The sequence below is a fragment of the Hymenobacter sp. genome (assembly GCF_036387835.1).
In the GTDB taxonomy this organism is placed as follows: domain Bacteria; phylum Bacteroidota; class Bacteroidia; order Cytophagales; family Hymenobacteraceae; genus Hymenobacter.
In genome coordinates this window covers 1-57671 of sequence record NZ_DASVSY010000058.1, presented here as the reverse complement: position 1 = coordinate 57671, position 57671 = coordinate 1, and the positions used below count along the sequence as shown (strand labels likewise).

Below are 57671 nucleotides of genomic sequence, written 5' to 3'. Positions count from 1 at the left end.
GGTGGCCAGCGTCACGGCCGGCTCCAATGCCGACAAAGCCAAGCTTTCTTTCGATGACAACGAGCTATCCGAGTGGAGCAGCGAGGGGCCGGTAAAAGCCGCCTGGATTGAGTATGAGCTGGAGCGCCCCGCCGCCATCAGCGAAGTAGCTATGAAGCTCGTGGACTGGCGCTCCAGCCAATATCCCATCCGTATTCTGGTGGATGGTAAAGAGGTTTTTGCGGGTACTACCGAGCGCAGCCTAGGCTACTTCACGGCCGTTTTTCCACCCCAAACCGGCAAAACCCTGCGCATCGAGCTAACCGGCGCCAGCCGCAACCAGGACGCCTACAACATTGTGGAAATAACCGGCCAGAAAGACCCCGCCGCCGGCAACGGCCAAGCCGCCCGCAAGGCGACCCTAGGCCTGGTAGAAGTGGAAGCCTACGAAAAACCTGCCGGCCCGCTGGTGAAGTAATGCTGTGGTCCTACGAATTGCCGAAGGGCTTCGTAGGACCACTACTCGCGGAACGTACTACAAAGAGCGAAGTAGCGCGGAAGCCACAGGAAATCGGTTCCGCGACGAGCTGCAGGCGAGTTCCTACGCGTTGGCGCAATACCAGATACTCGCTTCGCTCGTCGCGGAACCGATTTCCTGTGGCTTCCGCGCTACAGCTTGGCGGTACCACTCTTGCAACGAGTAGTGGTTCTGCGAAGCCTTCTGGGCAATTCGTAGGACCACAATGTTACCCGCTAGCGTAGGCTGAAAAGTTGTCATGTAGAGGTACAGCCCAAGCTTCTGCATGACGGATTTCAGCCAGAATAAATCATCCAGCGCAGTCTAAAGAGGGGTGCATAAAGTTCGCTTTTTTGCAACGGCCTCTTGCACAGTTACTTTTCCTATTTACGTTTACGGTACGCTCCTTCACCGGAGCACTTATCGAGAAAGGAGGAGGGACAGGCCCTATGATGCCTTAGCAACCAGTAGTGATACCAAGTGCTAAGTCCTGTTCTGAGGCGGCTTCGGCTGGCTTGGGAGAAGATAAGTTAAAAGATGCTCCACCGGGTTGATGCTGCTCTTCTGACTTGTCGGGAGGGCTTTTTTTATGCTCTTTCGGTAAGCCTTCTTGATAGAGTGCCGCAGGTAAAAGAAGCGTTTTGAGTGTTGTCCACCTTAATGCTTGCTGTCATGTCCGTTGCTATCTGCGCCCCTCAAGTCGCTCCTGTTTCTTTCCTCACTGGTATTCGCGCCACCTTAACCAAGTGGTCGTTGGTCGTGGTGGCCGAATTAGCGGAAGCTCCCGAACTCCTTCAGTTAAAGGAAGTGGAGCCGGTTCCTGCCTGTTGTTTGTCGGCGGAGTTGGAAGAGAAGTTCAAGCATCTGTGGCACTTGGTGGGCAACACGCCCATGCTGGAGCTGCATTACCGCTACCAGGGCCAGCCCGGCCGCATTTATGTGGAGTGTGAGCATTATAATCTTACGGGCAGCCTCAAAGACCGGATGGCTCTTCACATCTTGCAGGAAGCCTACAAAAAAGGCGAAATCAAGTCCGGCAACACCATCGTAGAAGCAACCAGCGGCAACACTGGCATTGCCTTCGCCGCCATCGGCCGGGCCCTGGGCCACCCCGTGCGCATCCTGATGCCCGACTGGCTGAGTGCCGAGCGGGTCAACATCATCCGCAGCCTGGGCGCCGAAATAACTTTAATCAGTAAAGCGCAGGGCGGCTTTCTAGGCAGTATCCAGCTGGCCGAGGAAATAGCGGCTTCCCGCTCCGATGTGTTTTTGCCCCGGCAATTCGAAAACAGCCTCAATGCCCAGGCCCACGCCCGCACTACCGGCGTCGAAATATGGGAACAGCTCCGTGGTTTGGGTCGCACGCCCGATGCTTTCGTGGCCGGCGTCGGAACGGGGGGCACGGTGATGGGCGTGGGAAGCTACTTGCGCAAGCGGAACCCGGCCGTGCGCATTCACCCGCTGGAGCCGGCCGAGTCGCCGACGCTGACCACCGGCTACAAAGTGGGCTCCCACCGCATCCAGGGAATTTCCGATGAGTTTATTCCCGCGCTCCTGCGCCTCGACCAACTCGACGAAGTGGTGCAAGCCAACGACGGCGACGCCATCCTGATGGCGCAAAAGCTGGCCACGCAGCTTGGCTTGGCCGTGGGTATTTCCTCGGATGCCAACGTTATCGGGGCCATTCGGCAGGCCGCGGCGCTTGGCTCCGCCGCCACCGTTGTCACGCTACTTTGCGACAGCAACAAGAAATACTTGAGCACCGACTTGCTGCGCGAGGAACCCGTGCGCGCCGGTTACCTGGCGCCCGAAATAGAGTTCACGCACTACCAGCCCATCAACCGGTTGTCGATATGGTAAGCGGCGTTTACAGGTAGGTAGAAAACAAAAAAGGTGACCCATACGGGTCACCTTTTTGCGCTTTATTTATTCGCTGAATTAACGGCGGGTCGTGGTATCGTCAGTGTCGTAGGCAGTGCCAGTGGTACCGGTGGTGCCGGTAGTACCATCGAGGCGCTCGATGTCTACTTCCGTCTTGCGGACGGTGTCATGGATGGTTTCTTCGCGCTCGGTTACTTCTTTGCCGAGGGATACTTCTTCCACTACGCGGGCTTCTTTGCCTACTACGGCACGCTCAGCACTTTCGGTTACTTCAATTGTGCCTTCTTTGAAGGTGTTGAAGTCAGCCTCCGTGGCCGGACGGTTTACAGGGTGACGCTCTACCGTTACGTGCTCTTCGCGCAAACGTACGCTAGCTTCTACGGGGCGCTCTACGATACGGCTGCGCAGACGAGCACCGCCCGTTTGCTCTACCCGCTTGCCTACCTGGAGGTTTTCCTCAATTACCTGGGCCGACTGGGTGCCCTCGGTATTAGTAGCAGTGGAAGCATCGGCGTAAGCAGCACGGCCCGTCGACTGGTAGCCCGACTGCGAAGCGCGGTCTTCTACGTCAATGGCACCGGCAGCGTCCATAATTTCGGCAGCACGGCGGGCATTTTCAGCTGAGTGAGCATGTACCGTCACGATAGAACCCGTGGAGCGGGCTACGTGCGAATAACGATGGGTATCCTCGTAATCGTCGCCCCCAAACAGGTTGCTGAAGAAGTTGCCGATGCCATCACCGCTGCTGCTGCTATTCGACGATGCAGAAGTTGCACCCGTAGCTGCGGTGGATTGGGCGTTGTTGGTAGATACGTCTACGTGGTCTAGGTTGAAGCCAGCTGCTTGGAGTTGCTGGGCTGCATTCTGCGCTTGGGCAGCGGTGTCGAAAATTCCTACTACGGTCTGGCTCATAACTTTGAGAGATTTGTGAACAATTAAAGGGTTTGATTAAGGGAATTGGGAAGGGAAGACGTTGTACCATCGGGGGCGATGCGCTCTACCTGTATCTGTTCGCTGCGTAGCATTATGCTCTGCGTTTCCTGGGTCTGCACTTGGTGCTTCGTGACCCGCAGCTCTTCTACAAGAAGAAGGCGTTTGACTACTACCTCGCGCACCACCGGAATTATCAGCGTATCGCCTTCATAACGAACGGCAGGGGCAGCGGTTTCATCAGCCACGTACTGGTTAAGGGGCACCCGCTCTACGTTCACCTCTTCATGCTGCAAAGTAAGGTCGATGGCCTCCTCGTGCTCTTGCACGAGTTTGGATAGGCGCACTCGGCCACTTTCCACCATTTCGCGGTGAACAACAGCGTGCTCCTCAATCACAGGTACCACGAGAGGCGTGGTAAGAGGAGTATCGGAAAGCCGATCAGAATTATCGGCGGAAAAGGTGTCGGTTGTGGTAGCCATTTGGATGGAGCTATACGCCGCAATAAATGGTGAGTTTCAAGTATTTTATATAATGGTTTTGTTCTCTAAAAATTAATATATGGACTAATTAAGTATAGTTAAAAGATTATTCTTGAGCTTAAAACACCATCTATAATATTATAGAAGCTTATTTAAAGGAAACGAGCTGAACAGTATATAAGTTGACTTATTACAAGATGAGTGAGGGCTAAATTTAATTCTCGAGCTAAATAAAAAATTAGGGCTCAACGTATATTATAAAAACGCGTAAGTCGGAAATTAAGCCAGGCCATTTTACCGTAATAGCAGCTAAGCAAGCACGGGTGAAAACGCTGCCCCTTACTACCTCAATGCTTGTGACGAGAACCCCCGGAAAGTGGGAGTTGGCGTTTGCGGCGGCCGCTAACAATAGGTGCCCTAACTGGCGACACGCACAGCGCTTGAAACAGCTACCCAAAAGACAACCGAGGCCGGGGTGGGGGTGAGGCGCCGGAGAGGGAGTAAGCAGTGCATAACAGCACTGAATAGGTCGTTCTGGGAAGGTAGTCGAACAACTTACCTAATTGCTCGGCTACTCTGTTACTTTCAAGTAGATCCGAAAAGTGGTGCCCACGCCAACGGTGCTATCAACCTCGATGTGGCCGCCGGCTTGCTGCACGATGCGGTTGACGAGGTACAGACCCATGCCGGAGCCGGCTACGTGGTCGTGGAAGCGGCGGAACATCTTGAACAGGTCGTCGCCGTAGCTTGCCATGTCCAGCCCGAGGCCATTGTCTTGCACTACCAGCACGGGGGTATCGTCTTCGGCCAGCTCACTGCTGACGCGGACAAAGGGCTTGCGGTCGGGATGGGCGTATTTGAGAGCGTTGCTGAGCAGGTTGTACAGAACGCTTTGCAAGTTCAGCCGGGCGAACCGAACCGTAGGCACGGCGTCGAAATTTAACTCGAATTCCGCTTGTGCCGCGGCTACCTGGCTTTGCATACTTTGAAGCACGCCGTGGGTGAGCTGAAGCAATGCCACCGGTTCGAGAGGCACCTGGTCGTTGCGCCGTTCCACGTGCACTACCTCTGCCAGGCCTTGAATGGTGCTGTGAACCTGGCTCAGGGCTCCCTCAAACATCTGCACCAATTGCTCGGCCTCGGGGTCGTGGAACGTAGCACTGCGCTTTAGCTCCTCGAACACCCCGGCCAGGTTGTTGACCGGCTGCCGCAGGTCGTGTGAGGCGGTGTAAACGAAGTTGTCGAGGTCTTGGTTGATGCGGGTGAGCCGCTCGTTGGTGAGGGCCAGCTCCTCGTTGGCCAACTCGCTCTGCCGGTTGGCTAACCGTAGGTCTTTGTTGGTGGTAGCTAGTTTCTGACTGGCCAGCCGCAGGGCATGCTCGGCCATTTTGCGCTCATGAATATCCACTACTGCGCCCACAAAGCCCTCATACTCGCCATCGGAGTTGAATTTTGGCTGGCCCATGTCGGCAAACCAGCGGTAGGTACCATCCTTGCCTTTGAGGCGATACACGAAGTTGAACGGCACCTGACGGGTATTGGCATCCCAAAACACGGTGCGGACCAGGGCGGCTTCGTCGGGGTGGACAATATCCAGCCAGCCAAAGTCCAGGGCCTGCGCCTCGGTTTGGCCACTGTATTTATACCACTGCTCGTTGAGGTAGGTGCAACGCCCATCGGGGGCAGTTACCCAGACAACGACCGGCACCCGGTCGGTCATGATGCGGAAGTACTGCTCACTTTCCAAGAGGGCCTGCTCCAGGCGTTTTTGGTCGTGAATGTCGGTGTCGGCCCCGTACCACTTGGTTATTACGCCTTGGTCGTTGCGCGAAGGTGAGGCCCGCACCAAAAACCACCGGTAAGTACCTGCGGCACTACGCAGTCGGGTTTCAATTTGGTAGGGCTTGCCGCTTAGCAGCGCCGCGGCCCACTGTTCTTGCACGGCCGGCAGGTCGTCGGGGTGAATGAGTTGCTGCCAGCCGTTGCCTTGTACTTCTTCAAACGTGGCGCCCGTGTAATCGTACCACTGCTGGTTGTAGTACTCGGTTTCGCCGGTGGGGGAGCTGGCCCAAACCAAGTGCGGAATAGCGTTGGTGAGGGTTTCCAGGGCGCGGGCGCTTTGCGCTTCTTGCTGCCGAGCCTGTACCTGCTCGGTTACTTCGTAGGCAAACACCAGGATACCATCAATCTGCCCTTCGGCATTGTAACGGGCCTGCTGGATGTAGTTGAAGTAGACCGTCTTTGGCGGGTCACCTTCCGGAGAGAACACCGAAAACGGCAGGGCTTTCTCTTCGTGCGTAACGCCGGTTTCGTACACTTGGCGCAACGTCCGTAATGCCGTATGGTTAGCCAGCTCGGGTAGGGCCACCTTTAGTTGGCGGCCAAGCAGCCGGCGGTTCGGAAACAGCTGCTGATAAATCGGATTAACCAAATCGAACACAAAGTCGGGGCCTTCTAAAACGCAGATGGCGGCGGGTGCCTGCATAAAAAAGCGCTCGAGGCGGGCCCGCTGCCGCTCGGCTTCCTGCCGCGCCAGCTCTAGCTCCTGGGTTCGCTGCTTTACCCTGGACTCTAGCTCCTGATTAAGCACCCGTAGTTGCTGCTGCGTGCTGAAAAGCTCGGCGTTGCTGGATAAAAACTCTTCGTTGGAAGCGTGCAGCTCTTCGTTGGTGGTAGCTAGCTCCTCGTTGGCAGTTTGCAGCTCCAGCTCGCTCTGCTCTAACTGCTGCCGGACCAGCACCTGCTCGGTTACGTCGTAGGCAAAAATCAACACGCCCTCTATCTGGCCCGTTGCGTTGCGGGTGGCCTGATAAATGAAGTTGAAGTGATAAGGAGAAAGCCGGCCGGTGTTTTCCCGGTCCATAAAGGCCACTACTTCCCGCCCGTAATAGGTTTCGCCGGTGCGGTATACCGCGTCGAGCAGCTCGAAAAAATTTTGGCCTTGCAGCTCCGGTATTCCTTCCTGGAAGGCTTTGCCGAGCAAAGGCCGTTTGCCGACCAACTGCTGATACCCCGGATTAACCAGCTCGAAAACATGGTTAGGGCCCGTTAGGCTGGCAATAGCAGCCGGCGCTTGCATAAACAAGGAATAGAGGCGCTTGCGTTGTGCATCGGCATCAGCCAGGGCTTGTTGTAGCGTCAGGTTGGTGGTGTCGAGCTGCTGCTGCAGGGCCAGCACCGACGCGGCATTGTCGGAGGGTGCCACGGCGGGGCTGGCGGCCACGGGCTCCAGGGAGAGCAGCAGGTACAGTAGCTGACCCTGGGCATCGAACAAGGGACCATAGGTGATGCGCTGCTGCGGAAAGGGCCTGCTGGTAGTTTGGGCAGCCGGGAAGGAGAGGGTCTGGGGCTGGCCGGTGCTGCGCGCCAACTCCAGCAGCTCGGGTAGGCGCTCGGCCGCATGGGCCCCGTTGGGCCAGGCATCCGCCAAACTACCGCCCACCAACGCCTCAGGCGGGCGACCCGCTACGGCAGCAAAGCCAGCCGAACATTCCACTACCGTGCCATCAGGGTTCAACAGCAAATAGTTGCCGGGCAAGGAGCGAAATATATGCTGATAATCCGGCGATGAAGACACAATAGACATAACCAGGTAAGCGGCTTTAAACACAAAGCCAATAGAGCTTAGATGAGAAATACAAGCTCATCGGATACAAGCAATTACTTCTCCGCAGGCAGAAAGGTTATTGCTTAGGCTAGCGCAAACGCCAACCAAGCCTTGCAGTACAGCAAATTTAGGTTTGTTGCCGGGGCCGCAGTAGTGCGGAAACCATAGGAAACCATAAGAAACCACAGGAAATCCATGATTTCTGCGCTACTGCGCGTCAACTGTCTGCATCGCTTACGTGAAACCGTCATTAGTAGCCCTGCGCCAACGTTTTTACCCGGCACAGAAAGCTGCCGGAGGCAATGTAGAGCGTGCGGCCATCGTCGCCCCAGGCGCAATTGGCTACCACCTCGCCCGTGTCGATGGTGCCTAAGTGCTGGCCCTGCGCCGACAGCACCACCATGCCGCCGAAGCCGGAGGCCCACACGTTGCCGTTGCGGTCGGTTTTCAGGCCGTCGGGGGTTTCTTTCGGGCGGGTTCGGTTGAGCTTGCTCATGTCGAAAAACACGCGCCCTTTGCCTAGCTGCCCGTTGGGGCGCACCGCATAGGCCATGATGATGGGGCGGAGGGAATCGGATTGGGAGACGTAGAGCGTACGGCCGTCGGGGCTGAACGCCAGACCATTAGGCAGCGGCAGGTCCTTGATTTCCTGGGTGACCTTGCCGTTGGGGGCCAGGCGGTACACGCCGCACACGGGCAACTCGCGGTTAACTACGTCCTGCCTTTGCTGGGGCAGGCCGTAGGGCGGGTCGGTGAAGTAGATACTCTGGTTGGTGGGGTGCACCACTACATCGTTGGGACTGTTGTAGCGTTTGCCTTCGAAGTTATCGGTGAGGGTGCGCTTGCCACTTTTGCTGGCAGCGAGTGGGAGCGAGGCCAGGCGCCGGTCGCCGTGATCACAGATAAGCAGGTTGCCGCGGTGGTCGAGGGCGAGGCCGTTGGAGCCGGGCTCTTCGCCGTAGGGCATGCGGCCCGTGTAGCCTGTGTGTTCCAGAAACTTAGTTAAGCCGCTCTTGGCCGACCAACGGTACACGGTGCGGGTGGGCGCATCAGTGAAAAGGAGCATGCTGCTATCAGGCACCCACACCGGGCCCTCGGCGTGGCCGATTCCGGCGGCTACAATCTCGATGCGGGCATCAGGGGCTAGTAGTTGGTCGAGGGCGGGGGCCTGGCGGATAATGCGGCCAACGGTGGTGAACCGGGCGGCAGGCACCTGCGCCGTGGCAGCCAGGAGAGGCAGCGACGAGAGCAGCAATAGGAGTGGTAAGCGCATGAGCAGCGGGTGTAGGCTGCTTGGTCTACCCGGCGGCGGGAGAGAAGGTTGCGTTAACTCTGATGGAGGGCAGCCGTAGGAAGTAGCGCGAAGCCTGCGCTTCGCGTGTCGTTGAACGACACCGTTGTTGCGGTAGGCAAGTCAGCAACGATACGCGAAGCGCACGCTTCGCGCTACAGCCTAATTCCAGCGCTTTAAGCCTTCCTCTGTGAAATGCCTTTTTTTCTTGCTCCTCGCTTTAACCGGCCAAAAGACTTTTGCGCAAAACACGGAAACGCCGCTGGTAGAGGTGGCCGAGTTTGGCCGGCACCAGCCCATTGGGCTGGCCGTTTCGCAGCAGGGACGCATTTTCGTCACGTTTCCGAAGCGAAAAACCGACTACGACTATGGGCTGGCTGAAATCGTGAAAGGCCAGCGGCAGCCGTATCCCAATGCGGAATGGAACCAGTGGGACTCGACCCGGGCCGCCAGCCGTTTCGTGAACGTGCAGGCCCTGTTTGTGGATCAAACTGATGCGCTGTGGGTGCTCGACCCGGCCAACCCCGCCGACGAACCGCCGCTGCTGGCTGGCATCAAACTGCTGAAAATCAACCTGATCACCAACAAAGTAGAGCGCATCTACCGGTTCGAGGACTTGCCCCGCGAACGGTCGGGCCTCAACGACGTGCAAGTGGACACGCGCAACCAGGTGGCCTACCTCTCCGACCCCAAGCTGGCCGCGTTGGTAGTGCTGAATTTGCGCACCGGCAAGAGCCGCCTGCTACTTCAGGGCCACAAGTCGACAACGGCTGCGCCGGGCTTCGTGCTGCGCATTGATGGCAAGGAAGTACGCGACAAAGCCGGCAAACCCTTCAGCAGCAACGTCAACGGCATTGCCCTCACCCACGACTACAAGTACCTCTACTACCGCGCCATCAACCAAACCAAGCTCTACCGCATTGAAACGGACGCCCTACGCAACCCGGCCCTCAAGCCCACCAACGTAGCCGCCCGGGTAGAGGAAGTGGGCGAAACCGGCATTTCGCACGGTATGCTGGCCGATGCCGCCGGCAACGTCTACCTCACCGACTCGCCCAACCACGCCGTGCGACGCGTCACGCCCGCCGGCCGCCTCGAAACCGTAGCCCGCGACCCGCGCCTGCTCTGGCCCGACTCGTTCGGTCTCGGCCCCGACAACTACCTCTACCTCACCGCCGCCCAGATAGAGCGCACCCCCAAATGGAACAACGGCCAGGACCGGGTGCAATACCCCTTCCGGTTGTACAAGATGAAGCTGCCGTAGAGTAAGAAATCAGGCTGTATCCGTCTCCTGGCGTTTCTGCCTCGGGCGGGCAAGTCACTTCCGGGACGAGGACAAAACGTTTCGGAAGGGCAGCCAGCAACTAGTTTCCCTCTTTCTTTATATCGTTCTCGATGCGCTGGATGTGCTGTTGCAGGGTGCTGATAACGATATCAGCTTCGTCGGCGATGGATTGCTGATAAGCCAGCGCCGCCAGCGACGTGGCATCGTCTTCCCACAAGGCCAGCTCCTTTAGGGTATCAATGCGGCTCAGGTATTGATCGAGCTCCTCGTAAAGCGACAGCCACAGGTCGGGCTCAACCCCGGAGCGGTCAAGTAGCGCAACGCGTAGCTGCAAGAGGCGCGACACAACCTCGGCCAGGGCTTGCAGGCGGCCTCGCTCGTCGGAGCTGAAATGCCGGGCCTGCCGCCCAATCAAGCACATTGTGCCAATGTTGTAGCCCTCCGATTGCAGCGGATGGCCGGCATAAAAGCGCATTTGCAGGGTTTCACCTACTTGCGGATCAACCAGCCGACAAGGTTCCCGGTCCAGATCTTCGAAAACAGTAGTTTCGTCCCGCAGAATCGCCACCGAGCACATGCTTTGCTGCCGGGCTACTTGTTGGGGCTCGGCCATACCAAAATTGGCCTTGAACCACACGGCGTCCGCGTCAACCAAGGAGATAAGAGCAATGGGCACGTCGAAAAGCTTGGCCGCCAGCCGCGCCACTTCATCGAATACTATATCGGGAAGGGCTGTCAGCACTTTGTAGGGTTGCAACGCCCGCAGGCGGGACTCCTCGTTGGCAGGAAGCAAAGCGGGGGCGGGGGCGTCCATAAACGGGAAAGCGAGTGAGGGAAATGGGAAAGGGAGTAAGGTAGCGGATAAACGCCAAAAACAAGCTTGCCTGAACCAGCTTACTCTAAGCTTGATACGAGGTCAGACGCCGCCGGAACTGGTGCCGAAAGCCCCGGCCGCTGCCACATAAAAGTGGCCGGGGCTGCTTGTTTTACGGTTTAGCTTGGGCGAAGTGCGGGAAACATGCGCGTCCGGACCGCGTTAGTGCATTTGTCGCGCCCCATTCGCTGGCGGTTTCCCACCAAGTACTGTACTTTCATCCGGTTATGGCCACCCACGTTCAACCTATAGATCAAGTCACATTTCACAATTCTTTTGTGGAGGAGCTGCACGGTGAGGTAGCGCCCGATAAGCGCCCACGCCAAGTGCCGGGCTACCATTATTCCCGCGTCGAGCCCACGCCCGTGCCCGATCCGCAGCTGCTGGCCTGGTCCGACGACCTGGCGGCGTACTTGGGTTTGCACCGGCCGCCGGAGCGCGGCGCGGCCGTGGAGGCGCTGGCCGGCAACCGCGTAACGGATTCGATGAAGCCGTTTGCCGCCCGCTACGGCGGGCACCAGTTTGGCAGTTGGGCCGGCCAGCTCGGCGACGGGCGGGCTATTTCGCTAGGCGAAGTAACGGCCGTGGACCATACCAAGTGGGAAATTCAACTGAAAGGAGCCGGCCCCACGCCGTATTCGCGCCGCGCCGATGGCCGCGCCGTACTGCGCTCTTCGTTGCGGGAGTTTCTGTGCTCAGAAGCCATGCACTACCTGGGCGTGCCCACCACCCGGGCCCTGAGTTTGGTGGGCACCGGCGACGAGGTAGTGCGCGACATGTTCTACAACGGCAACGCCCGGCCCGAGCCCGGCGCCATCGTGGCGCGGGTGGCCCCCACGTTTATCCGCTTCGGCAACTTCCAGCTCATGACGGCCACCGGCGAAATAGACAATCTGCGCGCCCTGGCCGACTACGTAATCCGCCACCACTACCCCGAGCTAGGCGAGCCGGGGCCGGACGTGTATTTGCGCTGGTTCGAGGAAGTAAGCCGCCGCACCGCCGTGATGATAGCGCACTGGATGGCGGTGGGCTTTGTGCACGGCGTGATGAACACCGACAACATGTCCATCCTCGGCCTCACCATCGACTACGGACCCTACGGCTGGCTGGAGCCCTACGACCCCGACTGGACGCCCAACACCACCGACTTCGGCTCGCGGCGCTACGCCTTCGGGCAGCAGCCGCACGTGGGCCTCTGGAACCTCTACCAGCTGGCGCGGGCGCTAGCCCCCATCGTGGTGAACGTGGAAGGTCTCAACCAGGGCCTGGACCTCTACCGGACCACCATAGCTGCTACGCAACACCAGATGATGCTGCGCAAGCTCGGCCTTACCGCGCAAGTCGAGGAAGAAGACCGCGCCCTTATCGAAAGCTTGCACGAAGCCCTGGCAGAGTCGCAGGTAGATATGACGTTGTTTTTCCGCCGCCTGTCTCACGTGGCTTTCGACCTGCTTTTGGGTTCCGGCAACGAGCAAACCTTGTTCGAGGAGTTGCTGGCTGCGGCGGGCTACCCCGAAACCGCCGGCGAGCAGCAGCCCTTGCTCGACTGGCTCCAGCGCTACGCCGGCCGGCTGCGACAGGAAACGGCCGGCGCCGAAGCCACCCGGGAAGGTATGCTGCGTGTGAACCCCAAGTACGTGCTGCGCAACTACCTGGCGCAACAAGCCATAGAAGCCGCCGAAGTAGGCGACCTATCGGTGTTGAACCGGTTGATGGAAGTGCTCAAAACCCCCTACGACGAGCAACCCGAACACGACGACCTGTCCGCCAAGCGCCCCGCGTGGGCCAGCACCAAGCCCGGCTGCGCCACGCTTTCGTGCAGCTCGTAGGTACAGCAGGATGAACTTCGGCTTGTATTATTTGTAGTGAAACTCGCCAACGTGGGTCTGCATAGAGGTATTACATCGAACTAAGCTGATAGCTAATTTGAGCTTGCCAATTGCGGTTGCGGGCTAAGACCAATGGGTCTGGCCCACGCCAATCAAACATAGGGTAAGGCGAGTAAAGGGGCTTATAAATATCAGTGAGGCCAGCAGTGTAGCGCACTTCCACAGCCAAGCGGTTGCTTAGGGCGTAGCCTGCTCCCACGGCGTAGCCTAGCTCCCAACGGCGGTAGGGCGCAGTGCTCTTCGTTGACTCGGAAGGAGGGAAAGGCCGGGGATACCGATCATTGAAAAAGATATACTCCGTAGTGCTTTGTTGCCGGGCTGCCGCCAGAAAACCGAGCTGCGGCCCGGCCAGCGCGAAAAACTTGCCTAGCTGCCCTCGTACCAGTACCGGCAAACTCAGGTAATGCAGGCGGGTTTGCGCATGACGATAGTAAAGGCCATCGCTACCTTCAAAGCCCCTCCTGCCTTCCTGCGTAGTTCGCACGCCCCGCTGCTCGTATTGCAGCTCGGGTTGCAGCGCCAAGTGCTTTCCTAGCTTTTGGCGCAGAAAAATGCCCGCAACCAGGCCCCACTGGTTTTCCGGATTCGGTACATCCGAGCAAGTGCTGGTCGTAAGGCCTGCTTTAAATCCGACTTGGGGGCGTTGCGCACGCGCAGAACTCATGGTTGCCACCAACCAGCACAAGAGCAGCGTAGCTATTCGTATCATAGGGCAGGGAAGAAGAGTTAACTACCGGAGGAGACTACCAGCGGCGTTAAGGTTGCACAACACTGCGCGATTAGTAGCTGGTTTTGCGTACTTTTTCCGCCAGTGGGTGGTGCCCGCACCGCTCGTAAATCCGGCGGTGCCAACCCAACACCCAAGTGTTTTTCCTACTTCAATCAACGGACAGCAACTTATGCGGTGCCTCTTCCTCCTGCTGGCAGCCGCGCTGCTACTGGCGCAGCCCGCCCCGGCGCAGCAGTTACGCGCCGACCTGCTCATCCGCAATGGCCGCGTGCTCGATGGTACGGGCAATGCCTGGTTCTACGCCGATGTAGCGGTGCGGGCCGGTCGGATTCTGGCCGTTGGCCGGCTCCCTAAAGATTACCCCGCCGATACTGTGCTCGACGCCCGTGGCCTGATAGTGGCGCCCGGCTTCATCGACGTGCATACCCACATCGAAGACGACGAAGTACGCCAGCCCACCGCCGACAATTTCATTTACGACGGCGTAACAACGGTTATTACCGGCAACTGCGGCTCCTCCCGCCCCGACCTGCGCCGTTACTTCAGCTTCCTCGACAGCCTGCACCTTTCCGTAAATGTGGCCTCGTTGGTGGGGCACGGCACGGTGCGCAAGGAAGTGATGGGGCGGGCCAGACGCGCCCCTACCGAAGCCGAACTCGGGCAGATGGAAGCCCTGGTCGAGCAGGCCATGCAAGCCGGAGCCGTGGGCATGTCGTCAGGGCTGATTTACATACCGGGTACCTACACCCGCACGCCCGAGATGGTGCGTCTGGCCCGCGTGGCGGCCCGCTACCGTGGCCTCTACGCCACCCACATGCGCAACGAAAACGACAGTGTGAAGCAGGCCATCCAGGAAGCTTTGCTGGTGGGACGAGAAGCGGGCTTGCCCGTGGAAATATCGCACCTTAAGCTTGGTGGCCAGCCTAATTGGGGCCACGCCGCCGAACTGCTGACGATGATAGAAACTGCCCGCCAAAGCGGCCAGGAAGTTACCATCGACCAATATCCCTACACCGCCAGCTCCACTTCCCTCAGCACCCTGCTACCCGACGACGTGCAAGCCGACGGCCGCGATTCGCTGCGGGTTCGGTTGGCCCGGCCGGCCGTGCGGGCAGCAGTAGAGGCCTTTTTGGTGCAGCGGCTGCGCCAAAAGAAGCTGCGCCACTTCAGCTACGCCGTAGTAGCCAGCTATCCACCCAATACCAGCTACAACGGCCTTAGCATCGAGGCCATCAACCAGCGGATGGGCCGGCCCCACAAAGCCCGCGCCGAAGCCGCTACCGTCCTGGATCTGGTGCTGCAGCACGACGCGGGCATGGTATTCCACGGCATGAGCGAGCCCGACGTACAGCAAATCATGCGCTACCCGTTCAACATGGTGGCCTCCGATGCCAGTATTCGAGTGTGGCAGGAGGGCGTCCCGCACCCGCGCGGCTACGGCTCCAACGCCCGGGTGCTCGGCCACTACGTGCGGGAGCTGCACGTGGTCAGCCTCGAAGAAGCCGTGCGCCGCATGACTTCCCTACCCGCCCAAACCTTCGGCCTTACCGACCGGGGTCTGCTGCGCCCCGGCCTGGCCGCCGACCTAGTGGTGTTTGACCCCAAAGTGGTAGATGAGCGCTCTACGTTCACGCAGCCGCACCAGTACAGCGTCGGCATGCGCTACGTGCTGGTCAACGGCCAGCTCACTGTCCGGGAAGGCCAGCACACGAAGCGCCGGGCCGGCCAGGTCCTCTACGGCCCTGGCCGACAGTAGCGCGGAACAGATTTCCTGTGGCTTCCGCGCTACAAAAAGGTTAAAAGCATCAAAGAAATAAATGTTGAATTTCGCGCCATGAATAGTAGTCCACCTGAACTGCGGACCGTGGAGGTGACGCGGTATGTGAAACCGTTGCGCGAGGGCGGCTCTTTACCGGGCCTGGTAGAGGCCGAGGATGGGTTTTTGTACGTGCTCAAGTTTCGGGGCGCCGGGCAGGGAGCCAAGGCGCTGATTGCCGAACTTTTGGCCGGAGAACTGGCGCGGGCTTTAGGCTTGCGGGTGCCGGAAATCGTGTTTATCACGCTCGACGAAGCCTTCGGCCGCACCGAGCCCGACGAGGAAATCCAGGACTTGCTGCGGGCCAGCGAAGGACTCAATCTGGCGCTGCACTACCTGTCGGGGGCCATTACCTTCGATGCCTTGGTTACCACCGTGGAGCCCAAACTGGCTTCGCAAATCGTGTGGCTGGATTGCCTGGTAACCAACGTCGACCGGACACCGCGCAACACCAATATGCTGATGTGGCACAAGGAGCTGTGGCTGATCGACCACGGCGCGGCCTTCTACTTTCACCACGCCTGGCAGAATGTGGAAGAGCAGGCCCGGCGCCCGTTTGCGCAAATCAAAGACCACGTGCTGCTGCCGCAAGCCACCGAGCTAACGGCCGTCGATGCCGAATACAAGGCCATTCTGACGCCGGAGCGTATCAGCAGTATTGTAGCCTTGATTCCCGATGAGTGGCTGACCGGGGATTCGCCATTCGAGTCGGTGGACGAGCACCGGCAAGCGTATGTTCAGTTTTTAGAGACCCGCCTCGCGGCGTCCGAAATCTTTGTTGATGCCGCGCAGCATGCCAGAAAAGCACTTGTTTGAGTATGCCGTGCTCCGGGTGATGCCCCGGGTGGAGCGCGAGGAGTTTCTGAATGTGGGCGTCATCGTGTACTGTGCCGGGCAAGGCTTCCTCGAAACCCGGTTCGAGCTAAACGAAGCGCGCCTGCTCGCCTTTGCCCCCGACCTGGATTTACCGGAATTGCACGAACGGCTGCGAACCTTCGAGCGAATCTGCGCGGGCCGCAAGGAGGGCGGCGTCATCGGGCAATTGCCCATTGCCTCGCGTTTCCGCTGGCTCACCGCCACCCGCAGCACCATCGTCCAAACGTCTCCCGTGCACCCCGGCCTCTGCCAAAACCCCACCGATACGCTGGCACGCTTGCACACGCAGTTAGTGCTTAGTGCTTAGTGCCTATTCGGATAGGTTTTGTCATTCCGACGCAGGAGGAATCTGAGTTAGCTCGTTGAACGATTTTAACTCAGATTCCTCCTGCGTCGGAATGACAAACTTTTGCCTGTTCGGGTAGCCTCTTAGTGCTTTGTGCTTAGGTCGCTTTGTACTATTGCCGAAGAAGCCCGTCATGCAGAGCGAAGGCGCAGCATGACAGGCTTCTTCGGCAACGTCAGCACGCCAAATGCTTCGCTCCGCCGCATGCCTCTGCCTGACAACCTAAGCACGAAGCACTAACCCGAAAGTCGTTGTTGGAAGGCTTGTAGGAACAGGCCAACGTGGTAGGCGTCGCCGAGGCCGTGGTGCAGGTTTACGGAGACGGGCATCCGCAGCGTGGCGCCGTCCTGATAGGTTTGGCCTACTGAAATTTTCGGGGCGCTATCGGGGTGCTGGAAGCCGCGGGCGTGGGTGAGGCCGGTGAACCGCACCCACGGAATAGCCGAAAAATGAATGGCGTCGGGCCGGGCCGTTTGCTCGCTTAGGCACAGGCCGGTAGCTTGCTGCACCGCCTCGATTTCCGCCTGAGCCCCGGCTACGAAGTCGGTCAGGCTGTCTTGCTGCTCGATAAAAGAGAAGCCGAACGTATGGTCGGGGCGGCCGATAACAGCGGAGGCGTGAATCCGGTCGTAGCGGTACACCTGGCCCTGCTCGATGCGGCAGCGAAATTCCTCTACTTCATTAGCGGCTTGTAGGGCGCAGTGCAAGTAATACAGGAAAAATGAGACGCCGAGCCGCTTGGCTTCGGCAGGTGCCGCTGTGCAATCTACATCGGCTACCAAGCCGAAAAACGGTTCATCGAGGGCGGAGAAAAAGGTGAAATGCTCGCGGCGGGGCCACGTTGTAAGGTCAATTAGCTGCTTCATGGAACGCAAGTTCGATAACTTTGCCGGCTCTCTTTTCCTCTGGCCGCGCCAACCTGCAACTGTTCTAGTCAAGTGCTGCCGTTCGTAAACTGAATTTACCTTCCATGCCGACTCCCCAACTCATCGCCTTCGACGCCGACGATACCCTTTGGCCGAATCAGCCTCATTTCGACCAAGCGGAGGCCGAGCTTTCCGGTTTGCTGACCCACTACGCCAACCCCGACATCCTCTCCAGCCGGTTCAACGAGGTGCACCGGCAGAATGTGCACCTGTTTGGCTATGGAGCTAAATCGTTCATGCTCTGCATGATTGAAACTGTGATTCAACTAACCGATGGCCGCGTAACAGGCACCGAAATCCAGCAAATTCTCGACAGCGGCAAGCAACTCCTTCGCTTCCCCATCGAGCTGCTGCCGCACGTAGAGGCGGTGCTAACTGAGTTGAAAGCGCGCGGCATCCCCCTGATGCTGCTCACCAAAGGCGACCTGTTCGACCAGGAAAGCAAACTGGCCCGCTCTGGCCTCGGCGACTACTTCGATTATGTGGAAATCGTAAGCGAGAAAAACGAGTCTTCTTACCAGCGCATCCTGAGCCGCTACCAGGTGCGCCCCGAAGATTTCGTGATGATTGGCAATTCGCTTAAGTCCGACATTCTGCCCGTTGCCCGGCTTGGTGCCCGTGCCATTCACGTACCCTTCTACACCACCTGGATATACGAGCAAGTACCCGCCGAAGAAGTAGCTGGCGTTACGTTTCAGGAAGTGGCGACGCTGGATGAGGTGCTGCGGTACTTGTAGAAATCAGCCAAGGAAAAGCTTTTCCAAAACAGCAGTAGCTGATTGGGTAGCAGCCTTGAAACTCTAGTACCGAAGCTGTTTAGGAAGTCAAAAGAACGTCATACTGAGCTGGTCGAAGTATCTCTACCGCGCCGTTGAACGGTGCAGGCGAGGCGGTAGAGATGCTTCGACAAGCGGACGCCAGATAGAGCATGACGTTCCAGATTGTGTTAAACGACTTCCTAAACAGCTTCACCGGCTAGGCTGCTCCGCCTACTGCACGGTATTGCGTGGATCAGGCTTAAACTTTAGTTCGTAGTCGTGCGGGGGCTGAGCGCCGGCTAGGTTTTGCACGAAGTAGTCCCAGCGGCGGCGCGTCATGTAGGGCGAGTAGGCGCCGTAGCCGTGGGCAGCGTTTGGAAACACCACCAGGTCGTAGCTCTTGTTGGCTTTGGTGAGGGCCTCTACCACCAGCATTGTGTTGTAGGGCGGCACGTTGTCGTCTAGTAGGCCGTGGGCCAGCATCAGCTTGCCTTTGAGGTTCTTGGCGAAGGTGGCATTGGCTTGGTTGTCGTAGTTGGTGGTGCCGTCGGGCTTGGTTTCGAGCAGGCCGATGTAGCGCTCGGCCCAGTCGTCTTCGTAGTTGCGGCTTTCGTGGTTGCCCGACTCCGAAATGCCCACTTTGAAGAAGTCGGGGTAGCGAAACATGGCCGCTGCTGTGGCGTAGCCGCCGCCCGAGTGCCCCCAGATGCCGGCGCGCTCCAGGTCGATGTACGGGTACTTCTGCGCCAGCTGCCGCATGCCAGTCACCTGGTCCGACAAGGTATTTTCGGCCATGTTGCCGTAGCAGGCATCGTGGTAGCTCTTGGAGCGCAGGGGGTTGCAGCTGCCCTCAATCAGCACCACCACGAAGCCCAGCTCGGCCAGCGCCTGGTGGTCGCCCCGCGCCGTCGAAAACGACCAGCTGCCCACGCTGCCAACCTGCGGACCGGGGTAGATGTAGTTGATAATCGGGTACTTCTTGGCCGGGTCCAGCGTGGAGGGCGTAAACATCAGGCCGTAAAGGTCGGTCTGACCGTCCTGGGCTTTTACTGTGATGGGCGTAGGCGCCTTCCAGCCGGTGGCCGTGAGGCGCGAAATATCGGTTTTCTCTAAGGTCGACACAAGCTTGCCGTCAACTCCGCGCAGCACCGTGATGCCTGGCTTGTCGGGCTGCGAGTAGGTGTCGAGGAAGTAGCGGCCCGAGGGCGTCAGCGTCACCTGGTGGTTGCCGGCCTCGGGCGTAAGAAGGGTCAGGTTCTTGCCATCCAGCCCGATGCGGTAGAGGTGGGCGAAGTAGGGGTTGCCCGGCTCGCGCCCATCGGCCAGGAAGTAAAGCTGGCGCTTCGCCTCGTCTACTTTCAGCAACTGCGTGACCACAAAATTGCCCTTCGTAATCTGATTCTTCACCTTGCCGCTGCCGGCGTCGTAGAGGTACAAGTGGCCCCAGTTGTCGCGCTCCGAGTACCAGATAACTTCCTTGTTTTTAGCTAAATAACACCAGTTGATGGCACCCTGGCCCGACTCGTACTGCGTGGCCACGGTTTCTTCAAACACGTCGCGCACCGCGCCGGTGGCGGCGTCAGCCACGCGCAGCTTCTCTTGCTTGTGGTCGCGCGAGGTCGATACGAAAGCCAGTTGGCTGGCGTCGGAGCTCCAGTCCACGTCGTCGAAGGTGCCGCTGCTGGAAATGTCGTCCGACAGCGAGGCGCGGTGCGGGTCGGGCGGCAGTTGCAGGCGCACCACTTTCGGGGTATTCACTTCGATAATCACCCGCTCGATGGTAGCAATGGTTTTGTCGCCGGGCAGCGGGTACTTCCACGATTTCAGGGTGGGATGGCCCACGTTGGTGGTCACCAGGTACATGTCGCCCACGGTGCGCTGGTCTTGCCGGAAGGTGGCGATTTTGCGCGAGTCGGGCGACCAGCGCAGGATGGCTTTGTCACTGTGGGTCCAGCCGGCGTTGTCGGTGGCGTAGCCGTAGTCCTTGGCTCCGTCGGTGGTGAGCTGAGTGGTTTGATTGGTTTTCGTGTCGCGCACCCACAGGTTATACTCCTTGATGTAGGCGGCGAGCTGCCCGTTGGGCGACTCGACTTCGTTCTCGGCGTTGGGGCTGGACTGGCCAGCGGGCATGGTGTCGGGGCTTAGCTGCCCGCTGGCCAGGTTGTACTTCCAGCTCTTGCCGTCGGCGGCGAAAGAGACGGCCTTCTCATCGGGCGAAAACGTGAGGTCCCGAAACGGCAACCGACTGGCCTCGTAGGCTTTGCCGCTGGCCGTGGAGAGTGCCGCGGCCAGCTTGGCGTGGTCGAAGGCAGCGATGCGAGTTTTTCGGGTCGGGTCCACCAGCACAAACTCGCTGCCCCGGGCCGTCAGTACGCGGTACCAAAACCGGTCGTTGGCCAGCCAGTGGGGTTGGGCGACGTTGCCGTCTACCAGCGCCTGCGTGTTGTAGCCCATAAACCGCTCGGCGCGGGTATAATCCTGGTCGGTGAGAGCGGGCCGCTGCTGGGCGTCAGCCGCGGTGGTAGCAAAAAAGGTCGCGGCCGTGGCGAGGGCCAATGCGTACTTGGGCATAAACGTGGCGGGAAGCAAACTAGAAGTTGATATAATTCAAGGGTGAAAGGTAGCACGTTAAGCTATTACAGTCAGACAAAGAAAAGCATGCGTTTAGGTTGGCCAGGCCTTACTAGCGGACTCACAATAGCACCTGCACTTTATCGAACACCGGGAAGCTGCGTACGGGTTGGTTTGGGAGTAGCCTTGTCGCGTAAGAACTCGTTTGGCTCGTAACGAAGCGCCGCTTCGTGGTACAGGGGGCCTTACCTTTGCCTCATGCATACCCTCGAACAGCTCCGCGCCGGGCAACTGGCCGGCGTCCAACGCCTCGACTTGTCGGGTGGCCTCACCGAATTCCCAACGGAAATTTTCGACTTGGCCGACTCCCTGGAAATCCTCAACCTCTCCGGCAACGCCCTCTCCGCACTGCCCCACGACCTGCCCCGGCTACGCAAGCTGCGCGTGCTCTTCTGCTCCGACAACCAGTTTACCACTGTGCCCGAAGTGCTTGGGTTATGCCCGCAGCTGAGCATGGTAGGCTTCAAAGCCAACCAGATTCACACGCTGCCCGCTGCGGCCCTGAGTTCCGCGCTGCGCTGGCTAATTCTGACCGACAACCAGCTCCGCGAGTTGCCTGCCGAGCTAGGTGCCTGCACCCGCATGCAGAAGCTCATGCTGGCCGGCAACCAGCTCCGGCACCTGCCCGAAACCATGCACGCCTGCACCAACCTGGAGCTGTTGCGCATCGCCGACAACCAGTTCACGGCGCTGCCGGCCTGGCTGCTGGCCCTGCCGCGGCTCTCGTGGCTGGCCTACGCGGGCAACCCGTTCAGCGCCCCGGCCGAAGCGGCGGCAGTTGCGGCCACCACCGCCAGCACCATCGCCTGGCGCAGCCTCACGCTAGAGCAGAAGCTGGGCGAAGGCGCGTCGGGCATGATTTATCAGGCGCAGTGGCAGCGCCCGGAGGCGGCCCCGCAGCCGGTGGCCGTCAAGCTTTTTAAAGGAGCCCGCACCAGCGACGGTCTGCCGGGCAGCGAAATGGCCGCGTGCCTAAGCGCTGGCACGCACCCCAATCTTATCGCAGTAGAAGGCAAAATCAGCGGCCACCCCGAGGGCACCGATGGACTGGTATTGCAGCTGATTGCGCCAACGTTTTACAACCTGGGCGGCCCGCCGAGTCTGGCTTCCTGCACCCGCGACGTGTATGCCACCGGCACTACTTTCTCGTTGGATGTGGTGCTGCGCATTGCCCGCGGTATTGCCAGCGTGGCGCAGCACCTGCACGCCCGTGGCATCCTGCACGGCGACTTATACGCCCACAACATCCTCACTACCACCGCTGGCGAATGCCTGCTCGGCGACTTCGGCGCCGCCTGCTTCTTCGCCCCCGATGCGCCTGAAACGGCCCTGGACTTGCAGCGCCTGGAAGTGCGCGCCTTTGCCTGCCTGCTCGACGATCTGCTGAGGCACTGCGTTGCGCCGGCCACTTCCGCTACCGTGCAGGCACTCCGGAGCTTGCAGCAGCAATGCGAACAGCCAGCGGTTGCTGAGCGGCCGTTGTTCACCGAAATCCAGCTGCTGCTGGCGGGCTTGAAGTAAGACTTGTCCTTGTAGCGGTTCACGCAGGGTTTCGGGGTGTAAAAGCGCAGGGTCTCGGTGGCCGTTGAACGACACTGCGAGACCCTGCGCTTACCACCCCGAGACCCTGCGTGAAATATGATTTAATTTCTTAGCCGTAAGCTCTATCTACTTGAAATACTGCGCGTACTCGGTGGGCATGGCGGAGAGGGGCTTGATTAAGATGTTTTTGTAGAACACTTCGGCGGCTTCGCTTTGCAGCTGAATTTTGCCGTGCGTAAGCGGTTGCGGTTGGCCTTTCACTACGTACCGCGAGTTGTCTACGGCCAGCACCACGTGACCATTCACGATGTGTACGCTTTTGCCGTTGACGTTGATGAGCTCTAGCTCGTTCCACTGGCCGTTGGGGACTTCGTAGTTGGCGCTGGCCTGGCAGAAGCCGGGGCCACCATCGCCCATTTTCACGGGTGCTGCTTTGGGGTCGTACTTCAGCGCCTCTTGCCCCGCAGCTTTGGTGGCCTTGATGTCGGCCGAGGAATTAGCGATGCACCAGAAGTCGCCCATGGCGTTGCCGGCGGCGTACTCCGACACCTGAAACTCCTGGCTGAGCATCCAGCTGTGCCAATAGTCGACGCCGCACTCGCCCTGGCTGTTGTAGAGGATGCCGCTGTCGAGGGGCTCGTTGAGGCGGGGCGTCCACTTTTTGGTGCCCCACTTCACTTTCAGCTTCAGGTCGTAGTTGCTGAAATCCTGCTTGGTGAACACGCAGCCGTAAATTTCACCGCTGATGCGCAGCACTGGCTCGCCGTCTTGCATCACCACCGAGAATACGTTTGCCTCGTTTTTGTCGTAGCCGATGGGGGCCAGTGGCTTGCCTTGGGCGTCGGTGGGCTGCTGGCCTTTGTAGCCGTCTTTGTGCCGGTAGCTTTCATAGTTGCGCCACTTGCTCAGGTTCTTGTCGAGCAGGGGCACCCACCCATCCGGCGCTTTCGATGAAGTAGAGGTAAGCAATAAGGTAGCGCCGAGCGCCAATGCGGTAAGGGTTTTCATCGCTGCGAAATGATGATCGTGGAGGCTAAATCTAAGGATTTCATGGGAGAGGTATATTTCATAGCGAAGAAGCTGACCGATTAAGATGAAAACCAAGGTTGTGCAGTAGTGCACCGCACCCCAAGTGCAACCGTATTAACATCGCCAAAGCAGTTGTTTAAGGGTTATCAGCCACAAGGCTAGTCTCCTCAGCTGAGAAGGTAAACTAGCCTTTTAGCTAACCCAAGTTGCGAGGTAGCCGCGTAGCGGCTTCAGGTTTGTAGTTTTAAATTCGTAAGACGTTCTGCACCGCGTAGCGGTGCCAGACTGGCGGGCGTTTCTGGCACCGCTACGCGGCGCTGTTCCTCTTTCTGACTCCCTTTCTACAAACCTGAAACCGCTACGCGGCTACCTCGCAACTTGGGTTAGCTACAACTCTACTCGGATAGACTGCTTCTTAATGCACGGCCTCGGCTAGTTGGCCTTCGGGCACCGCAACTGGCGCTGTGATTTGCCGGCGTCCGATCAGCAAGATAAGCAGCGCCAGAACTGATGCCCCGGCCATAACTGCCACCATCGGCACGGCCGTGTGGTTGTTGAACACGCTAACCGCTACTGAAGCCAAGGCACCCATACCCATCCGGATGGCGCCCATCAGGGCCGATGCACTACCGGCATTTCTTTCGAACGGCGCTAAGGATAGGGCGGCCGTATTGGGGCTGCTGAAGCCGAGGCAGCACATGAAGATAAATTGCAGGGCAATGGTGCCCCCGAGCCCAATCCAGCCGTTGAGGGTGAGGAGCAGGAACACCAAGCCAGTTAGCACCTGGCAGATCAGGGCGGTGTAAACCAGCTGCTCGTTTTGGAAGTAGCGCAAAAGCGCGCTGTTGACTTGGCTGGCGCCAATAAGCCCAACCGAGAGAAAGGCGAAGATCCAGCCGTATGTTTTGCCATCGACCCCGAAGATGTCCATGAATACCAGCGGCGAGTCGGCGACGTAGGCGAAGAGGCCGCAAAACGACATGGCCCCCGTGAAGGTGTAGGTGTAGAACTGCGGCTCGCGCAGCACCGACCAGAAGCTGGTCAGGATGGGCAGCGGCTTCAAGGAGAGCGTCGTGTCGGGGGTGTACGTATCGGGTAGCCACAGCACGCAGGCGGCCAGCATGGCAGCCCCCATGAAGGCGAGAGCAAGGAACACGCCCTGCCAGCCAAAGGCCGTGGTAACGTAGCCACCTATTGTAGGCGCCAGCATCGGGGAGAGGCCTACGATCAGCATCAGCGTGGCAAACACTTTCGCGCTGTCTTTCACCGGGAACAAGTCGCGCACCATGGCCACCGAGGCCACACCGGCGGCGCAGCTGCCAATGGCTTGCACCAGGCGCAGCGCAATCAGCCCGTCGATGGTGTGAATGGCGGCACAGCCTAGCGAGGCGGCAATGTACACGGCCAGCCCGATGTAGAGCGGCTTCTTGCGCCCAAACCGGTCGAGCAGGGGGCCATACAAAAGCTGGCCCGCCGAAATACCCACAAAGAAGCTGGACAGGGAAAGGGCCACGCGCGCGGCAGTGGTTTTCAGGTCTTGGGCAATGGCCGGGAAGCCCGGCAGGTACATATCAATGGAAAAAGGACCGAGTGCCGTGAGGCTACCTAAAATCAGAATCAGGAAAATATATTTCTGCTTGGACATGAATTCAACCGGGAGTTTGCAGTGCGCTGCTGCTTGTTTCTCTGCAAAGGTACCTCAACCTATATGCCCCACGCAGAACCAGCGCACCCATACGAATCAGACGAAGTGAGGGGTACGAAAGAATGACCGCCCGGTCTGAAAAAAACAGCTAAAGCTCGCCAATACCTTTCATCGGCTGTAAACGTGGCGCCTTTGGTGGGCTTACTAAGGTTGAGCTAGCAGCGCATTCGCTTTTCACTGCCCCAACTGATAAGTTGAAATGCTTCTCCTTTTCCGCTTGGGGACCGTATCAGAGCGAATACTACACCACCGAACGGCTGTGCTGATGAACGAGAATCCTAAAATAGAACTGCCCTTCTACGCTAAAGCGTCGTTGGTGCTGCTGGGCCTAGCCCTGTTGATACTGATGATTTACCTGGCCGGCGACATCCTGTTTCCGTTCTTTTTCGCCACCATCTTCGCCATTCTGCTGCTGCCTATTGAGCAGTGGCTGCGGCGCCACCGGGTACCCGAGGTGCTGGCCATTGCCCTGACGGTGCTGCTGGGGATAGTGGTCTTGCTAGGTGTTCTGTACTTCATCTACCTGCAAGCCGGGGAACTGGCCACGCAGATGCCGCTTTTCAAAACCAAGCTCCTGCAAACCCAACGGCAGGTGGTCGGCTGGCTCGATGCCCGTTTCGGCATCACCAACGAGCGGCTGCTCGGCTACCTGCAACAGGCCACCAGCCGCGCTACGGCCCTGGCTGGGCAGGCCCTATCCACCGTGTCGGGGTTGCTGGTGGTTTCCACGTTAGTGCCGGTGTACGTCTTCCTGCTGCTTTTGTACCGGGAGCGGCTGGTTAATTTTCTGATTCAGGTGTTTTCGGGGCGCCGGCACGACCCGGAAGTGGAAGAAGTGCTGCACGAAAGCAAAAGCACCATCCAAAGCTACATGACGGGCCTGCTGATTGAAGGCGCCATTGTGGCCACGCTCAACGTAACGGGGCTGCTGATTTTGGGCATTCCGTACGCCTTGCTGCTGGGCGTAGTGGGCGCGCTGCTGAACTTTATTCCGTACGTAGGCGGCCTGATTGCCATTCTGCTGCCCGTGCTCATGGCCTTCATCACCAAAGACAGCTACCTCTACCCGCTCGGCGTGGTGGGCGTGTACATGCTGATTCAGTTTATCGACAACAACCTGCTGGTGCCGCGCATTGTGGCGGGCAAAGTGCAGGTGAATGCCCTGGCCGCCGTAGTGGGCGTGTTGGTAGGAAATGCCATTGGTGGCATTCCGGGCATGTTCCTGGCGCTGCCCGGCATGGCCATCCTCAAGATTATATTCGACCGGATAGAAGGCCTTAAACCGTGGGGTATGCTGCTCGGCGACGACGAACGTCCGCGCAAAGTCAAAGAAAAAGACAGCACCAAAGTGCTGACGTAGGGTCGTTTTTCGTCTTCGGTCAAGCTGCAAAGTGGCTGCTTCCTGAACGACTAAAGCTGTAACGCGAAGCTCTGCTTTGCGACTGGTGGAACGATTTCGTTGGCACGTTGTCGTTCTGCCGGTCGTCAAGCAGAGCTTCGCGTTACAGCTTTAGGTGTGCATATAGCTCGGCCTAACTTAGGCTGAGAGGAGTGTAGCGCGGAAGCCATAGGAAATCTGTTCCGCGACGAGCAACGCGAGTTCCTACGCGGTAGAGCCACCTAGTGCGGTACCGAACACTCGCGCTGCTCGTCGCGGAACAGATTTCCTATGGCTTCCGCGCTACGTTTCACAAACCCTGACCAAAAACCAACAACGAAAGCTACTTCAAATACTTGCGCTTTAGCCACTCTTCTGGCACGGGCACGATGCAGATGTTCATGGAGCGGTTGTCGGTGGAGAGCATGGCCGACTGGATTTGGATGCGGGTACCGTCGGGGCTGAACGTGGGGTGAGGGTGGTCGGCGGCAGTTTCTTTGTGGCCGGTAGTCAGCAGCAGCATTTCCCGGGTGTGCCGGTCGATGAGGTAGAGGCTGCGCGAGAAATCGTCGCCGACTGCCCAACGGCCGTCGGCGGAGCCATGCACGTGCCAGAGGCCGCTGCCGCTCGGCGTCTGGCCGGCAATTGTCATTTCGCGGGTGCGTAGGTTCACAATAGCCAGGCCGGTGGGTTTTTCGCGGGTGCCGGACGGCCCCCACGCGTCTTCCTGGCCGGGGTTGCGCTGGTTGGGGGTGGTCGGTTGGGCGCTGGTGCTGGCCGTGGCGTTGGCGGTTTCTTTGTTGAAGTTGATTTTGCGGTGACCCATGATGGCAATAGCCACTTCATCGGGCGCAATAACCGCCTCGTGCGTCACCCATTCGTAGTCGGCCTCGGGGTAGAGGGGGCGCAAACCGGTACCATCGGCCAGCACCGTCCAGGTACGTTGCGGCGACTTGCCCCCGGTTTCCCAGCAGAACACGATTTCGCCGGGCACCCATGGGTTGGTTTGCACGTGCCCGATCTGGAACGGCACCGCCACCACGTGTTGGATGGCCCCGGTTTTAATGTTCAGGCTGGCCAGCCCCGCCGGCCCCGCGCCCATGTTGCGCGGCCCAAAGGCACTGCTTATTTTAACGTCGGCGGGCAGGTGCCGGGCGGCTTCCGCTTTGCCTTCCCGGAAGTATACCACCTCCTCGTTGCCATCAAGGGCCATGTCGCCGCCGGCCCCGAGTGCGGGCGGCGTGGTGCCGCACACCCGTTGATACACCGTGGCGGGCTTCATCCGGCCTGCTTTGCTGTCGGCGAGCAGCTTGGCCAAATCCACTTCAATAATCTGGACGCTGCGCTCGGGGTTGGGGGGCGTGTTGGGGCCAGCCTCCGCAGTGCCACCGACGTTGCGCATGAAGTATAGCTTCATCGATTTGCGGGCAATGTTGAGCATGCCCGTGTAGCCGCCTTCGGTTACCTGCACCATCTCACCGGTTTTCTCGTTCACGGCCATGGCCTCGCCGGGCACCCGGCCCGAGCGGAAAATCAGCCACTGTCCGTCGGAGGTCCATTGGTTGTGCGTTTGGTAGATCTTGGAGTCGCCGGCGGGCGTGCTGGTCAGGAAAGTGAGCAGCGTGCCCGTCACGGGGTCTTTCACCACTTTGCGCTCCGAGGGAAACCGGCGGCCAATCTGGGCAGAAGCCGGCGCCGCCAGCAGCAGGGCGGCGCCGAGCACCGCTAACAGTAAAACAGGGTTTCTTTTCATGTGCGCTTGTCTGAGGTTCGTCTTCACGGGTTCCGCTGGCCTGACGGCTTACCAGGTATCTAAAGACGCCAGATTGCACTGCCGTGCCGTCCTGCACCCTCCTGTTAACGACCTACTGCCTGCACGCTGTAGAGACGAGGCACTTGGGGCGTTGCCTGTTGTTGAGGTTGTTTAAATAGTCGCGGAATAGGTCAGGCAAAGACAAGGCACGAGGTGGCGCGGCTCTACAGCGTGCAGGCACATAGCAACAGGTCCTTACACCACGCAAGCAGCACGTTAATTCGGTTTCTTTGCGTGCAGCGGTTGGTAAGCCACTGAGCGGGTGCATCGTAGCGGAGCGGATAGAAATACGGAGGTGGGCCTAGAGTGGAATACGGATTTTGCTTTTTCCGGCTTGCTCGGCCGCAACATGGAAGCAAGGCCGTGGGTACTAACAAGGAAGACCGGACGCGTAAACGCCTCCTCACCACCAGGTGGCGAACGACACACCACCAACCCAAACCCACCGATTGACGAGCATGGAAGCACCAGCACGTAGCTTGAAAGGACTCGACTGGGTCAGCCTGTTGATGGCGGATGTCCGGGACGGAGTGGGGGTGTATTTGTCGGTGTTTCTGCTCACCGTGCGCAACTGGGAGCCCGACGACATTGGAATCGTTATTGCCGCGCCGGGGCTGGTGGGCATCTTGGTGCAAGCCCCCGCCGGCGCCCTCATCGACCGTACCCCGCACAAGCGGCTGCTGCTGATGGTGGCGTCGGTTGTCATTGCGCTGTGCTGTTTGGCAGTGGTAGTGAGTGACGGGTTTGTTCCCATTCTGCTTTCGCAGGGAGTAGTGGGATTCACGCAGTCGGTGTACGCGCCCTGCGTGGCGGCCATTACGCTGGGCATCGTGGGGCACGCGGCATTGTCGCAGCGGATAGGTCGCAACGAGAGCTATAACCACCTGGGCAACATGCTGGCCGCCATCATTGCGGGACTTATTGGGCGGTTTATTTCCTACGAAGGAATCTTCTACTTCTCTATCGTTCAATGCCTGCTGCTGGTGGCGGCAGTGCTCGTCATTCGGGAGAAAGACATCGACCACGACCTGGCCAGGGGCGCCGCCACTACGGGCGAGCAGGCGGCGCCGAGCGTGGCCGGCATCAAGGAATTATTTGCCAACCGAACCATTCTGGTTTTCACCATCGCCATGGGGCTGTTTCACTTATCCAACGGGGCCATGCTGCCGCTGGTAGGGCAGAAAATGGGCCTTGTTGACAAGCAGAATTCGTCGCTGTATCTGTCGGCAGCCATCATTATGGCGCAGGGCGTAATGGTATTTGTCGCTACGTATTCCGGCCGAAATGCCGAGAACGGGCGCAAGAAGATTATGGTGCTTGCTTTTCTGCTGCTTCCGGTGCGGGCTCTGCTCTTCACCTTCATCGACAACCCCTATGCCCTCACCGGAATCCAGCTCCTGGATGGCATTGGCGCCGGTATTTTTGGGGTGGTAAGCATTCTGATGATTGCCGACCTAAGCGAGGGAACCGGGCGGTTTAATCTGCTGCAAGGCGTGGTGTACTCGGCCATTGGGTTGGCGGTTGCGCTCAGTAGCATCCTGGCGGGTTTTGTGGTGAAGAACTTCGGCTACCCGGTTGGGTTCAGCACCCTGGCCGGTATTGGGGTACTGGGTTTGCTGTTCTTCTGGTTTTTTGTGCCCGAAACCAAGAATATTGCCAGTAGCGAGGAAGCGCCTAAGGTGCCAGCCGTAAACGTTAGTACCGTATAGTTGAACCCGAGGCGAGCTAGGATGTGACTTCCGCGCTACAATTCAGATCCGGTTCATTCCCAATCGTTGAGTAGGCGCCGGACCAGAATAATCTGTCCGGTGTGGTAGGCGTTATGGTCGGCAATCAGGAGGGCTTCTCGGAAAAGCGTTTGGCCGGTACCGTGCGGGAAAGGCGCAAACAAGTTTTGCGCCGGGTCGTGCAGGAAGGCAATAAACCGGTCCCGGTCTTGCCGGATTTGCGTTAGGGTGGCTTGCCAGCGGGCGTCATCAACCTGCGTTTCCGGGCTCGGCCAGTATTCATCGGGCCACTTCGGCGAGACGTGGTTGGGGTTGATGCAGAACTCTACAATGTCCCACTGGTCAATCCGAATGTGCTCGGCTAGTTGCCAAGTAGTGTAAGGCAGGCCCGGAACCGACTGGTTGAGTAGCTCCTGCGGCACGTCGGCGCAGGCTTCTTCGAGCGGAACGTGCGCGTTGCCCTGTACGAGCAAGTGGCGTAATTCCTCTACTATGTTCTTTCGGGTTTGCTGATCCATGGCTGGTAGAAAAGGAGTGAGTAGAGAGCTTCAGTCAACGAACTAGTAGGGATGCTTGTTCAGCGCAAAATGCAGCATTAACAGATATTGGAGGGCGCGAAGCCTGCGCTTCGCGCCCTCCAATATCTGACACAAAAAAGCCTCTCCAACTCAGTTGGAGAGGCTTTTTTGAAAGCAATCAGTTCAACGCTATTTCTTCAGGATTCTAACGGCGCCGTTCTTTTTGCCGTTGGCTGCCGATATGGTGTACAAGCCGGCTGGCAGCTCGCTCATATCCACCACGTAGTCGGCCTGCAGGGCCTTTTCCGTCCGTACTACGGCCCCCACGGCGTTGATCAGCGAAACGTTGCCGCCAACTAAGGTCTTGGGCAATTTCACCATCACCGAATTCTCCACCGGGTTAGGGTAGGCTTCCAATACGGCTTTGGCCTGCTTGCTGCTAGGCGCTACAGCCAGGGCCACCGACGACGAACCGTAGATGATGCCGCGACCGGCCGTGCTCATGTACACGCGGCCATACACGTTCCTGTCGCCCATCACAAATTGCCCGTTGGCAGGGCCACCGTATTCGTGGGCGTCATCGTTTACGCGCAGCCAGGTGGCACCTTCGTCGGTCGAGCGGAAGATGCCGCGTACGCCACCTACCGTACCGTAGATGAAGAGGGTTTCGTAACTGCTGGCGGAGGCAGCCTTGCCAAACCCTACCGCGTCGCAAGAGGTGACGTTGGTGAGCTTGGTGAAGGTAGTGCCCGAGTTGGTGGAGCGCGTCAGGCCGCCGCCGTAGAGTGCCACCCACAGGTGCCCCTCCCGGCCCGGAATGGTCCGGATGATCTTCGAGCCGTTGTTGCTGCCCACACTGCCGGCCGCCGCAAACGATACCCCGCCGTCGGTGCTCACCAGCATGGTGCCGTTCGAGGTATTATGAATGTAGAACTTGTTGGAATTCACCGCGTCGGCTACCGGCCGGTGGCTGGTAAACGTGGTGGGAATGCCGGTAGACGGCGTCCAGGTGGCCCCGTTGTCGGTGGAGCGGTAGGTTAGGGTGTTGTTGGCGGGAGCGGGGAAGCCTGGATTGGTGCCGTTAGGAGCTACTACGCCGTTCGTGGGGCTGTGCAGCAGCACGCTGCCATCGGCCGAAAGAGCTACCTGCCCACCCGAACCGTTCATGGTCGCGGTCCGGGTCCAGGTCAACCCCATATCGGTGGAGTACAGCAGAGCCGAGGACTCGTTCGATCCACTGCGGTTGCCGACCCGCACGAGTTTGCTAGGGCTGAGTGTGGCGAAATCCAGACCGGAAGAGGTGCCGATGCGCGGCTGGTGAATAGGCGCGTACTGCGCCGGATCGGCGTGCCGGAACCCGTCGTAGTCGCCAATCACTGAAACAAGCGGCCCGTTTGGAATGCTGACGGCGTTGAGCGGCACTGTTTCTTCAAGACCTTTCACGTAAAACTTCCACACCCCGGCCGTCGAGGTTAGGTCGTCGTTGACGTAGATGCCGTTGCCGGACGTAACCAAGGCCCGGTTGGGCACGAAGGGGTCGAATTCGATGCAGCCGGCCCAGTGAATCGAGGAAGTCGTTACCCAGGTTACGCCGTCGGGGTTGAGGCTGTAGCCGCGGGTTACCAGGTCGGTCCAGGTGGTGCCGCCGTCGGTAGTCAGGTAGAACCGGTCGCCGTAGGGGCTGCTCGACGTGGGCCCCTGCTGCAGGTAGTCGTTGGCGGTGGAAATGATGATGCGGTTGGGGTTGTTGCGGTCGACGCTGATGCCGCCGAAGGCCCGGTTGCGGCTGGTAGTGCCAGTCGTGGAGAAGACAGGCGTAATATTGGTCCAGGTACCCGCCGCAATGTTGTACTTCCAGATCTGCCCTTTGTCGTAGGGCTCGGCCGAGGCAGGCATGGTGCCGTTGGCGTTGAAGGTGGTGCCGTAAGGACCCGAACCGTTGCCGTAGCTGATGTAGAGGTTGCCGCCCACCTGCACGGCCCGCTGGGGCATCAGGCCAGTGCTACCCGTTGCCGGTATCACCCCCACGCCTAGGTTGGCGTTATCAACGGGCGTGAAGGTGGCGCCAGCGTCGTCGCTGCGGTAGAGGTTCTGGGTGTAGCCACGCGAAATTCCCACGAATATGCGCTGCGACGAACCACCGGAAGCACTGGTGTTGTCGACGTGCACGAAGCTGATGCCGTTGCCGTTGGGCGTGGCGGTGACGGGCAGGCCGGACAAGCTGGTCCAGGTGGTGCCGGAGTTGGTGCTCTTAAACAGGCCGTTGGAACGGGTGCCCAGATACAAAGTCGAGCTATTGCTGGGGTCTACCTGCAGCTTCTCGCCGTTGCCGCGGCCCATGCCGTTGCCGTGGGCCTTAAACTGGTTGGTTACATCTATCACCGTCCAACTATCGCCGTAGTTGGTGGAGCGCAGAATGAACGAGCGGCCGTTGTTGAAATAGTTGATGCCGCAGTAAGCATACACGGTGGCCGAGTTTTGCGGGTCGAGCGCCAACGACTCTACCCCAAGCATGCCTTGCTCCTGATCGGAGGCAAAATCCATCAACGGTATCCATCTGTTGGCCGTTACATCCCAGCGGTAAGCGCCGCCCACGTCGGTACGGGCGTACATCAATCCAGCCTGCGTTTTGCTGGTCACGATGCCCGACACGAAGCCACCCCCGCCAATAGCTACGCTGTTCCAGTTGTAGGCTTCCGCCGTTTGGGCCTGGCTGGTGTGCTGGACGGCAAGTAAAGAGAGCGTACAGAGCCCCAATGAAGTAACAGTCCGCTTGCTGAGGCGCAAAAGCCGTCCGACGGAAGTTGGAATAGAAATTTGCTTCATAAAAGTAAGAATTTAAGTACGGTAAGGAAAAGTAGGTTCTGCTGGAGAGGCAAACGTTTGCACGAATGTATAAAGACAAACCTTTGCATAAATTGACTATAAGAATATTGCAATTAAAATTCCTGAGGACGTCTCATAAAAATAGGCTGCATAACCACGCTGTTTTCACGGCAGAAATGAAATGCATGCTACCTCTGCCAAAGGCAATTGTTCAGGAACGTGCCTAAGCACTTTCTGAAACTTTCCTTGAAATGTTTAGCTAAGGTTTGTCAAGAATCCAACTAACAACTGGTTATGTTAAACCCAGAAACAAAATGAGTACATTATACACGTGGTTAAGCTTAAAATATACTTGGTACAAACTTAAAAAATTATGGCACGCTGTGCGGTAAGCTGACTCACGGCTTTATGATCTGCTTGCACCTAATTCAGTACGAAACCAACTTCGAGCAAGCGACCGAGGCAAGAAGTAAGAGCCCTGCATTTCGTCTTCATGGCCTGGCAAAAAGCAAGTACATCGGCACCGCGTCAGCAGCCTAGCTAAGTTTGCTGCGAGTACGCCATACAAGGCGGTAGCAGCCTTTAAAAACAAGGAACTTCGCGTTTCGATGGTACTGGCGCTGTGCAGGAAACCAGCTGGCAACTCGACAGGGTTGCACGTTTTTGCGTACCAGAGGGTATCGGCTATCTATCACGGCCGCTGCATTTCATGGCGAAACCTTCACAACTAGCTACCTCACAAGAATTTACCGGCTTCGTGCGCGTCCGGGGCGCGCGGGAGCACAATCTCAAGAATATCGACGTCGAGATTCCGCGCGACGCACTGGTAGTGTTTACGGGCGTGTCGGGCTCCGGCAAGTCGTCGTTGGCGTTTGGAACCTTGTACGCCGAGGCGCAGCGGCGCTACCTGGAGTCGGTGTCGCCGTATGCGCGGCGGCTGTTTCACCAGATGGCGGTGCCGGAAGTTGACGCCATTGAAGGCCTGCCCCCGGCCGTGGCCTTGCAGCAGCAGCGCGGCACACCCACCACCCGCTCGTCGGTGGGCAGCGTCACGACGCTTTCCAACCTGGTGCGCATGCTCTACTCGCGGGCCGGCGACTACCCGGCGGGGCAGGGCATCATCTATGCCGAAGCCTTTTCTCCGAACACCCCCGAAGGCGCCTGCCCCAGCTGCCACGGCCTGGGCCGCATCTACGAAGTGACGGAAAACTCCATGGTGCCCGACGATTCGCTCACGATCCGGGAGCGGGCCATTGCCGCCTGGCCCCAGGCCTGGGGCGGCCAAAACCAGCGCGACATCCTGGTTACGCTCGGCTACGACGTAGACCGGCCCTGGCGCGACTTGCCGCAGCAGGACCGGGACTGGATTCTGTTTACCGATGAGCAGCCGGTGGTGCCCGTGTACCCCGGCTATTCGCCCGCCGAAACGCAACGGGCCCTCAAGCGCAAAGAGCCACCCAACTACATGGGCACGTTCACGAGCGCCAAGCGGCACGTGCTGCACACCTTCGCGAATACCCAAAGCCCGCTCATGAAAAAGCGGGCCTTGCAATACATGCTCGGCACCGAATGCCCGCTCTGCCACGGCAAGCGGCTGCAACCCGAGTCGTTGTCGGTGACTTTTGCGGGGCTGGACATTGCCGAGCTGTCGTATCTGCCGCTGAAGCGGGTGGCGAACCTGCTGCAACCCTACGCCGCCGGCACCGCGGCGGGCCGCAAAAAGCAGGATGCCGCGCACCCCGAGCAAGCCATTGTAGCCCAGCGCATTGCCGCCGACTTGTGCGCCCGGCTGGCGGTGCTGCTGGATCTGGGGCTGGGCTACTTATCGTTGGAGCGCAGCACGCCCACCTTGTCGCCGGGCGAGCTGCAGCGGCTGCGGTTGGCTACGCAGTTGTATTCCAACCTGTTCGGGGTGGTGTATGTGCTCGATGAACCCTCGGCCGGCCTGCACCCTTCGGACACGGAGGCTTTGCTGGCGGCATTGGCGGCGCTAAAGCGGGCGGGCAACTCGCTGTTTGTGGTCGAGCACAACTTAGATGTGGTGCGGCAGGCCGATTGGCTGGTAGACGTGGGGCCGGCCGCTGGCGAGCAAGGCGGCGAAGTGCTTTACAGCGGCGCCCCCGCGGGCCTGGCCGAAGTGGAGGTTTCGCAGACGCGGCGTTACCTGTTCACTTCCGGCAGCCAGTCAGCAATTCGTACTCCGCGTACGCCAACCGGCTGGCTGCACCTGCAAGGCGTCACGCGCAACAACCTTCAGCAGCTTGACGTGGCCTTTCCGCTCGGGGTGTTTACAACCGTTACGGGCGTGTCGGGGTCCGGCAAATCGAGCTTGGTGAGTCAGGTGCTGGTGGAGTTGGTGGCCGAGCAGTTGGGCCTCGACACGACAGGGGGGGAGGAAGAAGAGGCGGACCCGCTAGAGCGCACGGCTCTTACTGAAACCGAAGGCCGCATTGTAGCAGGTATGGAAAGCATCAAGCGGCTGGTGCGCGTCGACCAAAAGCCCATCGGGCGCACTCCGCGCTCTAACATGGCCACCTACACCGGCCTCTTCGACCACGTGCGCCGACTGTTTGCAGCTACGCCAGCGGCCCGCAAGCGGCGCTATGATGCGGGGCGCTTTTCCTTTAACGTAGTTAAAGGTCGCTGCGAGAATTGCCAGGGCGAAGGGTTTGTGATGGTGGAGTTGCTATTTCTGCCGAGCGTGTACGCGCCGTGCGCCGTCTGCCACGGTGCCCGCTACAACGCCAAAACCCTGGAAGTAACCTACCGCGACAAAAACATTGCGGAGGTGCTGGCCCTGACCGTGGATGCGGCCTGGGAGTTCTTTGCCGACGAGCCCGCTATACACCGCGCCCTGACCGTGCTGCGCGAAGTGGGCCTCGGCTATCTGCGCCTCGGCCAACCTGCCACCGAGCTATCGGGCGGGGAGGCCCAACGCATCAAGCTGGCCACTGAGCTCCAACGCGCCCAACGCGGCAATTCGCTCTACGTCCTCGACGAGCCCACCACCGGCCTGCACCCCGCCGACGTGGAAAAGCTCCTCGTTCAACTCGACAACCTGGTAGAAGCCGGCAACACCGTCATCGTAGTAGAGCACGACATGCGCGTGGTAGCCAACAGCGACTATGTGCTGGATATGGGTCCCGGCGCCGGCGACGAAGGCGGCCAAATAGTAGTAGCCGGCACTCCCGAGCAAGTGGCAACCACCAAAGGCAGCCGCACCGCGCCCTATCTGGCCCGCTTTCGAGAGAAGTGAATGAGGTGATGACTGAGTGAAACGGTGAGTGAGTGAATGAGTGAAGTAGCCTACGGCACGAACGGCGCGGATGCTTGCTGACGTAGGCTACTTCACTCATTCACTCAGTTAGCTTATCACCTCATTCACTTCTTCTGCCACGCATAATACCCCGCTACTGCGGCAACCGCCGCGGCGCCTAGCCACTTCGAAGAGTTGGAAGAAGCTGGGCGGCGCCAGCCGCCCGAAATGTCGGTGCCGTGGCGGGTGGGGGTGGGGGTGAAGAGGCTGCCGTCGGAAATGGGGGCGGGCTCGGCTTGTTGCAGATAGTGGTGGAGCAGCCGCATGCCACCCCAGCGCGTGGCAGCCGGCGCTAGGCGGTAGAGCAGCCGGAAGGCGGGAGCGGTCCAGCCCACCATGGTGGAAGGACGCGGATGGTGCACCAACTTAACGATGGTATCGGCTACTTTCCGGGCGGGAAACACCGGTGGGGCCGGCTTGATGACGCGGCCGGTGTAGTTGGCGCCGTGCTGAAAGCCGGGCGTGTCGATGTAGGCCGGGTGCACGTCGCAGACGTGGATGCGGGGCTCGGTGCTTAGCTCGGTGCGCAAGGTGTCCATGAGCCCGCGCAGGCCGTATTTGCTGGCGCTGTAGGCCACCGTGTAAGGCTCGGGCAGCCAGGCACCCAGAGAAATTACATTGATGAGTATGCCCTGGCCCTGCCGCCGAAAGATGGGCAGCACGGCGTAGGCCCCGTACAAGTTGCCAAACAAGTTGACGCGTATCACTTGCTCGTGAGTTGCCAACGGGATGGTGTTGAATGGCCCAATGGCCCCCACCCCCGCATTGTTGACCCATACGTCGAGGCGGCCGCCAAAGGCCACGGCTGCCTCGGCAAGGCGCTGCACGGCCTCGGCATCGGTAACGTCGGTAGGAACGGCCAGGGCCTCGGTGCCTAGCTCCTCGCACTCGGCAACTACCTCGGCCAAAACTACGGCGCGCCGGGCGGCCAACACCAGACGGGCGCCGTGGTGGGCAAACGCAAGCGCAGTAGCTCGCCCAATGCCGCTGGAAGCCCCGGTAATAACCACCGTCGTATTGCGCAAGAGGTTGTTCTTCATAGGCTATAATAACGTCGTATCAGGTGAGTGGGGCTATAGCGCGAAGCTGAAAGCGGCGTTTGATATTGGCCACATGCCAGGTGCCAGTTGTATAACGCCTGCTTGCTGCCGGAGTTATAGACGAGTTGGAACGCCGGAAGAACCTACGACAAAGGCTGTTTAGCTTTAGAAGCGAGTTCCTTTCCTCAGCTAGATTCCGCGCATCAAGCAGTAGGGGTCGGGGGTGGTTGATGGGTCAGAACAACCTGCGTCAGCATGGCAGTTCCTTTGACAATGGCAGGAGGCGTCTCTACAGCGTTCGGTGAGTTCCAACACGTAACGCAAACAGCCTCTTAGCCTTCTTCCTGAATGCAGGCTTGCAGAACATCCACGAACAGGTCGATTTCCTGCGGAATGTTGAAGAAGCCCAGGGAAATGCGCAGAACGCCTTCCAGACCCAGGGCCTTCATCAGCGGCTGAGCGCTTAGGTCGCCGGCCCGTAGCGCAATGGCGGTGTGCTTGTTGAACCAGCTTTTCGCTTTTTTCGTCTGTACGCCGTCGATGGTAAACGAAACCAGTGGCTCTTTTTCGGGGGCGCTGCCGATGATGCGCACCCGGTCCAGCGGCGCTAGCTTGCCGAGGACATAGGCCAGCAGTTGCTGCTCGTAATCGGCTGTTTGCTGACGCCCGATACCCTCCAGGTACGACCCGAAGCAATGATTTCAACGAAGGCCGTGGTACCACCTTCGAAGCGCTGGGGTGCCGATTTAAACTTCGATTTAATCGAGGAAAGAGTGCGGGCCAGGCTAACAGTATCTACCATTTCTTCGCTCAGCTGATAGGGCGGTAGCTTGTCCAGCCATTCCTTGCGGCCATAGAGTACGCCCACTCCGCTGGCACTGCCCATTTTATGCCCCGAAAACGTGTAGAAGTCGCAGCCGAGTGCGCGCATGTCCACGGGCATGTGGGGAGCAGCCTGGGCGCCATCTACCAGCACCGCAATGTTGCGCTGGTGGGCTATGTCTACGATCTGCTTAATGAGGTTGACCGTCCCTAGTACGTGCGAAGAATGCTCGACGGTAATAAGCCGGGTTTTGTCGGTGAGGGCGTCCTGTAGCTGTAGAGCTGCTGCAGGCGCTCCACGAGGATGCGCGGCTTATGAGAAGTGGCCGCGTTGTCGAGATAAATCAGGGGCTGCCCATTGACTTGCTGGTGCAGGGCGGGAAAGTCGTCCCGGATACGGGCCACGTCGAAGCCCAATGGCAATGCGTTTTCAACGTTTTTCAGAAGGTTGGAAGTGTGGGTGGCGAAAAGCGGGGAACCTGTGTACCCGTATCCGCTTTGCTTTGCCAGAGCACGCCTCGAATAAATACCCATTATACCTCCGGAAACCCACGGATTACGGCGCCCAACTGCGGCGACCACCCATCCGCGGGTGGTCGGCATAAAGCAGCAACCTATTGCCAGGTGGCCCCAGCCTCGCTCCGGCTAAGGCGCACAGAAACAGCCGCTAAACAAGCTAGCGGCGCGCATTTGGGGCTCAATTGAAATAGGTGGCGCGATGCTAATCTTCCAGAACAACCCGGGTGAACAGCGGCTGCGTGGGGCGGGCGTTGGCGGGGTAGAGCTGAGCGAATTTGGCTAGCTGCGCCGTGGAAATAGTGACTGGCTGCCGGAAGATCACCCAATCGACGCCGGGCGTGCAGGGCGGCGTGGTGAGCGAGCCGATATAGGTGTAGTAGTGCTGGTCGGCGGGCAGCACATCCCGCAACGACAACATCTCCTGAGTCTGTACTTCCTTTGCTTTCTGGGCGGGTATGTTGTTGAACACTGTGGCAATAAACGGATTGTCGGTGCCCGACTCCTGAAACAGAACCGACAGCACCACCAAAGTGCCCGTGTTCGGGTCCTGGCTCACGATGTGCATTTCCAGCGGATACGCCTGCCCGTTGACGCTGTGCTCGGAGTGGTGGTGGAAGTGGAACTGCACGAAGTTGTAGGTGTGGCCATTCACCGTGACGGTGTTGGTGCCCGTGTTCAGTACTTCCACGGTGTGCCCGTTGTCTACTATTTTCATGGGAAATAGCGTGAAGTTATAGGCCACATCGGGCAGCATGGTCTTCACGTCACTGGCGGTTGTGATGTCCACCGGCGACTGCACGTTGTCGCCGCAATCGGCGTAGCCCAGGGTTTTCCAATCGGTGTTTTCGTAGTTCCAGGCCGCCGCCGCAGGGGTGGAAGCCTCGTGGTCTTTCGAGCAGCCGGCGAAGCTGGCCAGTGCCAAAAGGCCGATGTACAAAGCGTTGGATGTTTTCATGAGGTATACGTTGGTATAAGTATGACTCGAATTTCTTCCTGAGATAGTGAACACTCGATGAAATTGCTGCACTGCTGGCTTCCTAACTTCTTGAGGCAGACAATGGCTACCGACTGCCGCCGCGGGGGCATTGTCGCTCGACACCACCAAGCAAGGGGGGCGTACGCCGGCTTGTGGTTGATGTGAAGGTTTCAAGGCTAACTGCTCAGTAACTGGGCGTAACCGTTACCTTAGGGCGCAGAGAAGCAGCAACCGGCTTCAATAGTAGTGTCGTGCTTGGAGGCTCTTATTTGTTGTTAGCTAACGATGTGCTATGGATATTTTAAAGCGTCATAACGTTACCATTTCCGGGGCAGGAACCCAGCCTATGGTGTTCGTGCACGGGTTTGGCTGCGACCAGCGTATGTGGCGGCAGGTAGCGCCGGCTTTCGAACCCAACTACCAAGTGATATTGCTCGATCTGGTGGGAGCGGGGCAGTCAGACCTGAAGGTCTACGACCCGGCCCGCTACAGCTCGCTGGATGCCCACGCCGCCGATGTACTGGCCGTGCTGCGTGAGCTGGAGCTGCGCGAAGTGATACTCGTCGGCCATTCAGTAAGTGCCATGATTGCCGTACTGGCCGCTATTGAGGAGCCGAACCGCTTTCACCGGCTGGTGCTGGTGGCGCCGTCTCCGCGCTACCTCAACGATGCAGGCTATACCGGTGGCTTCGAGCAAGCCGATATCGAGGAGCTGCTGGCCGCCATGAACGACAACTACCTCGGCTGGTCGGGGGCCATAACCCCGGTGATAATGGGCCACCCCGACCACCCCGAGCTGGCCGCCGAACTCAACAACAGCTTCTGCAGTACCGACCCCACCATTGCCCGGCACTTCGCCCGCGTCACGTTTCTGTCCGACAACCGCGCCGATCTGCCCCTGGTACGCACGCCGAGCCTGATTCTGCAATCCGCCAGCGATGCGCTGGCCCCCCTGGCCGTCGGGACCTACATGCAGCGGTACTTGCCCAGTAGCCACCTAGTTGTGCTCGATACCTCGGGCCACTGCCCGCACCTGAGCGCGCCCGCGGCGACCATTGCGGCGATAAGCCATTTTCTAAGTTTCACGCATATTCCATTGGTATGAGCGACGCTGACGACGAGCAGCTACCCGAGCTGGACCTGCGCCTAACCGAGGAAAACCTCAGCGAATTCTACGAGCATGCGCCCTGTGGCTACTGCTCCTGCCTGCCCGACGGTACCTTGATCAAGGTCAACCAAACCCTGCTCGACTGGCTAGGCTACACGCGCCAGGAGCTGGTCGCCCGTCAGTGTTTGCAGCATCTGCTCACTATCGGCGGGCGGCTGCACTACGAAACCCATTGTGCGCCCTTGCTGCTGCTGCAAGGCCAGGTGCGCGAAATCAGCTATTCACTGCGGCGCAAAGCCGGCTCAACGCTGCCCGTGCTGATGAACGCGAAACTGCTGCGCGACGACCACGATAAGCCGCTGGTGGTGCGCGTCACCTTGTTCGACATCACCGACCGGCGCAAGTACGAGCACGAGCTGCTGCGGGCCAAAGTGCAGGCCGAGGAGCAGCGCGAGCAGCTGGCCCAAGCCAATAAGCTACTGGTGGTTAAAAACGAGCAGCTCACCCGCATCAATGCCGACCTCGACAGCTTCGTGTACACGGCCTCCCACGACCTCAAGCAACCCATCGACAACATGGTCGGGCTCTTCGGCGAGCTGAAGCGCAGCGTCACCTTCCACGACCCGGTGGCCACTACTATGGTAGGTATGTTTGATGAGGCCTTGCAGCAAATACTGAGCACGATTGCGGGGCTGACGGCGGTGGTGCAGCAGCAGCGGGAGCTAGAGCAGGTAGTTGAAGAAACGGTGGCGCTGCAACCTCTTACCGAGGAGATTGTGCGCAGCCTGCAGCCCCACGAGCAAAGCGCGGCCTTTACCCTCGACTTCACGGCGGTGCCCACCTTGCGCATGACGCGGCCCAGCTTACACAGCATGCTGTACAACCTGCTCAGCAATGCTCTTAAATACGCTGAGCCAAGCCGCCGCCCTAGTATTGAAGTAAGCACCGCCCTTGTCGATGGCGCCCCGGTGCTCAGTGTGCAAGACAACGGCCGCGGCATCAACCTGGAGCGCCACGGCCCGGAGCTGTTTCAGCTGTTCCGCCGTTTCCACCCCGAAGTGGAAGGTACCGGAATGGGGTTGTACCTGGTCAACCGCCTGGTGCATCAGGCCGGCGGCCACGTGGAAGTTGACAGCGCCGTAGGGCAGGGCAGCACGTTCCGCATTTACCTGCCCCGGTAACCACAGCGTCCCTTAGTGCGGTGGAAAACGCAAGACCAGCTGTACACCAGCGCGCAGCGGACGGAAGTATGAGCCAAGAACCTGCCCGACTAAGGACTGTCGGAATGACAAGGACTATCCTTAGTCGGATACAGGCTGAGTAGGGTTGCCTGTTTTCCTCAGATCGAATCTGCGTAGCGCTGAAAAAGAAGCTGTTTAGTTCAGAATCTGGTAGCCGATGGGCTTAAAAGCGTAGTTGTTCGACATTTCGGCCGAGCAAGCCGTCATCCCGATCAGCAGGTCGGTTTTAGCTTCCAGCACCACGTAGTCGCCGGCCTTGCTTTTGGGGGGCAGTACATCCACTTTGCCGGTTTCGCCATCCACGGTTACGTGCATGAAAATGTTGAAGCAAATGGGAATAGCATCGGGGCTGATGTCGTACTCCTGCAGGGCCTCGCAGAGGTTGCCGAAGCACCCGCGGTGCGGATGCGTATGCCCGTAGATGATGCGAAACGTGTCGGCACTGCACGGGGTAAGCAGAAAATCGTGGCGGCCAACGGTGTCCTCCACCAACTCGAACATGATGTTGCTCCGGTTGGAGTAGAACGGGTGGCCTTTGGTCAGGAAAATGGTTTCGGCGTAGTCGATGGTGCGGCCCGAGGAAAGGTATTCGGCTTTGTCGGCGAGGTTGTAGCAAACAAAGTCCGATACTTGCTGGCCTTCGATGTCGACCACTTTGAGCTGCTGGCCTTTGCGCAGAATAAAGGCGGTGCCGCTACGCGGCGGAATGATGGTTAGCTGATTCATGGGCACTTAAAAAGGGGCATTTCCAGGTTTCGTCGTAGGCTTTGCCGCTGTACTGATAGGCTTCGGAAGAGTCGCCAAAGTCGTGCAGCATCGGGTTGATGGAACCGGAGTAAGCCACGTCGCGGGTCCGGATGGTATTGCGGATGCTGTCGAAGCGCCCGTTGAGTCGGATTTGCTCGAACTGCGCGTGGGCGTTGAAAACCAGCGTGGGGTAGGTGAAGCGCCGGGCCGGCCGCGAGCTGCCGGGGTGCAGTCCAATCACGAAAAAAGCTTCCTCCTTAAGGCTAAAGCTGAAGTTGGGCGAAGAGGGGTCCGCTACCACGCGCCGGTCGTAGCCGTAGCGCCGGGCATCGAGGTTGGAGAGGGCCTGCAGGCGCTGCCAAAACAACTCTTCGAACATCGCCTCATCAGGTACTTCCGGCCCTTTAAAAATGACGGAAGCGCTGTGGTATAGCTTGTCGGACTGCCGGTAAGTATCTACGAAATCGTAAATGAATTGCAGAATGGCCGCGTCGTCTTTGGGGCAGGCCAGGTGGTCGACCACCAAGCACTGTAGTTGCTGATGGGTGAGGGCGGTTTTGGCAGCTACGCAAGGAAATTCTTTCTTTCCTATAAAAGAAAGATATTCTTCAACATATATAGCTGTGTGATTGTCAATCATGTGTTCAGTATTGGGTAAATAGGAAAACAGGAATAGTTAAATTCCTGGTTTTGCTTTACGCAATACCTCGACAATGCGTTGACGAGGTGCTAACACCCCTAGTAGCTCCACCGTTAGTTGCTTATGCTTGAGCTTGAAAAGAGATTGAGCGCAATGAATAAAGCACAACCATGTAGCTGAACGGCACTTACTCGTCAGTTTTCCCTTACGGGGGAAAGTCAAATACAGTGGGATAAATGGCCATTAACGGTTGTCTAATACTAAGGATAATGGCAAAATCATGTACAATATTGTTCAGGTGGTTACTAGGCGAAGCGCAGCAGTAGCCGGCTATAGTTCAGTTACAAGTATTCCTTTAAAGGCATAAGGTAAAGCCTTTAGGAAGTGTTGTTTAGCAGGCAGGGGAGGTGCCGTCGGCCAAGGACTGAAGGGTGGCAATAGAAAGCATAGGTACGAGTAGAAACCTGCGAGCAGGAAAGCTAGGGTGTTTAGATAAATTTATATAAAATAAATTATATATTTACTCAAGCCAAATATTTCAACGATTATTTACTTTTATTGCTCCACTTCCCAACCCACCTCTTACCCTATGGAGCAAAACTCTACCCCCCATTTTAAAGCCCGGACTCCCTTGTTGCGGGCCCTGCAACAGGCCTTCGGGCTGGCGGTGGCCGCCAACGAGCCCGGCGCCCCCACGGCCGAACAGCTAGCCGACATGGCTACCAGCCAAAGCCGGCGCGACTTCCTGGCCAACACCGCCAGGCTAAGCTTACTAGTCGGTGCCGGCGGCCTACTAACGGCCTGCGAAACCGAGGTGGTAGCGCCTACGCTGCCAAGCACGCAGGCCACCTTCGAAGTCAAAGGTCCGCAGCCCCGTATTGTGATAGTGGGGGCTGGCATGGCCGGGCTCAACTGCGCCTATCAGCTGCGTAAAGCTGGCTTGCGCGCCGACATCTACGAGGCCAGCAGCCGCACCGGCGGGCGCATCTATACCGCCGCCAACCTGATGGCCAACGGCCTTACCACCGAGCTAGGCGGCGAGTTTATCGACAGCGGCCACCGCGACATGCTGCAACTAATCCGCGAGTTCAGCTTGCCGCTCTATGATGTGGAGGCCCCGAGCGAGACTGTGCTCCGTAAGGATGCCTATTTCTTTGGTGGGCAGCAGTACACGGTGGCGCAAGTGATTCAGGCCTTCCAGCCCTACGCCCGCCAGGTAACGGCCGATGTCCGCACCTTGCCCAATACCATCACCTACGACAGGCTAACCCCCGCCGCGGCCCGCTTCGACCAACTATCGATTGCGCAGTACTTCGACTCGTTGGGCATGAGCGGTTTGATTCGGGAGCTGCTCGACGTGGCCTACCTCACCGAATACGGCCTGGAGGTAACCGAGCAGTCGGCTATCAACTTCCTGTGGCTGTTTTCGAGCGATACGCACAAGGGTACCTTCGATATCTTCGGGGAGAGCGACGAGCGGTACAAGATTCAGGGCGGCAACCAGCGCCTCATCGACGCCCTCGCGCAGCAACTTCCCGGACAGATCAGGCTGAGCTACAAGCTGACGCAGATCAGCCAGAACGCCGCCCGCGAGTACGTGCTGACCTTCGAGTCTGCCCCTGGCCAAACGCTCGACGTGGTAGCCGACTACGTGGTGCTCACGATTCCGTTTACGGTGCTCCGGAAGGTGAGCCTGCAAGTGCCGCTGCCAAGCTGGAAAACCAACGCCATCCAGAACCTCGGCTACGGTACCAACGCCAAGCTGTTTCTAGGTTTCAACGGCCGGCCCTGGCGTACCAACGGCTACACGGGCTATATCTTCTCCGACCAACCGGTGCAATCCGGTTGGGATTCGGGGCAGTTGCAACCCACTACGCAGTCGGCTTACACGGTGTACTTGGGTGGGCGAGAGGGGCTGCGGGTGGGCGTTGGCACGCCAGACTCGCAGGTGAGCCGCTACTTGCCGGTACTCGAAGCGGCCTGGCCGGCGGCCCGTGGGCAGTACAACGGCCGGGTTGAGCGCATGCACTGGCCCACGCACCCCTACACGCTGGCCAGCTACGCCTGCTACCGGCCGGGGCAGTTCAGCACCATTGCCGGGGCCGAGCGCAAGCCGGTGGGCAACCTGTTTTTTGCCGGGGAGCACTGCAGCGCCTGGTACCAGGGCTACATGAACGGCGCTGCCGAAACCGGCCGCCTAGCCGCCGACGATTTGCAGGCTGCCTTGCGTGGTAACCGCACCGCCCTACACCGCCGTCTGCGGCAGCGGGAGGCGGCCTTAGTGGCATAGGCTTCGATCCGTCACACGCACAATAACGCAGTTACCTCAAGCTAAGGCATAGCCGCGTGGCGGTGCCAGGTTTGTAGCACCACATGCCCGCAGCCGCGTAGCGGTGCCAGACGGGCAGGCGTTTCTGGCACCGCTACGCGGCGCGATGTTTCCTTTCCTCGTCTTCTACAAACCTGAAGCCGCTACACAGCTGCTCCTTAGCTTGAGGTAGCGGTAAAAACAACCAAGGGCGCCCGCAGGGGTGCCCTTGGTTGTTTTTATCGTCGGGAAGCGGCAACTACAAGCCGAGGTCAAATCGAAAGTGGCTGGTCGGAACCGGTGGTTTCGGGGCCTATCAGGCTTTGGTTGTTGAGGGGAAAGAGGCAGTGCAGCCGCTGTTTCAACTGTTCAGCTACCACCCTAAACACGGCATGCGGAACAAGCTGAACCCTATACCACGCACGGAAACAGGCCGTACAACTAGGCTAGGCCACTTTGCCCGCCCGATTTATTTTAGCTGCTGCGTTCCATGCTACCTATTCCAGCCTTTGTAGGAGAGTTTTTCCGCAACCCCGCCACGGTCGGCTCCCTCATTCCTAGTTCTCGCGAACTAACCAATAAAGTCACCGAACCCATTGACTTCAGCAGCGCCGGTTGCATTGTCGAGTATGGGCCGGGCACGGGCGTGTTCACCGATATCCTGATTCAGCGCCGCCGGGCCGAAACGGTGATTGTGCTGGTCGAGGTGAACCGCCGCTTCGCCGATTTACTGCGGGAACGGTATGCCGGCCAGCCCAACGTGCACGTCATCCATGGCTCTGCCGATGAAACCGGGCAGTATCTGCAGAAACTAGGCATCGGCAGGGCCGACTACGTGGTGTGCGGCCTGCCTTATTCCTCGCTGCCCCGGCGCTTGGGCTGGCGCATTCTCGAGCACACCCGGCAAGTCTTGCTGCCTGACGGCAAGCTGATCCTTTTTCAGTATTCCCTTCAGAACAAGAAGCTGTTTGGCAGGTTCTTCCGCCAAATCGATGAAGCGCACGTGCTCCTCAACCTGCCCCCCGCCTACGTGCTGGTCTACGAGCCGATTCTGGAATTGCCGGCTGGCTAAGACGACGTAGCGTTAAGCCGCGGCTTGACGTTCGTGCATCCTACTCCACAACCCGCAGCTCATGCGGCACGGTGTAGCCCTGCAACGCTTCGTATACCGCTTGTTTTACTTCTAGTCCTGCGGGGCCTGAGGCTTCTATGGCTACCATCAGGCCGCGCTGTCGGTCGTCGCGTACGGTTAGCTGCCGGACGGTAAGGCCGGGAATGGCGGCCAGCCGCTGCCCAAACACCCGGCTGATTTCCTGCTTCACCAGGGCCGGTTTGAAAATCTTGCCGATGGCCGTTAGAGGCAGCTCGTCGGCCAGATAGATGCGCTTGGGTACGGCGGCCCGCTCCGGAATGTGCTCGGCGGCGTAGGCCAGCAGCTCGGCTTCGGTGATGGTTTGGCCGGGGGCCCGGGTGGCGTAAGCTACCGGTAACTCGCCCACGTCGGCGTCGGGGCTGCCGATGGCGGCGGCCAGCGCCACGGCGGGATGCTGTTGCAAAACTTCCTCTATCACCTTAGGGTCGATGTTGTGGCCACCGCGGATGATCAGCTCTTTTTGCCGGCCGGTGATGTAGAAGTAGCCTCGCTCGTCTTGCCGACCCAGGTCGCCGGTGTTGAAAAACAAGCCTTTGCCGTCGCCGACGTCCACCCAAATGCCTTGGTTGTGCTCGGGCTGCAAGTAGCCGCCAAACACGTTTTCGCCGCGCACCACAATTGTACCGCTTTCATTGGGAGCCGCCGGGCGCAGATACTGGCCGGTTTCCGGCTCAAGCACCACCACGCGCACATCCTGGTAAGGCAGCCGCAACCCAATCGAGCCCGCCACATACTCGCCCGCAAACGGCGTAACGGTCGTGGTGCAGGAGCACTCGGTGGAGCCGTAGCCTTCGGCAATGCGCAGGCCCGTTCGGCCCTCAAACTCCTGAATCAGACCCATGGCCAACGGTGCCGCCCCGCAAATGGCGTAGCGCAGGGTGCTTAGGTCGTGCCCCGCCACGGGCACTTCCAGCAGCCGGCTAAACACCGTAGGCACGCCGCTAAACAAGGCAATGCGATAATGCGCTACCAGGTGCCAGAAGTTGGCAATAATACCCGGCCCGCGGTAGCCTTGCGGACTGCCCAGCACCAGCGTGTGCCCCATCGACCAAGGCGCGCACACCGTCACCACCACCCCGTTGATGTGGAACAGCGGCAGCCCGCAGAAAAATACCAGGGGTCCGGTTTCCGCGGTGCGTCCCAGTAGCAACTCGGTGCCGCTGGTAATGACGGTGAGGTTGCGGTGCGTGAGCGCCACGATTTTAGGCACGCCCGTGGTGCCGCCCGTATGGAAATACCCGGCCCGGTCGGTGCCGGCAATAGCCCGGCCCGATACCAGGCGGTTGCCGGGCTGTGCTTTGAGGAGCTGCTCGAAATCAATCACCCGCTTGCCGGCCAAGGCGGGGCGGCGCTGCCCGAGCCGCAACGCGCCCACCAGCAACCGCTGGGGCGTGGGCAGGTAGGGTAGCAAATCCACCGTTACAACCGTTTCCAGCGTGGGCACCAGCGCAGCCAGGGCTTCCACTTTCTGCCAGATATCGGTTTTCGGAAAAGCCCGCAGCGTAACGAGTACTTTGGTGCCGCAAGCATTCAAAATGTCGGCAATTTGCGCAGGTTCCAGCAGTGGGTTCACCGGGTTGACGATGCCCGCCGCCTGCCCACCCATAAACGTGAAGGTGGTTTCCGGCAGGTTGGGCAGCAGGTACGATACCACATCCGTGGGTCCCACACCCAAGGCGTGCAGGGCGTTGGCGGTCTGGTAGAGGCGCTCTAGCAGCACGGCATACGTGAAATCAACCGAGTGCGTGGGCTTCTCGCCGTTGAGCACAAAGCGCAAGGCCAGCGTCTGCGGGTTCAGGGCGGCCCCGCGCTGCACCATGGTAAACGTATCGGGTGCAACGGGCCGCTCAGTTAGCGGGGTTTGCTCTATTTCAAGAATATCGGGCAGCGACTGATAGCCGGGCATAGGTAGAAAGTAGCGTGATGGGGCGAAGGTACTACACGCAGGCGCCAGGATATTGGGAAGAAGAGCAGGAACGGGGTTAACGGCTTGACTTTCCGGCCTATTAATGTCTAGAGCAGCCCTTTATTTAAGCTAAACAGTCTGCTGATTTTTATAGCAATACAAGCTGAACACTAGTGGTTTGCGAACTTTTTTCTTTGAACTACCACCGCCAACCATCGTAAATAAAAACGCGCACCGGCTAGCATAGCCAGTAAGCACGACGGTAAAACACAGAGCATTCCGAAGCTCCTTATCCACACATAAACGCAGGCGCAAGCCCGACGGGAAAAAGGTAATATGACAGGCAAAACCATACTTTACGGGCTGGCAGCCGGCGCTGCCGGAGTGGCCGCCATGACGCTGGCCGAGAAAATCGAGCAGCAATTCACCAAGCGCCCTGATTCCTACGTGCCCGCGCACGTGCTGGAAAAGCTGCTCGGCCTGCCGCACAAGCCCGACGCAGAACGGCTCGGCCTCAACTGGACCATGCACTGGGGCCAGGGCATCCTGCTCGGCATTGCCCGGGCCCTAATGGCCGAACGCGGCCTGCGCGGACCCGTGGGTTCGTTCCTGTTCATGAACCTGCGCCTCCTCAACGACCAAACCCTGGAAAACGCCACCCGCGTCGGGGCCCTGCCCTGGACCTGGCCCCGCGATGAGCAAGCCATCGACCTGCTGCACAAAGGCATCTACGCCTTTACTACCGGCGCCGTGCTCGATAAGCTTGTCCCCGGCCCCGACCAAACGCCCGTACCGCGCGAAGGATGGACGGTAGGAGAAAAGGCCTAGCGGCGCAGTGCACCCGCCGCCGAGGTAAGGCGGCTTATTGTTTTCGGTGCGCGCCGGCTGCCACGTGAATCCGTACAGACGGAGGTTGCCGGCGCGCAGCAAGCCTGTTTGCCGCGCCGAACAGGCTTGCTATAGTCGTCTACGGTATAAGCTTGTTGCCTTGGGCAAGCGCTTTCAGTGTAGAAACTAAACCGGTGTAGGCACGGCACTTTCTGGCTGTTCAGCCCGCCATTGAAGTTTGCTATGATTGTTCGGGAAACGCCTGCCAGCTTTTATTATATCAGCCAGCACGATCATGCGCGGGTGGCGGGCGTGTTGATAGAGCACTGGCAACCCGAGTATTTCGAGGGGGCAGCCCTGCGCCCCGAGGTGGAATTGGCCGTGCAGCAGCACGACCGGGGCTGGATTCCGCTCGATGCCGCGCCGCGCTGGAACGAGCAGCACCACGCCCCGTATTCCTTTCTCGACTTTCCGGCCGAGCCTAAAGTGCGGCATTACCAGCAGGGCATAACGGAGGTCGAGCAGCTGGCGCCCTATGCCGGCCTGTTGTGCAGCCTGCACTACACCGGCTTCCCCGACCTGGCGAAAACCGAAGTCGGGCGGGCGTTTCTGCTGGCCGAAGAGTTGCGCCAGCAACGTTTGCAGCAGGAACTTGGCCTGAGAACCAACGCGCAACAGCACCAACTCGACTTCCACCTGCAGCAACTCAAGTTCGCCGACCGGTTGTCGCTCTATTTCTGCCTCAACGAGCCCGGCGCCGACAAAGCCCACGAACATCCCTGGTACCGCGACGGTATTCCCTTCTCTGATTTTTTCTCGTTTGCGCGGCACCAGCTTATGCAGGCGTACTGGCTAACCAAAGACCAGGTTCGGGTGCAGCCCTTCCCCTTCGATGAGGAATTCATTATCCGGCTCCGTTACCGGGAGCTGCCGAAAGAGCAACTAGCCGCCGTAGGCCTAACGCAGTGTTTCCAGCAGGCTTCAGTGCAAGAGCTGCGCGTGCAGGTGGTGCGTTAGCACTGTGCTCTCAGCTTTCCGCATAGTGATGATACAAGGCTCTTAGTTGCGTAAGCGCTTGAACACAGTGAAAGATGCGTAAGGCAAGCAGCAGTAGGTAGGCAGTTACTTGGTACCTAGCACCCATTGACAGCCGCTAGTCAATTTCTTTAGAATCAATTGAATTGAAACGGAACGGTCAGGAAGCTCCGTAATAGGCTCATACTGAATTAGGGAGCTAGAATTTTGCATCCAGCCGGTGTTTAGTTTGCTTATTAGTTGATCAAGATATTATAAGTAAAATGCCAATTGAAATTATTTCCTTCGACAAGTCCTAGTATATCCAACAATTATATTGTACTTATGCACTAAAATTGCACTAATAGCGAATTGCATTCCACAATACGTAGTCTAATCAGAGTTCTTATTACACGCTAGCTTCTCTTTATGAAACACCTTTCTACTTATTCCTTATTGCTAGTAACTAACCTGCTGCCGATGGCAGCGTCTTATGCACAATCAACTACCGGTGCACTGCCAACACAAACGCTAAGCATCATGTCGGGGCCGGTTAGTGAGGTGTGGGCTGCCCGCTACAACGGCCCTAGCAACAGCTACGACATGGCCGCCCACTCGGCGGTAGACCAGACCGGTAACGTGTACGTGACCGGCTCCTCGTTCAGCCGCGACAACCACTACGACTTTGCTACCATCAAATACTCGCCTACAGGCCAGCAGCTGTGGGAGGCCCGTTACGACGGGCCCGCCAGCGGCGCCGACTTGGCCGTGGCTGTGGTAGCCGACAGAATGGGCAACGTGTACGTAACGGGGGCCAGCAACACGGATTATGCCACCATCAAGTATTCGGCCAGCGGCCAGCAACTGTGGGTGGTGCGCTACAATGGGCCCGGCAATGGCAGTGACGCTCCTACCAAACTGGTGGTAGACCAAGTCGGCAATGTATACGTGACCGGCTCTTCAACGGGAATTGGTAGCGGCAGCGACTATGCCACCATCAAGTACTCGGCGAGTGGTGCCAAGCTGTGGGAAGCGCGCTACAACGGCGCCGGCCGCAGCGAAGATCAGGCCAACGCCCTGGCCGTTGATGCCGCCGGCAACGTGTACGTGACCGGCTCCTCGTTCGGCCGCGCCGACTACGTGACCCTCAAGTACTCGGCCAGTGGCCAGCAGTTGTGGGAAGCCCGCTACAACGGCATCAGCAACGGCAATGGTTCGGCGGCCGACTTGGCCGTTGATGCCACGGGCAGCGTTTACGTAACCGGTTACTCGCTCGGCAGTCTTACCGGCAACGACTACGCTACCGTTAAATACTCGGCCAACGGCCAGCAGGTATGGGAAGCGCGCTACAACGGCGCCGGCAGCCAGAACGACCAAGCCAGCGGCCTCGCCTTGGATGCGGCCGGCAACGTGTACGTAACCGGGCGCTCTTACAGCGGCAGCGGCTTCAGCTCTTCCGATTATGCTACGCTCAAGTACAACGCCAGCGGCCAACAGCTCTGGGAAACGCGCTACAACGGCTCCGGCAACGGTGCGGATGTAGCAACCGCCTTAACCGTGGATGCCGCCGGCGACGTGTACGTAGCGGGCTACTCCGACAACAGCAGCAGCAACGGAACCTACGACTACGCGGCGGTGAAGTATTCGGCGGCCGGTGGTCAACTCGTGTGGGCCGCCCGCTACAACGGCGTCAGCAACAGCGTAGACGAAGCCAACGGCATCACCCTCGATGCCACGGGCAACGTGTACGTAACCGGCTATTCTGTTGGCAGCGGCACCAACTCCGACTACGTAACCATCAAGTATGCGCAACCTACCCCGTTGGCGGCCACTTCGGCCCGCAGAACTCAGGTACAGGAGCTAGCGGCTTACCCCAACCCCGCAGCCAGCGCGGCCACTATCAGTTTCCGCCCCGTGCTCGATGGGCCCGCGCAGGTACGGGTTTACAACCAGCTGGGCCAGCAGGTGGCTACGCTCTATGAAGGCTCCGTGCGGCAAGGCCAGCGTTATACGCTGCCACTCAATAGCGAGCACCTGGCTTCGGGCTTGTACACCTGCTCTCTGCTTATTAACGGTCAACACGAAACAGTACGCTTACTCGTCGCTCACTAAATTACTACCACACACCACTACCACACTTACGGAAGAAGCGTCCTCAAACCTAGTTTGGGGGCGCTTTTTCGTGTGTATCCCTGGCGCTTGCACTGCCTTTTTCGAAGCAAATAGCTGGTATTTAAGAAGGTGTCTACTGTGGTGGAAGACGCTCATTTATGCTTTTCATATTCATTGAAATTTCAGTGGAACATTAAGCTGATTAGCGCGTACCGGGCTTTAAATTATATTATCATTAAATCATGTTTTTGTGTTCACTTTTTTGGAATTTGCCCCTGACTTATTCGGCCGTTAGCCAGTTGTTTCATAGTTCATGTAGAACCTCTGAGACCTTATCAAGGAGGTTGCATGGGTTAGGTTTTCCTTTAATGGTACTCGTATTTAACTGATTTATAGATTGTTCCTGCTTTCCTCTTTCCAACCTCTTTCTTATGAAACAAACTTTTACTCGCTTGCTGCCAGCGGCAGCAAGCCTGCTCCTGCACATGCCTACAACTCAGGCACAAGTTCCTTCGCCACCGGCAGCTAGAAAAGAGGTGCAGTTGGGTCCCTTGCAGCAACTATCACTACCTGCTGGTGCGTTGGCCGGGCGTCCGGCCTTGCCCACTGCGGGAGGAATGGTGGCCAAGCAATTAGCACGGCAGCGGAGCCTGGCCGGCGCTAGGGCCAAAACCGCGGCCCGCACCGGCGGCAGCCAAGATCAGGCGCGCACCAGCACCACCGAAACCGTCACTCAAGCCTGGGTGGTTCAGGTACCGTTTAGCCAGGCCGATATGGTGGTCGACGCTGCTGGCAATACGTATGTAACCGGAACGAGTAATGGAGACTTCCTAACCATCAAATATTCGCCAAGCGGACAAGAGTTATGGCGAAGAAGCTACAACGCAACACTCGGTAGCATCAACGGTTCGGAAGACGCCCGCGCCATAGCCTTAGACCCGGCTGGTAATGTAATTGTGACGGGTAGCTCTATCATCTTCCCTAGCTCCGGCTCTTCGGGCACACGCGAGGACTTTGTCACTATCAAGTATTCGCCAAGCGGGAGCGTGCTGTGGAATGCGCGCTTTAACGGGGGAAACTTCCGGGATATTCCCACGGACCTCACAGTCGATGCGGCGGGAAACGTGTATGTGGTTGGCACTACCCAGCTAACAATCGGTTCTTCGGTTGGCGACGTAGTTGCGGTAAAATATTCAGCTACTGGCAATCAACAGTGGTATACTCCGTATGTTAACAGTGGTTTGAGGACGCCTAGAACTATTGCTGTGGATCCTGCTGGTGACGTGTACGTGCTTGCAGGCTACATCTCGAAGTATTCTGGAGCGACAGGCCGGTCAGTTGGGTATAATTATCTCTCCAACGGAAATTTCACAAAGCTCTTAGTTGACGCTGGCGGTAATGTAGTAGCCACGGGTACAACTGGTGGTGGTAGCGACTACTATACGGCCAAGTTCTCCTCCAGCGGCCAGCGGCTTTGGGAGGCGCGTTACAACGGACCGGGCAACGCGCAGGATGCTCCCGCGGACTTAGCTCTGGATGGGGTCGGCAATGTGGTGGTGACCGGCGCCTCCAGCAACGGCACCAGCAACGACTTCGCCACGCTCAAATACGACGGGGCCAGTGGCCAACAGCTCTGGCTGGCGCGCTACAACAGCCCGAACGACGTAGGGGATGCCGCTACCGAACTCGTGCTCGATAGAGCTGGCAACGTGTACGTGACAGGCGCCTCTAGAAGCAGCGCGGGCGACAACGACTTCAACACCGTCAAGTACTCGCCTAGTGGTCAGCAGCTGTGGGAAATCCGGTATGCCGGCCCCAACAACAGCGACGATGTAGCCCAAGTCATTGGTCTGGATCAGGCTGGCAACGTCTACGTGAGCGGCCTCATCAACTTAGGCAACAGTAATGCTACTGTCAAGTACGAACAGCCTAGCGTGCAGGAGTTGTGGGAAGCGCGCTTCACGGGCACTGGCAGCAGCGCCGAAGTAGCCAAAGATGTGGTCAGTGATGCGGCGGGCAACGTGTACGTGACGGGCTACGCCTACAACGGGCGCAACTACGACTATGCTACCGTCAAGTACAATGCCAGCGGCCAGCAACAGTGGCAAGCGCGCTACAACGGCCCGGCCGACAACGAGGACCTGCCCACCAACGTGGTCGTGGATGCTGCGGGCAATGTGTACGTCTCGGGCACGAGCTACAGCGCCAGCGAGAGCGACTACGCCACCGTCAAGTACTCGCCCACGGGCCAGCAGCTGTGGGTGGCCCGCTACAACGGCCCGGCCAGCGGCTACGACCTGGCCGCCAAAGTAAGAGTGGACTTGGCCGGCAACGTGCTGGTAACGGGCTCCTCCGACAATGGGGCCAGCAGCAGCTACGACTACGCCACCATCAAGTACGACGCGAACGGGCAGCAGCAGTGGGCCACGCGCTACAACGGCCCGGCCAACAGCTTCGATTTAGCAGCCGACCTAGTGGTGGATGACAGCGGCAACGTCTACGTGACGGGCACCACCTATACTGACTCGCAGAGCGACTATGCTACCCTTAAGTATGATGCGGCCGGGCAGCAGCAGTGGGCGGCGCGCTACAATGGCACCGGCAACGGCTATGATGAAGCGGCCAAGCTCGGGCTGACCGGCGTGCGGCAAACGGGTGTCGTGGTGACGGGCACCTCGGATGGAGGTAGTAGCACCGGCTTCGACATAGCCACGGCACTTTATGCCGGCACTACGGGCCAGCAGCAGTGGGTGAACCGCTACAACGGGCCCGGCAACGGCGATGATGTGGTGGCGGACTTAGTTACAGGCCAGCGCAACAACGAGTACGTGTACGTGGCAGGTACTTCGTTCAGCAGTGTGGGTGCCGACTATGCCATCATGTCGTACTATATAAGCGGGCAGCCTCTATGGAACATCCGCTACAACGGCCCGGCCAACAGCTACGACGAAGCCAAGGCCGTAGCCGTGGATGCGGCGGGTAACGCTTATGTAACAGGCTTGTCCTATAACAGCGACGGTACCGACGATTACGCCACCGTCAAGTATGCCTTCAATCCTAACCCAAATTCCACTTTGCAGACCGGACAGCAACTCTGGGCGGCACGCTATGATGGGGCGGGCAGCTACGATGAGGCGGCGGCTATAGCCGTAGACGGCAGCAACAACGTGTACGTAACGGGCTACTCGCTCGGCACAAGCACGGGCTACGACTTCGCCACCCTCAAGTACAGCCAGAGCAACGGCGGCGGGCCAGTAGCGCAAACGAGTGCGGCCTCGTCATCGGTAGCCGCCAGTGCGCCCCTGGCCGTAGCGGCCCCGCGCAAAGGACAGCAGGAGCTAGCCGTGTACCCCAACCCGGCCACCGGCCCGACCACGCTCAGCTTCCGCCCCGTGCTCGATGGCTCGGCGCAGGTGCTCGTCTATAACCAGCTAGGGCAGCAGGTAGCTACCTTGTATGCGGGCACCGTGCACAAGGGCCAGCACTACGAGCTGCCGCTGCACAGTGAGAAGCTAGCGCTGGGCTTGTACACCTGCTCGTTGCTCGTCAACGGCCAGCGTGAGACGGTGCGCCTGCTTATCAACCGCTAACTCTATCCCTGCCACCTGCCACTAGTAGCGGCGGCGTCCGGGCACCAGCAGCCCGGTCACTGGCCGCCGCTAGTGGCAGCTTGGGGTGCTTCTTGCTGACAAAAGATCCATAGTGCCTGCCTCAACATTTGCCTGCTTCCAACCCCTCTTTTATGAAACAAACCTTTACCAGTTTGCTGCCGCTGGCGGCAAGTCTGCTCCTTTGTGTGCCTACCACTCAGGCACAAGTCTCCTCATCGCTGGCCGCCCGTAAGGCGGCAACGGCGGGCCCTGTTCAATTGCAACAATTGCCCTTGTCGGCCGGGGCGCCGGCTGCACGTCCGGCCCTGCCCATGGTGGGTGGCATGGCGGCCAAGCACCTGCTGCAACAGCGGAGCTTGGCCGGCGCCAAGAGCAAAGCCGCGGCCCGCACCAGTGGTGATCAGGCCCGCAGCAGCACCACTGAAACCGTTACCCAAGCTTGGGTGGCCCGATACCGCGAAGTAGACAACGCCGCTGCGGGTTTTACTCGGGTCGATATGGAAGTAGACGCGGCCGGCAACACCTATGTTGCCGGCTACTTTACGACGGGCGATGATTACGTGACAGCAAAAATTTCACCTAGTGGCCAGCTGGTTTGGGAACGATACTACAACGGCGCCTTTGGCACCAGCACCAGCACTGACCGCCCCGTTGATCTGGTGCTCGATGGAGCTGGCAACGTAATTGTAACCGGCACCTCGTTTATCACTCCTCGCACAAGTGGTACGCCAAATACTCGTGAAGACTTCGCTACAATTAAGTACTCGCCGAGTGGTCAAACCTTGTGGGTCAGTCGCTTCGATGGCGGAAGCAACCAGGATGTGGCAGTGGCCGTGACCGTAGACGCAGCGGATAACGTGTACGTGACGGGTGCCACTATTTTTGGCGGCTTCACTTCCGCCCGTAATTCCGATATCGTCACGGTCAAGTACTCGGCCAACGGCGCGCAACAGTGGAACACCTCGTATTCCAAT

Annotated in this window: 40 protein-coding genes, 2 pseudogenes and 1 riboswitch (1 of these 43 running past the window's edge); of the genes and pseudogenes, 21 read left to right on the top strand and 21 right to left on the bottom strand. The window is 58.9% G+C overall.

The window, feature by feature from the left end; all coding sequences use genetic code 11:
* Positions 1-457: the 3' end of a DUF4982 domain-containing protein gene (locus VF639_RS11405; protein ID WP_331146032.1), read on the top strand. 2555 nt of this gene lie to the left of the window's left edge; 457 of the gene's 3012 nt are visible here — the last part of the coding sequence; its start codon lies off the left edge, out of view; it ends in the stop codon at positions 455-457.
* A 123-nt stretch (positions 458-580) separates the two neighbouring features.
* Here VF639_RS11405 and VF639_RS11400 read toward each other — a convergent pair whose 3' ends face one another.
* Positions 581-784, bottom strand: a complete 204-nt coding sequence (locus VF639_RS11400) for a hypothetical protein (RefSeq protein WP_331146031.1) — start codon at positions 782-784, stop codon at positions 581-583.
* A 129-nt stretch (positions 785-913) separates the two neighbouring features.
* A riboswitch (SAM riboswitch) is annotated at positions 914-1028 on the top strand.
* Positions 1029-1168: 140 nt separating this feature from the next.
* Here VF639_RS11400 and VF639_RS11395 point away from each other — a divergent pair.
* Positions 1169-2356, top strand: a complete 1188-nt coding sequence (locus VF639_RS11395) for a PLP-dependent cysteine synthase family protein (RefSeq protein WP_331146030.1) — start codon at positions 1169-1171, stop codon at positions 2354-2356.
* A 78-nt stretch (positions 2357-2434) separates the two neighbouring features.
* Here the strand turns inward: VF639_RS11395 and VF639_RS11390 are convergent, their stop codons facing one another.
* The 4 genes from VF639_RS11390 to VF639_RS11375 all read right to left on the bottom strand — a co-directional run bounded on the left by VF639_RS11390 (position 2435) and on the right by VF639_RS11375 (position 8669).
* The gene (locus tag VF639_RS11390) at positions 2435-3289 is read right to left on the bottom strand and encodes a YsnF/AvaK domain-containing protein (RefSeq protein ID WP_331146029.1); all 855 of its coding nucleotides are present in this window, start codon (positions 3287-3289) and stop codon (positions 2435-2437) included.
* 23 nt (positions 3290-3312) lie between these two features.
* Complete coding sequence (locus tag VF639_RS11385; RefSeq protein ID WP_331146028.1) at positions 3313-3789, bottom strand: YsnF/AvaK domain-containing protein; 477 nt, start codon at positions 3787-3789, stop codon at positions 3313-3315.
* Between the two features lie 571 nt (positions 3790-4360).
* Positions 4361-7375, bottom strand: a complete 3015-nt coding sequence (locus tag VF639_RS11380) for a PAS domain-containing protein (protein WP_331146027.1) — start codon at positions 7373-7375, stop codon at positions 4361-4363.
* A 271-nt stretch (positions 7376-7646) separates the two neighbouring features.
* Positions 7647-8669, bottom strand: coding sequence for an SMP-30/gluconolactonase/LRE family protein (locus VF639_RS11375; protein WP_331146026.1), 1023 nt, complete (start codon positions 8667-8669; stop codon positions 7647-7649).
* Between the two features lie 208 nt (positions 8670-8877).
* Here VF639_RS11375 and VF639_RS11370 point away from each other — a divergent pair, with 208 nt between their 5' ends.
* Positions 8878-9951: an SMP-30/gluconolactonase/LRE family protein gene (locus VF639_RS11370; protein WP_331146025.1), complete on the top strand. Its 1074-nt coding sequence runs from the start codon at positions 8878-8880 to the stop codon at positions 9949-9951.
* A gap of 100 nt (positions 9952-10051) precedes the next feature.
* Here VF639_RS11370 and VF639_RS11365 read toward each other — a convergent pair whose 3' ends face one another.
* The gene (locus VF639_RS11365) at positions 10052-10786 is read right to left on the bottom strand and encodes a GAF domain-containing protein (RefSeq protein ID WP_331146024.1); all 735 of its coding nucleotides are present in this window, start codon (positions 10784-10786) and stop codon (positions 10052-10054) included.
* Between the two features lie 287 nt (positions 10787-11073).
* Here VF639_RS11365 and VF639_RS11360 point away from each other — a divergent pair, with 287 nt between their 5' ends.
* Positions 11074-12675 carry a protein adenylyltransferase SelO gene (locus tag VF639_RS11360; RefSeq protein ID WP_331146023.1) on the top strand — a complete coding sequence of 534 codons (1602 nt, stop codon included), beginning with the start codon at positions 11074-11076 and terminating at the stop codon, positions 12673-12675.
* A 70-nt stretch (positions 12676-12745) separates the two neighbouring features.
* Here VF639_RS11360 and VF639_RS11355 read toward each other — a convergent pair whose 3' ends face one another.
* The gene (locus VF639_RS11355; RefSeq protein ID WP_331146022.1) at positions 12746-13444 is read right to left on the bottom strand and encodes a porin family protein; all 699 of its coding nucleotides are present in this window, start codon (positions 13442-13444) and stop codon (positions 12746-12748) included.
* Positions 13445-13634: 190 nt separating this feature from the next.
* On the opposite strand from VF639_RS11355, the gene VF639_RS11350 reads away from it, so the two are divergent.
* The 3 genes from VF639_RS11350 to VF639_RS11340 all read left to right on the top strand — a co-directional run bounded on the left by VF639_RS11350 (position 13635) and on the right by VF639_RS11340 (position 16464).
* A complete protein-coding gene (locus VF639_RS11350) occupies positions 13635-15221 on the top strand; it encodes an N-acyl-D-amino-acid deacylase family protein (RefSeq protein WP_331146021.1) in 1587 nt (528 codons plus the stop codon).
* A 78-nt stretch (positions 15222-15299) separates the two neighbouring features.
* The gene (locus VF639_RS11345) at positions 15300-16097 is read left to right on the top strand and encodes a HipA family kinase (RefSeq protein ID WP_331146020.1); all 798 of its coding nucleotides are present in this window, start codon (positions 15300-15302) and stop codon (positions 16095-16097) included.
* A complete protein-coding gene (locus VF639_RS11340; protein ID WP_331146019.1) occupies positions 16075-16464 on the top strand; it encodes a DUF3037 domain-containing protein in 390 nt (129 codons plus the stop codon). Before VF639_RS11345 ends, VF639_RS11340 begins: the two co-directional genes overlap by 23 nt.
* A gap of 275 nt (positions 16465-16739) precedes the next feature.
* Here VF639_RS11340 and VF639_RS11335 read toward each other — a convergent pair whose 3' ends face one another.
* The gene (locus VF639_RS11335) at positions 16740-17369 is read right to left on the bottom strand and encodes a chloramphenicol acetyltransferase (protein ID WP_331146018.1); all 630 of its coding nucleotides are present in this window, start codon (positions 17367-17369) and stop codon (positions 16740-16742) included.
* 104 nt (positions 17370-17473) lie between these two features.
* Between VF639_RS11335 and VF639_RS11330 the strand changes: the two genes are divergently transcribed.
* Positions 17474-18166, top strand: coding sequence for an HAD family hydrolase (locus VF639_RS11330; RefSeq protein WP_331146017.1), 693 nt, complete (start codon positions 17474-17476; stop codon positions 18164-18166).
* Positions 18167-18418: 252 nt separating this feature from the next.
* Here VF639_RS11330 and VF639_RS11325 read toward each other — a convergent pair whose 3' ends face one another.
* Positions 18419-20758 (bottom strand): S9 family peptidase, encoded by a 2340-nt coding sequence (locus VF639_RS11325; protein WP_331146016.1) that lies wholly within the window; start codon positions 20756-20758, stop codon positions 18419-18421.
* Between the two features lie 258 nt (positions 20759-21016).
* Here VF639_RS11325 and VF639_RS11320 point away from each other — a divergent pair, with 258 nt between their 5' ends.
* Positions 21017-22339 carry a leucine-rich repeat-containing protein kinase family protein gene (locus tag VF639_RS11320; protein WP_331146015.1) on the top strand — a complete coding sequence of 441 codons (1323 nt, stop codon included), beginning with the start codon at positions 21017-21019 and terminating at the stop codon, positions 22337-22339.
* Between the two features lie 147 nt (positions 22340-22486).
* Here VF639_RS11320 and VF639_RS11315 read toward each other — a convergent pair whose 3' ends face one another.
* Positions 22487-23368, bottom strand: a complete 882-nt coding sequence (locus tag VF639_RS11315; RefSeq protein ID WP_331146014.1) for a 3-keto-disaccharide hydrolase — start codon at positions 23366-23368, stop codon at positions 22487-22489.
* Between the two features lie 436 nt (positions 23369-23804).
* A complete protein-coding gene (locus tag VF639_RS11310; RefSeq protein ID WP_331146013.1) occupies positions 23805-25034 on the bottom strand; it encodes a multidrug effflux MFS transporter in 1230 nt (409 codons plus the stop codon).
* A gap of 259 nt (positions 25035-25293) precedes the next feature.
* On the opposite strand from VF639_RS11310, the gene VF639_RS11305 reads away from it, so the two are divergent.
* Complete coding sequence (locus tag VF639_RS11305) at positions 25294-26454, top strand: AI-2E family transporter (RefSeq protein ID WP_331146012.1); 1161 nt, start codon at positions 25294-25296, stop codon at positions 26452-26454.
* Positions 26455-26815: 361 nt separating this feature from the next.
* Here VF639_RS11305 and VF639_RS11300 read toward each other — a convergent pair whose 3' ends face one another.
* The gene (locus VF639_RS11300; RefSeq protein WP_331146011.1) at positions 26816-28225 is read right to left on the bottom strand and encodes a TolB-like translocation protein; all 1410 of its coding nucleotides are present in this window, start codon (positions 28223-28225) and stop codon (positions 26816-26818) included.
* Positions 28226-28698: 473 nt separating this feature from the next.
* On the opposite strand from VF639_RS11300, the gene VF639_RS11295 reads away from it, so the two are divergent.
* Entirely contained in the window at positions 28699-29994 is a 1296-nt protein-coding gene (locus VF639_RS11295; RefSeq protein ID WP_331146010.1) for an MFS transporter, read from the top strand.
* Between the two features lie 53 nt (positions 29995-30047).
* Here VF639_RS11295 and VF639_RS11290 read toward each other — a convergent pair whose 3' ends face one another.
* Both VF639_RS11290 and VF639_RS11285 read right to left on the bottom strand, forming a co-directional pair.
* A complete protein-coding gene (locus VF639_RS11290) occupies positions 30048-30530 on the bottom strand; it encodes a DinB family protein (RefSeq protein WP_331146009.1) in 483 nt (160 codons plus the stop codon).
* 189 nt (positions 30531-30719) lie between these two features.
* The gene (locus VF639_RS11285) at positions 30720-33356 is read right to left on the bottom strand and encodes a T9SS type A sorting domain-containing protein (RefSeq protein ID WP_331146008.1); all 2637 of its coding nucleotides are present in this window, start codon (positions 33354-33356) and stop codon (positions 30720-30722) included.
* Between the two features lie 709 nt (positions 33357-34065).
* On the opposite strand from VF639_RS11285, the gene uvrA reads away from it, so the two are divergent.
* Positions 34066-36612: an excinuclease ABC subunit UvrA gene (gene uvrA / locus VF639_RS11280; protein WP_331146007.1), complete on the top strand. Its 2547-nt coding sequence runs from the start codon at positions 34066-34068 to the stop codon at positions 36610-36612.
* Between the two features lie 125 nt (positions 36613-36737).
* Here uvrA and VF639_RS11275 read toward each other — a convergent pair whose 3' ends face one another.
* From VF639_RS11275 to VF639_RS11260, 4 genes and pseudogenes are all read right to left on the bottom strand, one after another.
* Entirely contained in the window at positions 36738-37712 is a 975-nt protein-coding gene (locus VF639_RS11275) for an SDR family oxidoreductase (protein ID WP_331146006.1), read from the bottom strand.
* 332 nt (positions 37713-38044) lie between these two features.
* Positions 38045-38775, bottom strand: a pseudogene (locus VF639_RS11270) (aminotransferase class V-fold PLP-dependent enzyme).
* Entirely contained in the window at positions 38745-38957 is a 213-nt protein-coding gene (locus tag VF639_RS11265; protein ID WP_331146005.1) for a hypothetical protein, read from the bottom strand. The pseudogene VF639_RS11270 and the gene VF639_RS11265 overlap by 31 nt, the downstream one beginning before the upstream one ends.
* 298 nt (positions 38958-39255) lie before the next feature.
* Positions 39256-40008: a carbonic anhydrase gene (locus VF639_RS11260; RefSeq protein ID WP_331146004.1), complete on the bottom strand. Its 753-nt coding sequence runs from the start codon at positions 40006-40008 to the stop codon at positions 39256-39258.
* A 313-nt stretch (positions 40009-40321) separates the two neighbouring features.
* Here VF639_RS11260 and VF639_RS11255 point away from each other — a divergent pair, with 313 nt between their 5' ends.
* Complete coding sequence (locus VF639_RS11255; protein ID WP_331146003.1) at positions 40322-41134, top strand: alpha/beta fold hydrolase; 813 nt, start codon at positions 40322-40324, stop codon at positions 41132-41134.
* The gene (locus VF639_RS11250) at positions 41131-42318 is read left to right on the top strand and encodes a PAS domain-containing sensor histidine kinase (protein ID WP_331146002.1); all 1188 of its coding nucleotides are present in this window, start codon (positions 41131-41133) and stop codon (positions 42316-42318) included. The genes VF639_RS11255 and VF639_RS11250 overlap by 4 nt, the downstream gene beginning before the upstream one ends.
* 195 nt (positions 42319-42513) lie before the next feature.
* On the opposite strand, the gene VF639_RS11245 is transcribed toward VF639_RS11250, so the two are convergent.
* Positions 42514-43104, bottom strand: coding sequence for an urea carboxylase-associated family protein (locus VF639_RS11245; protein ID WP_331146001.1), 591 nt, complete (start codon positions 43102-43104; stop codon positions 42514-42516).
* Positions 43073-43765: a guanitoxin biosynthesis heme-dependent pre-guanitoxin N-hydroxylase GntA gene (gene gntA, locus VF639_RS11240; protein WP_331146000.1), complete on the bottom strand. Its 693-nt coding sequence runs from the start codon at positions 43763-43765 to the stop codon at positions 43073-43075. The genes VF639_RS11245 and gntA overlap by 32 nt, the downstream gene beginning before the upstream one ends.
* Before the next feature lie 589 nt (positions 43766-44354).
* Between gntA and VF639_RS11235 the strand changes: the two genes are divergently transcribed.
* Both VF639_RS11235 and VF639_RS11230 read left to right on the top strand, forming a co-directional pair.
* Entirely contained in the window at positions 44355-46055 is a 1701-nt protein-coding gene (locus tag VF639_RS11235) for a flavin monoamine oxidase family protein (protein ID WP_331145999.1), read from the top strand.
* A gap of 508 nt (positions 46056-46563) precedes the next feature.
* Positions 46564-47145 (top strand): class I SAM-dependent methyltransferase, encoded by a 582-nt coding sequence (locus VF639_RS11230; RefSeq protein ID WP_331145998.1) that lies wholly within the window; start codon positions 46564-46566, stop codon positions 47143-47145.
* A gap of 40 nt (positions 47146-47185) precedes the next feature.
* Here the strand turns inward: VF639_RS11230 and VF639_RS11225 are convergent, their stop codons facing one another.
* Positions 47186-49132: an acyl-CoA synthetase gene (locus tag VF639_RS11225; RefSeq protein WP_331145997.1), complete on the bottom strand. Its 1947-nt coding sequence runs from the start codon at positions 49130-49132 to the stop codon at positions 47186-47188.
* 336 nt (positions 49133-49468) lie between these two features.
* Here VF639_RS11225 and VF639_RS11220 point away from each other — a divergent pair, with 336 nt between their 5' ends.
* From VF639_RS11220 to VF639_RS11200, 5 genes and pseudogenes are all read left to right on the top strand, one after another.
* On the top strand, positions 49469-49960 hold the full coding sequence (locus tag VF639_RS11220) for a hypothetical protein (RefSeq protein ID WP_331145996.1): 492 nt from the start codon (positions 49469-49471) through the stop codon (positions 49958-49960).
* Positions 49961-50203: 243 nt separating this feature from the next.
* Positions 50204-50977 (top strand): DUF3891 family protein, encoded by a 774-nt coding sequence (locus VF639_RS11215; protein ID WP_331145995.1) that lies wholly within the window; start codon positions 50204-50206, stop codon positions 50975-50977.
* 426 nt (positions 50978-51403) lie between these two features.
* Entirely contained in the window at positions 51404-53086 is a 1683-nt protein-coding gene (locus tag VF639_RS11210) for an SBBP repeat-containing protein (protein WP_331145994.1), read from the top strand.
* Positions 53087-53517: 431 nt separating this feature from the next.
* Positions 53518-56676: an SBBP repeat-containing protein gene (locus VF639_RS11205; protein ID WP_331145993.1), complete on the top strand. Its 3159-nt coding sequence runs from the start codon at positions 53518-53520 to the stop codon at positions 56674-56676.
* 152 nt (positions 56677-56828) lie between these two features.
* Positions 56829-57671: pseudogene (locus VF639_RS11200) on the top strand (hypothetical protein); the annotation flags it as partial.

Excerpts from the sequence above, each read along its gene's own strand:
- VF639_RS11400 (WP_331146031.1), bottom strand. The coding sequence starts at position 784 with ATGCAGAAGCTTGGGCTGTACCTCTACATGACAACTTTTCAGCCTACG.
- VF639_RS11395 (WP_331146030.1), top strand. The coding sequence starts at position 1,169 with ATGTCCGTTGCTATCTGCGCCCCTCAAGTCGCTCCTGTTTCTTTCCTC.
- VF639_RS11390 (WP_331146029.1), bottom strand. The coding sequence starts at position 3,289 with ATGAGCCAGACCGTAGTAGGAATTTTCGACACCGCTGCCCAAGCGCAG.
- VF639_RS11385 (WP_331146028.1), bottom strand. The coding sequence starts at position 3,789 with ATGGCTACCACAACCGACACCTTTTCCGCCGATAATTCTGATCGGCTT.
- VF639_RS11380 (WP_331146027.1), bottom strand. The coding sequence starts at position 7,375 with ATGTCTATTGTGTCTTCATCGCCGGATTATCAGCATATATTTCGCTCC.
- VF639_RS11375 (WP_331146026.1), bottom strand. The coding sequence starts at position 8,669 with ATGCGCTTACCACTCCTATTGCTGCTCTCGTCGCTGCCTCTCCTGGCT.
- VF639_RS11365 (WP_331146024.1), bottom strand. The coding sequence starts at position 10,786 with ATGGACGCCCCCGCCCCCGCTTTGCTTCCTGCCAACGAGGAGTCCCGC.
- VF639_RS11360 (WP_331146023.1), top strand. The coding sequence starts at position 11,074 with ATGGCCACCCACGTTCAACCTATAGATCAAGTCACATTTCACAATTCT.
- VF639_RS11355 (WP_331146022.1), bottom strand. The coding sequence starts at position 13,444 with ATGATACGAATAGCTACGCTGCTCTTGTGCTGGTTGGTGGCAACCATG.
- VF639_RS11350 (WP_331146021.1), top strand. The coding sequence starts at position 13,635 with ATGCGGTGCCTCTTCCTCCTGCTGGCAGCCGCGCTGCTACTGGCGCAG.
- VF639_RS11345 (WP_331146020.1), top strand. The coding sequence starts at position 15,300 with ATGAATAGTAGTCCACCTGAACTGCGGACCGTGGAGGTGACGCGGTAT.
- VF639_RS11340 (WP_331146019.1), top strand. The coding sequence starts at position 16,075 with ATGCCAGAAAAGCACTTGTTTGAGTATGCCGTGCTCCGGGTGATGCCC.
- VF639_RS11335 (WP_331146018.1), bottom strand. The coding sequence starts at position 17,369 with ATGAAGCAGCTAATTGACCTTACAACGTGGCCCCGCCGCGAGCATTTC.
- VF639_RS11330 (WP_331146017.1), top strand. The coding sequence starts at position 17,474 with ATGCCGACTCCCCAACTCATCGCCTTCGACGCCGACGATACCCTTTGG.
- VF639_RS11325 (WP_331146016.1), bottom strand. The coding sequence starts at position 20,758 with ATGCCCAAGTACGCATTGGCCCTCGCCACGGCCGCGACCTTTTTTGCT.
- VF639_RS11320 (WP_331146015.1), top strand. The coding sequence starts at position 21,017 with ATGCATACCCTCGAACAGCTCCGCGCCGGGCAACTGGCCGGCGTCCAA.
- VF639_RS11315 (WP_331146014.1), bottom strand. The coding sequence starts at position 23,368 with ATGAAAACCCTTACCGCATTGGCGCTCGGCGCTACCTTATTGCTTACC.
- VF639_RS11310 (WP_331146013.1), bottom strand. The coding sequence starts at position 25,034 with ATGTCCAAGCAGAAATATATTTTCCTGATTCTGATTTTAGGTAGCCTC.
- VF639_RS11305 (WP_331146012.1), top strand. The coding sequence starts at position 25,294 with ATGCTTCTCCTTTTCCGCTTGGGGACCGTATCAGAGCGAATACTACAC.
- VF639_RS11300 (WP_331146011.1), bottom strand. The coding sequence starts at position 28,225 with ATGAAAAGAAACCCTGTTTTACTGTTAGCGGTGCTCGGCGCCGCCCTG.
- VF639_RS11290 (WP_331146009.1), bottom strand. The coding sequence starts at position 30,530 with ATGGATCAGCAAACCCGAAAGAACATAGTAGAGGAATTACGCCACTTG.
- VF639_RS11285 (WP_331146008.1), bottom strand. The coding sequence starts at position 33,356 with ATGAAGCAAATTTCTATTCCAACTTCCGTCGGACGGCTTTTGCGCCTC.
- uvrA (WP_331146007.1), top strand. The coding sequence starts at position 34,066 with ATGGCGAAACCTTCACAACTAGCTACCTCACAAGAATTTACCGGCTTC.
- VF639_RS11275 (WP_331146006.1), bottom strand. The coding sequence starts at position 37,712 with ATGAAGAACAACCTCTTGCGCAATACGACGGTGGTTATTACCGGGGCT.
- VF639_RS11260 (WP_331146004.1), bottom strand. The coding sequence starts at position 40,008 with ATGAAAACATCCAACGCTTTGTACATCGGCCTTTTGGCACTGGCCAGC.
- VF639_RS11255 (WP_331146003.1), top strand. The coding sequence starts at position 40,322 with ATGGATATTTTAAAGCGTCATAACGTTACCATTTCCGGGGCAGGAACC.
- VF639_RS11250 (WP_331146002.1), top strand. The coding sequence starts at position 41,131 with ATGAGCGACGCTGACGACGAGCAGCTACCCGAGCTGGACCTGCGCCTA.
- VF639_RS11245 (WP_331146001.1), bottom strand. The coding sequence starts at position 43,104 with ATGAATCAGCTAACCATCATTCCGCCGCGTAGCGGCACCGCCTTTATT.
- gntA (WP_331146000.1), bottom strand. The coding sequence starts at position 43,765 with ATGATTGACAATCACACAGCTATATATGTTGAAGAATATCTTTCTTTT.
- VF639_RS11235 (WP_331145999.1), top strand. The coding sequence starts at position 44,355 with ATGGAGCAAAACTCTACCCCCCATTTTAAAGCCCGGACTCCCTTGTTG.
- VF639_RS11230 (WP_331145998.1), top strand. The coding sequence starts at position 46,564 with ATGCTACCTATTCCAGCCTTTGTAGGAGAGTTTTTCCGCAACCCCGCC.
- VF639_RS11225 (WP_331145997.1), bottom strand. The coding sequence starts at position 49,132 with ATGCCCGGCTATCAGTCGCTGCCCGATATTCTTGAAATAGAGCAAACC.
- VF639_RS11220 (WP_331145996.1), top strand. The coding sequence starts at position 49,469 with ATGACAGGCAAAACCATACTTTACGGGCTGGCAGCCGGCGCTGCCGGA.
- VF639_RS11215 (WP_331145995.1), top strand. The coding sequence starts at position 50,204 with ATGATTGTTCGGGAAACGCCTGCCAGCTTTTATTATATCAGCCAGCAC.
- VF639_RS11210 (WP_331145994.1), top strand. The coding sequence starts at position 51,404 with ATGAAACACCTTTCTACTTATTCCTTATTGCTAGTAACTAACCTGCTG.
- VF639_RS11205 (WP_331145993.1), top strand. The coding sequence starts at position 53,518 with ATGAAACAAACTTTTACTCGCTTGCTGCCAGCGGCAGCAAGCCTGCTC.